The sequence below is a fragment of the Alteribacter populi genome (assembly GCF_002352765.1).
In the GTDB taxonomy this organism is placed as follows: Bacteria; Bacillota; Bacilli; order Bacillales; family Salisediminibacteriaceae; genus Alteribacter; species Alteribacter populi.
Window position 1 is genome coordinate 4,044,972 of record NZ_KZ293963.1, and the last position, 57,671, is coordinate 4,102,642.

Sequence of the window (57,671 nt, forward strand, 5' to 3'; positions counted from 1 at the left end):
TGGGCAACTTGATTATGTTTTTCTGATTCAGTAAATTTCATATGTAAATTCCTCCTTAAAAGCTACATCACGTCCTTCATTGTAGCATGAATAATCAACACTACCACATCTCCCCGATTGCGATGGTAAAACTGGAAAACTTTCATCCCAGGTTCGAAGTCTACTACCTTGAATGGAACGGCACCTTTCGTTAAACTAGTAAAGTTGTAACGAGAGGAGGGATCTTAATGAACGTGATTGAGGTTAACGGATTAAGAAAAGAATTTAAATCTTATTCGAGCCGAAAAGGTCTGGGAGGCGCTTTTCGCGATTTACTTACGAGAAACTATACTGTTTTACGAGCAGTGGATGATATATCTCTTAATGTTAAACAAGGAGAAATGGTCGCTTACATCGGTGAGAATGGTGCTGGTAAATCTACGACGATTAAAATGCTTACTGGTATTTTGACACCGTCTGCAGGTGAAGTTCGTGTAAACGGCATGAATCCTCATAAAGAAAGAGAACAGTTTGTGCGGACGATTGGCGTCGTTTTTGGTCAACGCTCACAGCTATGGTGGGACATCGCTGTACAAGAATCGTTTCGTCTTTTGAAAAAAGTGTATCGCCTATCTGATGAGCATTACGATACTCATATGAAGGAAGTTATTGAAACGCTTGAAATTCAACCATTATTGGATAAACCCGTTCGAAAGCTATCATTAGGACAACGGATGCGTTGTGAACTCGCAGCAGCGCTCATTCATAACCCACCACTGCTTTTTTTAGATGAGCCTACAATTGGGCTGGATGTTCTTGTGAAGATGAAGATCCGCGAGTTCTTAAAAGAAATCAACCGTAAGTACAAAACGACGATCTTGCTTACAACTCACGATTTATCTGACATTGAAGCGTTGTGTGATCGTGTCGTTCTTTTAGATGAAGGAAAAATCATTTACGATGGCGCGCTTGATCAACTACAAAAGAATTGGGTCGAAGGAAAGCAAGTCCAATTTGAATTCCAAAAATCGATTCAAAAAGAATCATTGGAGGCCGTTACGGCTGATTTCCCGGTAAAATGGCGGGCTGGAGATAAAATGAAAGCTTGGAAAGCAACAGTTGAGGGAGACGATGAACTCGTTTCCAAAATGATGAGTGTCGTCATGAGTCATTACCCGATTTCTGATGTGAAACTGAATCAAGTGTCGACGGAAGAAATTATTCGGAACATTTACGAGGAAGGGATCCGCCATGGCTAGTAAACTTTCGATGTATGTAGAAATGGTACGGATCCGCTTTCTCATGATGCTCGCTTACCGCACCAACTACTATAGCGGCATCCTTATTTACAGTATTAATATCGGTGCTTATTATTTTCTTTGGCAGGCGATTTACGGCGGACAAGAGTCAATACAAGATTTAAGCATCGTACAAATGACGACTTACATTGCGATTGCATGGATGGCGAGGGCGTTTTATTTTAACAACATTGACCGCGAAATCTCTCAAGAAATTCAAGACGGGAAAGTCGCTGTGGAAATGATTAGACCTTACAATTACTTAGGCATGAAAACAATGCAAGGGTTAGGAGAGGGACTTTTTCGGTTGTTGTTTTTCTCAGTCCCTGGTATGGCGATCGTCTGGCTCGTATTTCCGATCAGTTTCTCTAATGATTTATCGATTTGGGGATTATTCTTCGTGTCACTTTTATTCAGCTTTATCGTTAACACCCAAATCAACTTAATTACAGGAATTCTTACGTTCTTTTTACTTTATAACACAGGCTTAATTCGAGCCAAGAGAGTGGTTATCGATTTGTTTTCAGGACTGTTGCTTCCCATTTCCTTTTACCCGTTATGGGCTCAGGATATCATGAGCTTCCTGCCGTTCCAGGCAATCAGCTACATTCCGTCGATGATCTTTACTGAAGGCTTTACTGGTGGTGAAGTGTACTCAGCAATTTTGCTTCAACTTATGTGGTCTGTCATTCTTTTTATTCCTATTCAATTACTTTGGATAGCTGCGAAACGGCAGCTCATCGTACAAGGAGGGTAACAAGCTGTGTTTTATGTATCGATATTCTTTCAGTACGCTTCTCAATATTTGAAAACACGGATGTCGTACCGGGCAGATCTTGTCGTTGAGTTGTTTTCAGATCTATTGTTTCAAGCGGTAAACTTAATTTTTATCCTTGTTGTATTCGGTCATACGACATTTTTAAGTGGCTGGAGTCGTGAAGAAATCATCTTTATTTACGGCTTTTTCCTTGTACCCTACGCAGTTTTCAGCTCGTTTTTTAACATATGGGATTTTAACGAGCGCTACATCGTAAAAGGGGAAATGGACCGCGTCTTGACCCGGCCTATCCACAGCTTGTTTCAAATCATTATCGAGCGGATGGAGCTCGAATCGATGTTTGGCGTGATTACCGGTGTAGCGATTATGTTTTATGCAGGATCTGAACTCGGGCTGACACTCAGCTGGTACGATCCGTTTATGTTTATCATGATGGTCATTGGCGGTTCCCTTATTTATGCCGGTATTTTTATTATCCTAGCAAGTATCAGCTTTTGGTCCGATTCGCGAACGGACATTATGCCGATGATGTACAACATCGGAAACTATGGACGTTATCCTGTAGATATTTACAACCAAGTGATCCGGTATATGCTCACATGGATTTTGCCGTTTGCATTTGTAGGTGTTTATCCGGCAGCGTTCTTTTTAGGTCGTGAAGAATGGTACGGCTATGCGTTTTTCACCCCAGTGATGGGGCTGATTTTTATTACAATGTCGGTGTTTTTCTGGAATGCAGGAGTGAAGCGTTACCGCGGCGCTGGTAACTGATAGTTAAAAACGGGTTCCTTGTCCTAAATTCGTCTCTTTTTTCATAAAGTGAAGAGAGGTGAATAAGGATGGGAACCCTTTTATTAATTTTTGTGACGATCATGTCAATAGTTGGGATTGTGATGAGCTTTCTATTGTTAGTGAAAAACCAACCCCACTATAGAAGAAGACTTTCACTTCGAAACTTTCTCGTATTACTACTCGTATATGCCACCGTCATTATCGGGTTTGGCTGTATTTACTTGAGTCTTCACTTTTTAGGGGTATCTGTTTTGTTAGAAGGTACAGGCCGAATGGATGGTCCTTTGGCTCATTTAATAGAAGATGTTATGTATTTTAGTGCAGTTACATTGCTCACGGTAGGCTACGGTGATATCATTCCCGAAGGTATCGGACGCTGGATTGCGATGGTACAGGCATTGATCGGCTATTTGCTGCCAGCTGCATTTGTCGTCACGAGCATCGTTTATAACGAAAGAAGTGCGGATCGTTTGTAGGTGAAGCTAATCTTGGTTATCCTTAAAGAAGATAGAAGAACAAAGGAGTGTTATGAATGACTGTAGAAGTTGGACAAAAAGCACCTGAATTTACTCTCAAAGCAAACGATGGAAAAGAAGTCAGCTTATCCGATTACAAAGGGAAAAATGTCGTTCTTTATTTTTACCCAAAGGATATGACGCCAGGCTGTACAACAGAAGCATGTGACTTTCGTGATCACCACGAAAACTTTGAAGAATTAGACGCGGTTATTTTAGGCGTCAGCCCTGATCCGGTGGAACGTCATGAAAAATTCATCGATAAGCATGGCTTGCCGTTTTTATTGCTTGCTGACGAAGACCATAAAGTAGCCGAGGATTACGGCGTGTGGCAGCTGAAGAAAAACTTCGGCAAAGAATACATGGGTATCGAACGCTCAACCTTTGTCATCGATAAAGAAGGCAATTTGGTGAAAGAATGGCGCAAAGTCCGTGTTAAAGGACATGTTGAAGAAGCGTTGGCGTTTTTGAAAGAGCAGCAGTAGTGGTTTTAGAAGAGGCGTCCGAATGGGCGTCTTTTTTTAGTAAGGTGTTGTTGGTGTCGTTATTTGTCGAATCGCTGATAAATGACTCATTTCCGCCGATATACCCGAACAAAACCGGATAATCCCCTCAATAACGCAAAAAACTTTGCCCGATCAAGAGCAAAGTCTAAGTTCTAAGTATACAAATTTTCTAATCCTCCATTTCATCTATATGTTCCTGTTGTTCAAGCCACTCTTCATTGATTTCGAACTCTTTTTCTTCTTCTATATACGTAATTACGTCATTAAGGTCTCCTGTTTCAAACACTTTTCCTTCCTCATCAAGTACATAATAGGTAGGGTATGAGTCGATAAAATGGTCGTAGATCCCGACTTCATCATTAAAGAAAACTTGATTGTTAATCCACTGATCTTCTTTTTGATATGGTTGAAAATGCTGCTGATTCGTCATTAATGAATCTTGAGAAAAGGAATCATCTAAAAACGTAAGAACTGATGCTTGTTTATAATCATTTTCTGTGCTCGTATGAGTACGGTATCTTTCGATTAGTAGCTCTTTATCGGGACTTTCGATGAATATTTCATCAGCAGTATAAATGGGGATAAAGCTTGCATCCATACTTACAGGAGTTGAACGGTCAGTTAGGATTTCTCTTTCGAACTCCTCTTTGACGTTAACCTCTACTTGGTCGCTCCAACTTTGAAAAAATCCATGTAAATGATAAGGAAATCCATCCATATTAACAGTAAGCTCTTCTCCGGTTTCATTAAAAATAAATTTGGTTTCCTTGTCAAGAAGAAGGCGGTAGATCTCTGCTTCATAGTTTTCCATATCGGATGAGGTCGGTTCTGTTTCCGGGTACTCAAAGTTATTTCCACTTATACTGTCTTCTACAAAAACGGTTAGCAGGCTTATCATTCCCCCATGAGCTATTAATGTTCCTTCAATGTGAGGTTCATCTTCATTGTTTGTATTACAACTCGTTAATAAAAAGATTGATAGAATGATCATCATTTTCTTCATTTTGGAAACTCCTTTTCTCACGGTCGGTAATCCCTATTAAAGCCAATATTAACACTATTTAAGTAATTTTTCTGGAATATGATACATTCTTTGGTAAACTTAAATGAGAAAGCCGTTAGATAGAGGTGAAGTCATTGAAGCAATTTTTACCGATCATTCTTATTGTCGTGATTATCGGAGGAGCGATGTTTGTATTCCAAGACCCATCTGATGAGGAATTCGATCCATTTTGGTCCCGAGAAGAAGCCATGCAGGGGAGCGCATGGGAGTTGACAGTCTTTGTAGAGGAAGGAAATGAATCGCCTGAAATCGGATTGAAATTAGATTACCAAGGTGATAACGAGGATCTAGAGGCAGTAGAATTTTTTTATTCGCACTATTCACCAATGGGAAGCCTGTTTTATCAAGACGTAACTTTGGAAGATTTTAATGGGGAAATAATTTATCAAGAAGAGTGCAATTTTTGTGAAACAGAGCATGAAGAAGGTGAGGACGAAGAATATTTCCCTAGGCCGAGCGGAGGAGACTTTCAAATTTCGTGGAAAGAAAATGGGCAAGTTCACCAAGACTACCACCATCTTGTTGTGCCAGAGTATGTTTTTGAGGATTTAAAAGAAGGTGAGCATTAGGAGCCTACTTATCTTACTCAATTTACCAAATCCACTCTAAACTTTTGAATCTATTTTGATTGGTGTTCGTAAAGTTAAGGGACTTTGTAAAATCTAGCACAGGAGGATGGACAAATTGAAAAAATACTTGAAGTGGTGTGCTACATTTCTGACCCTTCTTTTAATTGCAGGATGCAATAATGAAGAGCAGCCCGATGCCGGTGACAACGAAACTACGGTAAATGAATCTACTGAATGGTTAGAAGGTGGATGGAGTGGGGCGATTGAGGTACCGGGACAGCCGTTACACATTGAAGTAGCATTTGCAAGTGATGAGTCATTAACAGGGACGATCAGCATTCCTGTGCAAGGCTTGGAAAGTTACCCATTGTCTGACATACAGTTGGAGGGAGATGAGATTTCTTTCATCATGGCTCTTCCTAACGAGGACGTTATGTTTGACGGTGAGGTGATAGAGGACTCCATCAGCGGAACATTCACGCAGTCTGGCCAGAGCTTTCCCTTTGAATTAGGTCGAGGGGAGGAGAGTGATCAAAGTTCAAAAGAAGAAGAAGAGTTTTTAACGATTGAAATCGGTGAAGACACTTTGTACGGCTCTCTTGTTCTACCAGAAGAAGGTGATGGGTATCCCGTGGCGTTAATTATTCCCGGTTCAGGTCCTACAGATCGAAATGGAAATTCACCTAATCTCCCAGGTGAGAATAATAGTTTAAAGCTAATGGCAGAAGCACTGGCGGAAAACGGCATCGCGAGTCTGCGGTATGACAAGCGCGGTGCAGGGAAAAATGCTCAAGCAGTTACGAGTGAAGAAGATATGGATTTTGATCAGTTTGTTAAAGATGCCGAGCAATGGATTACAATACTTGAAGAAGATGATCGATTTACAAATATTGTCGTCGTGGGACATAGTCAAGGTTCACTTGAAGGAATGATTGCTAGCGCTGATACATCGGTAGACGCTTTTATTTCAGTAGCTGGAGCAGGCCGTCCTATTGACGAAGTCCTTTTAGAACAGTTAGAAAGTTTATCTAACGAATTGTATAGAGAAAGCCAAGCAATATTGGAAAGCTTGAAGCAGGGAGATACAGTGGAAGAGGTAAACGAACAACTGTTGAGTGTTTTCAGGCCTAGCGTTCAACCGTTTATGATTTCTTGGATGAACTATGATCCAGTGGAGCAGATTCAAAAATTGGATACTCCGGCCTTAATCATCAATGGAACACACGACATTCAAGTGCCCGAAGAAGATGCCGAAAAGCTTGCTGAAGCTAAAAGTGGATCAGAACTTCTTCTTATAGAAGGTATGAATCATGTCCTCAAAGATGCTCCTGCTGATGAGGAAGAGAATATGAAGACATATTCAGATCCTACACTTCCATTGGCAGATGGCCTGATGCCAGAAATTTTAACATTTTTAAAGGATAATCATTTGCTTGATGAATAGTAAAAATCACAGAAGCCCTGTAACATGATCTCCGATGTGAGACTTAGCGATAGCGTGGAAAATAAATGGACAGATTAAAAGAGATTATGTCGATGTCAGCTTCTATTTTTGAAGAAAAAGACTAAAGGTACATTTGAAAAGGAGTTGAACTTAACAGATGAAGGACCCCCGATTACCAAAGCTAGCCAGTGTTTTACTTGATCATTCGTTAAAACTCAAAAAAGGCGAACGAGTCCTCATTAAAGGGCATCACACAACTAAACCACTCATTGCCGAGCTTATTGATCAAACATATGAAAAGGGCGCTTATCCATACATCGAGCTATTAGATGATGAAATTGGCCGCCACTTAAGCATGGGATATCAAAAAGACCAGCTTGAAACACAAGCTGCTTGGGCTCTAAAAAAATACGAGGATGTCGATGCGGTCATCGCGATCATCGCTGAAGAAAACGATGCGGAAATGGCTGAAGTTCCTAGCGAAAAATTTCAGCTCCGCGGTGAAGTGTTCAAACCTGTTCAAGAGTTTTACATCAATAACCGACGTTGGGTACTTTTAAACTACCCAACCCCAGCCCTGGCGCAAAAAGCAGGAATGAGCACAAAGTCTTTTACTGACTTTTTACTTAAAGTTTGCACGGCTGACTATGAAAAGATGGAACGTGCATTCGAACCTCTCAAAAAGCTCATGGAAAATACTGATCGTGTGCGTATCATTGCACCCGGCACTGATCTGAGCTTTTCGATTAAAGACATTCCTGTTGTTCCGTGTGCTGGAGAAGCGAATATTCCGGATGGCGAGATCTACACCGCTCCAGTAAAAGACAGCGTCAACGGCACGATTTCGTTCAACACTCCGTGTCCATACCGAGGTGTCATGTACAAAAATGTCTCGCTTACATTTAAGGACGGGAAAATCATTGAAGCGGAAGCGGATCAAAAAGAAAAAATTGAGCGGATTTTTGATACTGATGAAGGAGCGCGTTATACGGGCGAATTTGCTCTCGGAGTAAACCCTTATATCCTTGATCCGATGGGGGACATTCTTTTTGATGAAAAAATCGGTGGAAGCCTTCACTTTACCCCAGGAGAAGCTTATGAAGACGCTGATAATGGAAATCGTTCTTCCGTTCACTGGGATATGGTGCTAATTCAACGAGCGGAATACGGTGGCGGCGAGATTTACTTTGATGATGTACTCATTAGAAAAGACGGCATCTTCGTACTTGAAGAACTAAACGGGCTTAATCCAGAAAAATTAAAATAAGCCCTTTAGGGCACCTGACCAGTCCAAAGCTCAGGCTGTGGCATAGTAATACAGTATAGGTGATCCCAATCCCTCTTCAATGTAAATATATTTTTAGCGAGGCTTAGTCCTCGCTCTTTTTTTTGTGCGGGAACGATAGCAGTCAAATCTCTTCGTTGGCTTGGCCATCTTGGCTCTCGTTGTCCTCCTTCTGAACACACATTTTGCCGATTAAAGTTTTACATAATTAATTTTACTTTTTTCAAACAGTTGCCCCTTCTCATCCGTTATCTAAGTGAGAAGGTAATAAAATAAAAAAGTGAGTGTAGCGAATGGAAATGAGTGAGGTATATGAAAAGTTAAAGCCAGACTTAATCAGGTTCGCCAAGTCCATAGCAAGACACGGCCAAGAAGCCGATGACCTGGTGCAAGAAGCCGTTTTGAAATCACTCAATGACGAGAACTTGTTAACATTACCCGAGTATAAACAACGAGCCTGGTTTTTTAGGGTCATGAAAAACCAAATGATCGATGAACGACGAAAAGAGAAAAAGCTAAGCCCGTGGGAGGATGATCTGGATTTTCATGTACCGGGTATGGTTTCCAACCATATTGAAATGGTCGAATTGTTATCTTCTCTCACGCCAGAATTAAGTGATATTGTCTTTAAACGCTACTGGCTTGGTTTAACAAGCCAGGAAATCGGTAAACAGCTATCGATTCCATCGGCGACCGTTCGTTATAAACTATGTACAGCTGTAAAACGTTTACGCGCAAAACTAGAAATGGAGGAGTAAAAAAATGAAAAAGCAACAAATTGGGAATGTTGGTCTGCTAGATTTGTCAAAGGCATCAGAAAAAAGCATTGCACATATTGAAAAAATTGAAAATGTAGGTTGCGTTTTGTATAAAAGGGAAAATGCCCATCTTCTTTCATTATTAAATATCGGAAACATTGGTAAAAGCATTGAATTAACAAAGGACTATATCTTTATTAACGATACGATCAAAATGGATAAACCTTATTTCGACTCCATCGAGACTCCTCTTTCTCTGCTAGTAAATGGAGCCGTTATTGTTGGTCAACAGGTGCAGGCTCAAGATATAAAAGGGAAACTGGCGGGTCTGATCGTTAATGGAAAAATTTACTCCCCTCCACATTTAATTGGTCTATTGAACGAAGCGTTGAAGGAAGGGTCGGGTTCAGTGGAAGCCTATACGGAGCAACCGCCAAGAATAACGAACGGGAAGTTAGTATTAACTAATTCCTTTCTTCAATCGATTACGAATGCTGAAAAAATAATTGTAAATGGTCTTCTCACGTTTGATAAATCTCTTTCAATGGAAGCTTTTGAAGAGAAAGTAGAGGGTTTGGAAGTTAAAGGTCTCGTTCGACTTTATGAACACCAAGAAGCTTATGTTTATAAAAAAATGGCTGTAACAAATACCACGATCGAAGTGATCCCGAACGATTTCGAGTTCGTCTCCAAGCCACTTACGTTATCGTCACGCTCGATTCGTCGCTTTAAAATGGGAAAGCTTTACACAAAAAAACCAATTTTTATTGATAGAAAGGTCACAAGGGATGCACTATCCAATGCCATTAAAGAAGTTCGATCTTCTTCTATTATCGTATGTCATGAAGAAGTGGAAGACATCGTTTATGAAACGTGTGATTCTCTTGAAACCGAAGTTCTTCCTTACGAACACGACTATGTGTTTATTGAAAACGATGAATCCTGGTCAAATGAGCAGTTTCAAGCTTATGATCATCCTATTTCAATCATCGTAAGTGGTCAATTGACCATCGAAGATAATGTAGATCCTGAAGTTTTAAAAAATAAAATTGAAGCATTGGACGTCTTTGGTAAAGTCCTTGTACCTACACCGAAAATCAAGGGATTCATTCAACCGCTGCTCAGAGTAAAAGAAGGTCAGATTGAGGAGGTTAGCAATCAAGAACAGGCACCTGCGATCGCTAACTTCGGTGAGCTGTCACTATAAGATGATAAACACGCATAATAAGGAGGGAGAAAACCTTATGTTTTATCATGATAAAGACCTTGTTCACAGCCGCATGAAGGAATTTGAAAAAGATGCTAAGAAGCACAAATATGCGAAGCAATTTAAAAAAGTACTAGAGAAAAAAAGGTTTAAATAAAATCAAAGGGGCTTTTCGTTCATTGCGAATAGCCCCTTTAATCATGAAATTTTGTTGCCTATAATCGGATTATGATAAGATGAAAAAAATTCAGCGTTAAGATTATGAAAGGAGCCAACACGATGCACGTTGTTACCTCTGCTAAAATCCGTCGTGATTTGCGCGCACAATTAACGAAACGATACCCAAACGTACATTTTTCTTTTTTTGAAAATATAAAAGGCACAGAACAAGAGCTTCCTTCTGCAGACATTTTGATTACATATGGAGAAGACCTAACGGACAACCACATAGGCCAAGCGAAAAACTTAAAGTGGATTATGGTCATTTCAGCGGGAATGGACCGCATGCCGTTTAAGGCCATAGCAAAAACAGACATTCTTGTAACGAATGCACGCGGGATTCACCAAACCCCTATGGCAGAATATACAATCGCGATGATGCTGCAGGTCGGCAGAAAAACCAAAACGTTAATCAAACAGGAACAAGAGTCTGTATGGAATCGTAAACTAACCATGACAGAACTAAAAGGAAAAACACTAGGTGTCCTTGGAGCTGGGGCAATTGGAACAGAGATCGCTCGTCTGTCAAAAGCCTTTGGTATGAAAACGATTGGCATGAATCGTAGCGGAAGAAAGGTAGAATTCTTTGATCACATTGATACTTTTGACAATATGGATTCCATACTAACAGAAGCTGATTTCCTTGTTTCCGTTCTTCCTCAAACCGCGGAAACGACAGAGCTTCTTAATTATCAATCGTTTGTAAAAATGAAAAGTGATGCCGTCTTTATCAATATCGGAAGAGGAACAGTCATTAACGAAAACGACCTTATCCAAGCTTTAAAATCAAGTGAAATTGCCCATGCTGTTCTTGATGTGTTTGAAGAAGAACCACTGCCATCTTCCCACCCACTTTGGGAAATGGATCAAGTTACAGTCACTCCACACATCTCTGGTATTTCACCTGGATATCAGCCAAGAGCACTAGAGATTTTTGAGGAGAACTTAAAGGTATTTTTAGAAGACGGCACGAATTATTATAATAAAATCGATCCGAAACGTGGGTATTAATCCAAACTCCAGAAAAGGAGAGACGACACATGAAATTAGTGGTATGCATCGTCCATAACCGCTACGCAGACCTACTCGAAAAAGGGTTGAAAGAATTAGACTACCGGATGACAGAGCTTGCAAGTAGCGGAGGATTTTTAAGAAAAGGGAATACTACGTTCCTTTTCGGCGTAAAAAATAATGAAGTGGATACTTTAAGAAATGACATGCAACGCATCTGTGTTGAAGCAGAAAAAAAGAAAGGTAAAGCCAAAGATGTAGATAGCCGCTATACTTCATTTGTCATTGATGCTAAGGAGAGTTTTCCGATTCTAGCTTCATTGGAAAACGGTAAAAAATAAGCGAGACAAAAAGTCCTGGGTCTATAGCATAACGCGCAAAGTGAATTCATTGACAACCTTTGTAAACATTAGCTATACTATTTGTAAATATTATAAAGTAAGAATGCTTTTCGGAAGAGGTGTTAAACATGGAAAACCATCGACTGCAAGAAGCCTTGCAATCTTTAAAAAGTACGAAAGTGCGTATGACACCTCAACGCCATGCTATTTTAGAGTTTCTTTTTGATGCAAAAACCCATCCAACAGCGGATGATATTTACAAAGCATTGGAAGGAAAATTTCCAAACATGAGCGTCGCAACTGTCTACAATAACCTTCGTGTTTTTAAAGAGGTCGGATTGGTAAGAGAATTGACTTATGGTGACTCTTCCAGCAGATTTGACAGTAATACAACTGACCATTACCACGTCATCTGCGAGGATTGCGGTAAGATTGTTGATTTCCACTATCCTGGATTAGATGAAGTAGAAACTTTAGCTGAACATGTAACAAACTTTAAAGTTAAAAACCACCGCATGGAAATTTACGGTACTTGCCCGGATTGCCAGAAGCATAAACATTAAAAGGTTGGTGGATTTCTTATTCGCCAACTTTTTATTTTTCTTTAGGAAATTATATATTGCTAATTTTGTGGGTACCTTTTTAAAATTGGAGTGACATCTAGCTCCAAGAACCATCGGCTCACGTCAAATAACCTAAAGGCACTTTTCGCATAGATTGTCGTTATTGATTTATAAAACGAAAGGGCGCGACTCCAGCGGGAAAAGCAAATAGCTGAAGACCCCGCAGGGTGGTTTCCCCGAAGGAGGCTGAAGCGTAGCCTGCGGCAAAGAAGACACCGTGAATCCAAACGAAGTGAAGGAAGAATGGATGTCGCACTTATGCCCTGGGGTGAAAGCGTCCGCCTGTAGCGCAATTCGAGCGAGGGTCTTATCTTATAAAAGCAATAATCTTTTAGGAAACTGCTTTAACAAAAGACCGCTGTGCGTTTTTTCTTATTTTTATAAGAAAATCCGTCTCTAAAGTAGAGACGGATTATTTTTTACTGCTTTTTTGATTGTAGCTTTCGTCAAACTCTTTGCCTTCAAGATCTTTGTCTAATGTTAAAGGTTCATCACAGTACATACACGCATCAACTCTGCCCAATACCTTTGTTTGCTTTTCGCAGTTTGGACAGACAACTTGGACTGTTTTGGTCGAAATCATCCCAATCCAAAAGTAGGTTACGGTACTTGCGATAATACAAAGAAAACCAAGCAACATAAAAAGGGTCATAAATAAGGGGCTTGTCTGGAAGAACAACCCTAAATACATCACAATAATCCCTGCAAACACAAGAACTAAAGCAAAAGTACGTATCTTATTTATTTTATTTGTAAATTTAGCTCCCATACTGATACCTCCTAAAGAATGAGTATAGCATACCATAATTCTATACGACTATAGGAAAGAAACATCGGAGGGGGAAACAAGGATCAAGATGTTCTATAAAGATAGAAGGTATTTCTACTTACTCGTCGAACTTCTTTTTAAAAGTAATTCTTCTTTTGTGAAAGTTTATATGGAAATTTAAAAGTTTTAATGCAAATATGGCTGCCGTCGTAAAAGTTTGGCGGTAAGTTTATGTGGGAGGCATATATATGGATGATTTTTTACGACAGCTGTACCAGGATCGTACAAGTGATTTACATACATTAGGTGTCATGATGATCGAATCAAAGGATAGTAAAGACGCGATAACAGATTATTTTGATGTTGTACTTCTAGTCATCGTTTCTGAAAATAAACCATTATGGGAGACGAAGCATTATACTTATGATGGATATAAAGTAGCAATGCACCTTGTTCACACTGAGCAATTAAACATTTGGCTTATTAATAGCAGCAACCGCCGTGTATTTGATTGGGTAATGAATGGGAAGGTTCTGTTTGATCGCAATGAATTTGTAAAAGAATTTCGTGAGCAAATGTTCGATTTCCCTATGGAGGAAAGGAAGCTAAGAATCGGTGTCGAATTTGCGAAACTGATTCGCCGATTTACGGATGGCAAGGCACTGTTTCACGAAGGACACTACCTTGATTCCTACAATCAAATTCTACATGCCCTTCATAACTTAGCTCGCCTGTCCGTCATTGAGCATGGTTTTTACCCCGAAGTGACAGTCTGGCAACAAGTGAAACAAATCGAACCTGAAATTCATAAACTTTATTCTGAGTTAGTGACAGGGGAAGAAAGCATTGAGAAGAAACTCGACCTTCTTCTAATTGCGAATGAATTTGAATTGACATCAAAAACTCGGCTAGGGAGTGCTCATCTTTTAGATCTGATGGCAAGTAAAGATGAACCGTGGTCAATAGAAGAGTTAAAAACGAGTATGGAAGTGAGTGAGTATTCTCTTGATCTGACCATTCTTTTGGAGTTTCTCGTTCAGAAAGGGTACGTTGACATTATTAGAATGAAAACAAGAGGTAATTCGATTTACCATCGTTATTATCAAGTGGGGGATTCACTTTCCTAGAAAAAAATCATAAAAGTTATTGACTTCATTTTTCACACGTGGTACATTTTATATCGTCGCATTGAGAGCGCGACTTCGAAATGTGCCACTGAAAAACTTTTTGAAAAAGTCATTGACTTTAAAAGCGCAAGGTGGTATATTATAAAAGTCGCTGCAAAACAGAGCGGCAAAAAATAACGAGTTTCATTGAAGAGTTAATATAATGTAGAAATTCGTTTTTGACCTTTGAAAACTAAACAAAAAGCCAAGCGAAACGTGGGATATCGAGAGATATTCCGTCAATGAATTATTTATGATGTCAGAGACATCGAACTTTCTACGGAGAGTTTGATCCTGGCTCAGGACGAACGCTGGCGGCGTGCCTAATACATGCAAGTCGAGCGCGGGAAGCAAGTGGATCCCTTCGGGGTGAAACTTGTGGAACGAGCGGCGGACGGGTGAGTAACACGTGGGCAACCTGCCTCACAGACTGGGATAACTCCGGGAAACCGGGGCTAATACCGGATGATCAAAGGGATCGCATGATTCTTTTGTAAAAGTTGGGTTTTACCTAACACTGTGAGATGGGCCCGCGGCGCATTAGCTAGTTGGTGAGGTAGTGGCTCACCAAGGCGACGATGCGTAGCCGACCTGAGAGGGTGATCGGCCACACTGGGACTGAGACACGGCCCAGACTCCTACGGGAGGCAGCAGTAGGGAATCATCCGCAATGGGCGAAAGCCTGACGGTGCAACGCCGCGTGAGTGATGACGGTCTTCGGATTGTAAAGCTCTGTTGTTAGGGAAGAACAAGTGCCGTGCGAATAGAACGGCACCTTGACGGTACCTAACCAGAAAGCCCCGGCTAACTACGTGCCAGCAGCCGCGGTAATACGTAGGGGGCAAGCGTTGTCCGGAATTATTGGGCGTAAAGCGCGCGCAGGCGGTTCTTTAAGTCTGATGTGAAAGCCCACGGCTCAACCGTGGAGGGTCATTGGAAACTGGGGAACTTGAGTGTAGGAGAGGAAAGTGGAATTCCAAGTGTAGCGGTGAAATGCGTAGATATTTGGAGGAACACCAGTGGCGAAGGCGACTTTCTGGCCTACAACTGACGCTGAGGCGCGAAAGCGTGGGGAGCAAACAGGATTAGATACCCTGGTAGTCCACGCCGTAAACGATGAGTGCTAGGTGTTAGGGGTTTCGATACCCTTAGTGCCGAAGTTAACACATTAAGCACTCCGCCTGGGGAGTACGGCCGCAAGGCTGAAACTCAAAGGAATTGACGGGGGCCCGCACAAGCAGTGGAGCATGTGGTTTAATTCGAAGCAACGCGAAGAACCTTACCAGGTCTTGACATCCTCTGACACCCTTAGAGATAAGGCTTTCCCCTTCGGGGGACAGAGTGACAGGTGGTGCATGGTTGTCGTCAGCTCGTGTCGTGAGATGTTGGGTTAAGTCCCGCAACGAGCGCAACCCTTGATCTTAGTTGCCAGCATTAAGTTGGGCACTCTAAGGTGACTGCCGGTGACAAACCGGAGGAAGGTGGGGATGACGTCAAATCATCATGCCCCTTATGACCTGGGCTACACACGTGCTACAATGGATGGTACAAAGGGCAGCAAAGCCGCGAGGCCGAGCGAATCCCATAAAGCCATTCTCAGTTCGGATTGCAGGCTGCAACTCGCCTGCATGAAGCCGGAATTGCTAGTAATCGCGGATCAGCATGCCGCGGTGAATACGTTCCCGGGCCTTGTACACACCGCCCGTCACACCACGAGAGCTTGTAACACCCGAAGTCGGTGCGGTAACCTTTTGGAGCCAGCCGCCGAAGGTGGGACAGGTGATTGGGGTGAAGTCGTAACAAGGTATCCCTACCGGAAGGTGGGGATGGATCACCTCCTTTCTAAGGAGCTATTAAAGCTCAACGAGTTTTACAAAGGTTTTGCTTTGGTCTTTTTGTTTAGTTTTGAAAGGTTAATCCTTTCAAAACCTGTTCTTTGAAAACTAGATAACAGTAACGACATCAAATTTCTAATTTGAAATGAGATGTTCAAAAACGAGGACGATCAGGGCCGAGAAGATCGAGGAACGGCAGTGTCGAAGCCCGGAGCGTAGTACGCTACGTGAGGACTGGAGACACAAACGTGACGAAGAGATTCGACGGCAATGATACCCGGAGTTTTTGAACATCATATCGTAAACTCTTTGTGAGTTTCACCGGTTGTTTGATTATTTGAGAGAACAACCGAGTGTCTTAGAAAAAGACCAACGACATCGACGGTTAAGCTAATAAGAGCGCACGGTGGATGCCTTGGCACTAGGAGCCGAAGAAGGACGGGACGAACACCGATATGCTTCGGGGAGCTGTAAGTAAGCTTCGATCCGGAGATTTCCGAATGGGGGAACCCAGCACGCGTAATGGCGTGTTATTTATACCTGAATACATAGGGTATAAAAGGCAGACCCGGGGAACTGAAACATCTTAGTACCCGGAGGAAGAGAAAGCAAAAGCGATTTCCTGAGTAGCGGCGAGCGAAACGGAAACAGCCCAAACCAAGAGGCTTGCCTCTTGGGGTTGTAGGACACTCCATTGGAGTTACAAAGGAACGGAGTAGATGAAGCGACCTGGAAAGGTCCGCGAGACAAGGTAACAGCCCTGTAGTCGAAACTTCGTTCCCTCCGGAGTGGATCCTGAGTACGGCGGGACACGTGAAACCCCGTCGGAATCCGGGAGGACCATCTCCCAAGGCTAAATACTTCCTAGTGACCGATAGTGAACCAGTACCGTGAGGGAAAGGTGAAAAGCACCCCGGGAGGGGAGTGAAAGAGATCCTGAAACCGTGTGCTTACAAGTAGTTGGAGCCCGTTAAAGGGTGACAGCGTGCCTTTTGTAGAATGAACCGGCGAGTTACGATTACGTGCAAGGTTAAGTTGAAGAGACGGAGCCGCAGCGAAAGCGAGTCTGAACAGGGCGTATCAAGTACGTGGTCGTAGACCCGAAACCAGGTGATCTACCCATGTCCAGGGTGAAGTCCAGGTAACACTGGATGGAGGCCCGAACCCACGCAAGTTGAAAATTGCGGGGATGAGGTGTGGGTAGGGGTGAAATGCCAATCGAACTTGGAGATAGCTGGTTCTCCCCGAAATAGCTTTAGGGCTAGCCTCGAGGTGAGAGTGTTGGAGGTAGAGCACTGATTGGACTAGGGGTCCCTACAGGATTACCGAATTCAGTCAAACTCCGAATGCCAATTACTTTTTACTCGGGAGTCAGACTGCGAGTGCTAAGATCCGTAGTCGAGAGGGAAACAGCCCAGACCATCAGCTAAGGTCCCAAAGTATACGTTAAGTGGAAAAGGATGTGGAGTTGCTTAGACAACCAGGATGTTGGCTTAGAAGCAGCCATCATTGAAAGAGTGCGTAATAGCTCACTGGTCGAGTGACTCTGCGCCGAAAATGTACCGGGGCTAAACGTATCACCGAAGCTATGGATTGTCCTTCGGACAGTGGTAGGGGAGCGTTCCAAGTGCCGTGAAGTCAGACCGAGAGGACTGGTGGAGCGCTTGGAAGTGAGAATGCCGGTATGAGTAGCGAAAAGAGGGGTGAGAATCCCCTCCGTCGAAAGCCTAAGGTTTCCTGAGGAAGGCTCGTCCGCTCAGGGTAAGTCGGGACCTAAGCCGAGGCCGAAAGGCGTAGGCGATGGCAAACAGGTTGAAATTCCTGTACCACCTCCTCACCGTTTGAGCAACGGGGGGACGCAGGAAGGTAGGGTAAGCGCGCCACTGGATGTGCGCGTCCAAGCAGTAAGGCTGGCAAGTAGGCAAATCCGCTTGTCGTAAGGCTGAGCTGTGATGGCGAGGGAAATTATAGTACCGAAGTTCCTGATCCTACACTGCCTAGAAAAGCCTCTAGTGAGGTGAGAGGTGCCCGTACCGCAAACCGACACAGGTAGGCGGGAAGAGAATTCTAAGACGCGCGGGAGAACTCTCGTTAAGGAACTCGGCAAAATGACCCCGTAACTTCGGGAGAAGGGGTGCTCTTTCGGGTTTATAGCCCAGGAGAGCCGCAGTGAAAAGGCCCAAGCGACTGTTTATCAAAAACACAGGTCTCTGCCAAGCCGCAAGGCGATGTATAGGGGCTGACACCTGCCCGGTGCTGGAAGGTTAAGAGGAGGGGTTATCCCTTAGGGGAGAAGCTCTGAATTGAAGCCCCAGTAAACGGCGGCCGTAACTATAACGGTCCTAAGGTAGCGAAATTCCTTGTCGGGTAAGTTCCGACCCGCACGAAAGGTGCAACGACTTGGGCACTGTCTCAACGAGAGACCCGGTGAAATTATATTACCTGTGAAGATGCAGGTTACCCGCGACAGGACGGAAAGACCCCATGGAGCTTTACTGTAGCTTGATATTGGATTTTGGTACAGCTTGTACAGGATAGGTAGGAGCCTTGGAAACCGGAGCGCCAGCTTCGGTGGAGGCATCGGTGGGATACTACCCTGGCTGTACTGACATTCTAACCCAGGACCGTGATCCGGTTCGGGGACAGTGTCAGGTGGGCAGTTTGACTGGGGCGGTCGCCTCCTAAAAAGTAACGGAGGCGCCCAAAGGTTCCCTCAGAATGGTTGGAAATCATTCGCAGAGTGCAAAGGCATAAGGGAGCTTGACTGCGAGACATACAGGTCGAGCAGGGACGAAAGTCGGGCTTAGTGATCCGGCGGCACCGCATGGAAGGGCCGTCGCTCAACGGATAAAAGCTACCCTGGGGATAACAGGCTTATCTCCCCCAAGAGTCCACATCGACGGGGAGGTTTGGCACCTCGATGTCGGCTCATCGCATCCTGGGGCTGAAGTAGGTCCCAAGGGTTGGGCTGTTCGCCCATTAAAGCGGTACGCGAGCTGGGTTCAGAACGTCGTGAGACAGTTCGGTCCCTATCCGTCGTGGGCGTAGGAAATTTGAGAGGAGCTGTCCTTAGTACGAGAGGACCGGGATGGACACACCGCTGGTGTACCAGTTGTTCCGCCAGGAGCATGGCTGGGTAGCTACGTGTGGAAGGGATAAGTGCTGAAAGCATCTAAGCATGAAGCCCCCCTCAAGATGAGATTTCCCATTACGTTAAGTAAGTAAGATCCCTCAGAGACGATGAGGTTGATAGGTCTCGTGTGGAAGCGTGGTGACACGTGGAGCTGAGAGATACTAATCGATCGAGGGCTTATCCAAAAAACGATGTTGTTTGTCTTTAAGAAACTCACAAAGGTTTCAAGTTGAAGCTGTTATCTAGTTTTGAGAGAACAAGGTTTTCTCAAACTCAATACGTTGTCTAGTGACGATAGCGGAGAGGTCACACCCGTTCCCATGCCGAACACGGAAGTTAAGCTCTCCAGCGCCGATGGTAGTTGGGGGCTCTCCCCCTGTGAGAGTAGGACGTCGCTGGGCATCCCCTTTATAAGGGATATATGTTCAAATTGGTCAAGCATAGCGAAAAGATTCGTAGCAATCTGAAACCTTTAATTGTCAAGAAGCAAGAAGGTCGAGGAAGCAAGTGAGAGAAAGATGGAACGTACCCAAGTACGTGACTGATTGATCGAATGCAGTTGACGAAGAGATTCGTAGCTTATTGGCAATTAGAATTATTCCACAGTAGCTCAGTGGTAGAGCAATCGGCTGTTAACCGATCGGTCGTAGGTTCGAGTCCTACCTGTGGAGCCATATGGAGAGCTGTCCGAGAGGTCGAAGGAGCACGATTGGAAATCGTGTAGGCGGTGTAGAACCGTCTCGAGGGTTCGAATCCCTCGCTCTCCGCCAGAGCATGGCCCGTTGGTCAAGTGGTTAAGACACCGCCCTTTCACGGCGGTAACACGGGTTCGAATCCCGTACGGGTCACCATTACATACCATAGCAATTCTTTAAGATATACATACTCGATCGTTTGATCTTAGCAAGAAGAATGATCGAGGGAAGAGAAAGAAGACCGGAGCGTACCCAAGTACGTGAGGATCTGAAAGAACGCATCTGACGAAGAGATTCGCAGGTTAAAGCTCACTCGATTGTTTGAAAGAAGCAAGAAGGTCGAGGAAGAAAGTGAGAGAAGACCGGAGCGTACCCAAGTACGTGAGGATCTGAAAGAACGCATCTGACGAAGAGATTCGCAGCTTATTACAAACAATCTCTGGAGGATTAGCTCAGTTGGGAGAGCACCTGCCTTACAAGCAGGGGGTCGGCGGTTCGAGCCCGTCATCCTCCACCATTATTTCACTTTATATTATTAGCATCACATGCATGCTATGTAACGTCGCGGGATGGAGCAACGAGTAAACCATCGTTGTAAAAGCTGCGAGTTGCCTCGACGGATAACCATCGTTAGCAAAAGCTGGCAGAGGAAGAGGTAACAACATTGAATAGCATCGTCCATATGCTATATAACGTCGCGGGATGGAGCAGTCTGGTAGCTCGTCGGGCTCATAACCCGAAGGTCGGAGGTTCAAATCCTCCTCCCGCAACCAAATGGTCCCGTGGTGTAGCGGTTAACATGCCTGCCTGTCACGCAGGAGATCGCCGGTTCGATCCCGGTCGGGACCGCCATTATTATTAAATAGATTGGCTCGATAGCTCAGTCGGTAGAGCAGAGGACTGAAAATCCTCGTGTCGGCGGTTCGATTCCGTCTCGAGCCACCACTTTAATACGCTGGCCTAGCTCAATTGGTAGAGCAACTGACTTGTAATCAGTAGGTTGGGGGTTCAAGTCCTCTGGCCAGCACCATCGATAATCCTTGACGGATTATTCAATTTTTTGTAATATAATAACTGGTTCTTCTTTCTTTTGTGGAGGGGTAGCGAAGTGGCTAAACGCGGCGGACTGTAAATCCGCTCCCTCCGGGTTCGGCGGTTCGAATCCGTCCCCCTCCACCATTTTGTATTATTAATTAACAATGTCTCGTGTAGGGGCATAGTTTAATGGTAGAACAGAGGTCTCCAAAACCTCCGGTGTGGGTTCAACTCCTACTGCCCCTGCCATTAATTATTTTACAATGGCGGCTGTGGCGAAGCTGGTTAACGCACCGGATTGTGGTTCCGGCATGCATGGGTTCGAATCCCATCAGTCGCCCCATAAATGTTAAATGAACAAATTGGTTTTAGGGCTATAGCCAAGCGGTAAGGCATCGGATTTTGATTCCGTGATTCGCAGGTTCGAATCCTGCTAGCCCTGCCATTTCTGCGGGAGTAGTTCAGCGGTAGAACACCACCTTGCCAAGGTGGGGGTCGCGAGTTCGAATCTCGTCTTCCGCTCCATATTAAGGCGGCATAGCCAAGTGGTAAGGCATGGGTCTGCAAAACCCTGATTCCCCGGTTCGAATCCGGGTGCCGCCTCCATTAATATAATAAAATGTCTTCTGGATGTCATGCCGGGGTGGTGGAATTGGCAGACACACAGGACTTAAAATCCTGCGGTAAGTGATTACCGTGCCGGTTCAAGTCCGGCCCTCGGCACCAGACAAATTTCAATGCCTTTTTTATTTTATGCCGGTGTGGCGGAATAGGCAGACGCGCACGACTCAAAATCGTGTTCCTCACGGAGTGTCGGTTCGACCCCGACCACCGGTACCATACATAAAACTTAGTAATATCAAGGGATTCAGCGGGCAATGCTGAATCCTTTTTTGTTTGCATACGAGTTAAAAACTGTTTTTGATAACAAGTCTATTTTTACTTTATTGATTGATTAAGTGTATTATCAAAAATGCTATTAAAGATCTCATTGGATGCATTCCTTTTAGCGTCATCTAGAATGTGTCCGTAGATGTCTGCTGTGATACTAATCGTTGAGTGACCTAGCAATTCAGAAACCATTTTAAGCGAGACGCCATTAGACAATCCGAGAGTAGCATAAGTGTGCCTCAAGTCATGGAAGCGATATGTTTCAGCTCATTCAGCTCTAGGAACTTAGCAAATGTCTTGCTGAAATAATTCGGGCACTTTAATTCCCCATATTCATCACAGATGACTAGATTATGCTCTTTGTACTTGTCTCTATTTCTCATTATATCTTTCTTTTGGCTCTTCTTTATTTGCATGAGTATTTCAATCAAAGTGTCTGGAAGAGGTAGTGTACGGATACTATCCTCTGTCTTTGGAGACGTTAAGCCATACTTCTTCTTGATAAGTTGTTTATCAATAGTCACTGACTTGTTCTTGAAATCGACTTGATCCCAGGTCATTCCAAAGATTTCCCTACGCCTTAGTCCTAAAGAGAGACTTAATATGACTGGCAGCTCGAACTCAGTCCCTTTCACTGCATTGATTAGATCCACTAACTCTTCTTTGTCATACACCTCTGCTTGATACCTCCTAGGCTTTGGTAGTGTGACATCACTAGCGATATTCCTAGGGATTAATTGTTGTTTTACAGCATCTTTGAGAGCTCTGGATAACACACGATGAATATAGCGAATGCTTTTTTCGGAGAGACCGCCCTTACCATCAAGGCGGCCATCTTCCATTTTGCTTTTATAGAACTGTTGTATATGCACGGCTTTTAACTGCTGCAGTTGTAGGTTTCCTAGTTCAGCTTTGATGTGCTTGATATTTCTGTAGTAGCCTTCACTGGTTGTTTGCTTAAGACGATTTTCCACATGAAGCTTGTACCATTCGTCTAGGTAATTAGAGAGTGTCATCTTGACTTCTAATATATAAGTTCCCTTCCGATCGTGGTACTCAACTTCATTTAAGAAATCTTTTGCAGCCTTCTTAGTTGCATTCATGTAGAAACATCTGAATGGAAAGAAGATCAACTTGAGAGGTTGCGCGATAACAAAAGGAAGCTGTTGACTGAAGAGATTGAGAGAGGGAAGCCTGTCTTAAAGAAGTTTCTTGAGTATCATACATGAAACCATTATTGCTTATGTTCCATGACTTATCAGAATTACATCTAGGAAGCAAAAAAGCAGTTGACCGATACGGCAAACCTATTTTCTTCTGTAGCTTAGGTTATCTCGAGAAGTTCTTTTCAGTTTCAAAGTCGAAACTGTCAGAGCGAATTGCAATGTTGGCATTTTTAGGGCTGATTCGTAAAGTGCCAGATAATGAGATCCCTGGCTATTTATATGAAAAGGCCAATGAAATAGCTATAAAGAACAGAAAGTGCGATACGGTACAATTTTATTCTATTCCATCGTATTCAACCCTTAGAATCGGTTTAACGAGCTTTGAAGCAAAACGGTGGAAAAAACAAGGGCTTAAGTCAAAGGGAGTCTTTAGAAAACGATTAGAAATAAAATTTGGTAATTATGTTGCTGACAGAGCCTATCCGAAGCGGTCAAATGAAGCACTTAAAAATAGAAAAAAAAGGTTGCAGGCAATAGCCAACAACCATCAATAAAGCACTTAATTAGATTATAGAGAATAAAGAGCGCTCAGTCAAAGGGGCGCTCTAAAAAGTTATTTATACCTTTTCCTCTTATCAGCTTTTTTTATTTCATTGCTAGTCATTATAGGGCTTATTCTTTCACTAATTCTATCATGAATAAACTCTTCTTCAAATCCAAACTCTTTAAGTAAGTAATACTCTAGTATGTTTCGTAGGATATGGAAGGCGGTTATTAGCTCTTCACCTTTAAGAGCTTTATGTTCTTTGTTTGGATCATAGTGAGTGTAGTAATTTCTTGTATCAGCAACTATTTGAGGAAATTCCTTTAATTTGAAGTCGCCTGTATTAAAGAAGAACCTAAAGTCTGCTAGTAATAGGTCAGTCAGACGACATCTTAATGTAACAAATCTTCTACAACCCTCTAGTAAAAGCTTCTGATCTTTTTCGCGAAAGGCTTCTGGCCTTATTTCGAGTAATTGCTTTACTCTTTTCTTGTAGTCGCGAAGAGAGTAGGTAATTCTACGAGAGTGATAGGTTTCTAATGCTTGTACCATGTTCAAAAAATGCCGACTTACTGACAATTTATGATTGTATAAGCTGTCTATATATAATTCTATGATGGGTTCCATAATAGTTGATATTTCTTGCCACTTGGCAAAATCAGCTTGTCTAAGCTCGCTCAAGTTAAATAAAAAATCATGCTTTAACGTTTTTTTGTTGATCTTTTCTTTATCCATATTTTGTTTATGCGCATGAACAACTTCTAACGGTCGAACATGTTTCTTTTCACTTTCAAATTCATAATAAATCTCAGGCGACTCTACAATCATAGAATCAAAACCTAATGGATTACCCATAGTTATTTCGATTAACCTTTTCATTTGATGGGCTATTTCCATAAACCATTCTAATGTTTGAGCTGATTGAGCATGAATAACAAGGTATGGTGTTTGTTTTAAAATGATCTCCTCTTGCATGAATTCAAATGGAGAGCTGAAGGTTAAGTCATAAGCCAGAGTGTATTCATCACATGAGTAAATTTCGATAGGCTCGATAATCTTTAAACTTATAAGAGTTTCTCTGTCTTCTAATTCTGGTCTTACATAGTTTGAAGTATCACCCCATTGAATTATCCCCGGTATACCAATTGTCATTTTTGTAAACCTAATATCTTCTTCTTTTTCAAATTTAGTAGCATCAAACATAAATTTCGCTTGATATCCAAAAATTTCCTCAGAGCCAATCCTACTTTGGGTACTTATTCTTACACAATCGACAAGAGTAAGTTTGGCACCATTTGCTGTAGAGCCGGTAATGAAAGGGATGGTAAGAGGTAGTTCCAAATAACTCATTATAGGGCCACTATTTGGTATTCGAATATAAAGAACAATCGCCCCTTCATCCTTGTTTAAGTACAGGTCTCCGTAGTATTGTTGACCAGAATTATCTACTTCCCAAGTTCCAGTTGCGGATAAGTTTACATTCAAAAGGATCACCTCCTGTTTATGTACGAAATTATTATAGCAATGTTTTCTTTATTGTACCGGATATCGAGATAGAAAGAGTAATAGCAAGGACAAAATAGAAAGATCTTAATAGAATTGTCTAAGGCTTATCACCAAATATATTCTGAAAATTCTTGTCCAGAAATTCAGTCATTTTCGTAGCCTGGAAAGCCCAAGTCTTACCTTTAGAGTCAGGATAATAAACAAATCCTCCGTTTTTAACATCAAGTATTTTCCTAAATCTTTGAGGGTAGAGAATTTTTTCTTTTAGCCACTCATGTTTCTTATTTCTACGTTCTTCAAGATTTTTCATATTTCAATACACGCCTGACAATTCATTTTGTTTCATTTCTTCATATTCGACTTTTGATATGAGCACCATATCTTCTGGAATTGTGATTACTACTTCAGCTTTTAGTTTTTACTTAATTTATTTACTCCTCTACCTTTTCCTTGTTGACAGTATCCAAAAGATACTGTAAAGATGCTATCCCTCTTACTTGCTCTGTTAGTGCATAATCAATGTATTCCAATGATTTTAAAGCCATTTTCTTAGCCTTAGCAACGTTGTTTTTTTCAAGGTCTGACAATATTTCACGAACAATATCCAATGAGTAAACAACTCTTTGAACAGTCCGGATAATCAGCACCCTTCGAATATCAGATGGACTATATATACGAAATCTACTCTCTTTGTGCCGTTCAGGATTAATTAATCCTTCCTTTTCCCAATGTCGAATTGCTGATGCGGATACATTCGCTTCTCTTGCCACTTCTCCAATTGTAAAATAATTTTTGGTAAGGTAAGTGGGGATTTGCATTAACTCTTTTAAATCAAGTATTTCTACTGTTCTTTGTACAGTTTCCTTTTCCTTATAAAGGTCAACTTGGGCTTTATTAATTAGCCATAACGCCTTTACAATTTTCCCATTTTTGATAAGTGGCATTACTTTTTTTACCAAGTCCATACCAAAGCCAGGTAATAAAGAACGAATACATTTAAAATACGCCTCATGCTCGTTCGTATAAATACGGTATCCATTTTCTTCTCTCTCAACTGTAGGAACCAGTCCCCATGATTCATAATGCCTTAATGCGCTGGTGCTTATATTTAATTTTTTAGCAATCTCAATACCTTTCATAAAAATCCCCTTTACAAAACTTATAATTTAAACTTAAACCTGATGACGGGTTTTTATTATATAATAAACTATTTTCAATGAAAAAAAATAATAAACATTAGCATTTGCATTAATATTGTACTATAGAAATGTAAGGTTAAAATTAATTTAAAAGGAGCGAATATCTATGAAAAATCAACAAGTGAACCAAACAATCGTACCTTATTTTATGGTACTAAATGCCACACAATTTATTGAATTTACCGGGGAGGTTTTCCAATCGGAAGTAATAAGTATTAACAGGTTAGGAGATACAGAGGGTGTAGTTCATGCGGAAATGAAAATCGGTGAAAGTTCTATTTATTTTGCAGATACATCTTATGATGGGAATTGTGGTCCAGGAGTATGTGGAGATTTAAAGAATGATGGTTTAGTTCCTATACAAATGTACATTAATGTTGAAAGTGTTGTGGACACCTATGAGAAAGCAATTAAAGCAGGAGCAACATCACTTATGGAAGTCACGGAAGATGAAGAAGGTGGCTACATGGCAGGTTTTGTAGACCCATTTAGTAATTTATGGTGGATTCAATTAAAAAAAGTAAATTAGGAGAAGGTCTTAATAAGATATGGAATGGAGCTGGAGTAAGCCAGTTCCATTTTTTTAAATGAACGGTTAGTTGAAAAAACTTTAAAATAAATACTTGACTCTCCCCTATAAGGGAGGCATTAAAATCAATTTGTAAGCTAATAAAATAAAAGGAGGAAATCAAAATGAACTTAGATATTAGAGATGTTAGAAAAGAGGATATAGAACCTATTAAAGCAATTATTGCAGATACTTGGAGCGCAAAGGATTTTATAGAGGATGAGAGCATAATAAATGCAGCTGTTACAATGATGTTCATAAGTCCAGTATTAAACAAAAGCACTTTTGGAAGAGTAGCTACATTAGACGGAGAAGTCATTGGTGTAATTTTTGGTTCAAGAGTTGGTGAAACAGCATCTTATAGATTGCTACAAGAAGATTATACAAGTGAATTGCTACAACTCTTAAATCTAAATGACAAAGGACGAAAAGTATTTGTTGAACTCACATCCGCGACTAATGAGGCATACAGCCAGTTAATTAGAGGAAAAGAAAATGAGTTTCAGGGTTGCTTAGAATTCTTTGCTGTTTCTGAAGAAGCTAGAGGAAAAAAGATAGGGAAAAAATTATTTAATGAACTCATCTCTTACTTAAGAGAAACAAAAGCAAATAAAATTTATGTGTATACTGACACAATGAGTAACTATGGGTTCTATGACCATAATAGGTTTGTCCGTCTTGATGAAGAAGTAACTGTATTTAATCTACCTAACGGCAAACTCGAAAATACAAATTTTATTTATGAATATAAACTTTAAGTTAAAGGACATTCCACCTCATTTATGGGGTGGATTTTAGACTTACTTGAAATTGGGAGAAATGATTATATTGATTAAAAACATCCGTAACTAAATAAAACATATAAACTTTATTACACATCAAACTGTTTTTTTTCAAATATTCTATTACTAATTGAAATGTTTCAACTTCAGTATCTTTCGTACAATTAACAGTTAAATATTCTCCCTTTGGTAATTCAGATACATTAGAGGTATCTTTAAGAAATTTATAATCATCTGATGTTATTAGACGAAATACATCACTGATCTCCCAGTTATCATAATGACATGAATAAATTAATCCATACTGAAACGTATTGATTGTAAATTCGCCTAATTTTTCATCTAATTTATCAAATGATTTTATTTCATTAAGTTCTCCACCTTGTGTAGGTGAACTTAAAAAATACCTTTCTTCAAATGTCTGAATATTAAAGCCTTTATTCATAAGTTCATCTTCTGATGAATGAATAGTTGTCTTTAATATTTCTATTTGTTTATTAAACTGCTCTAATTTTTTTATTTCGTTATGAATTTCTTCATTTTTCTGTTCTAAGTAAAGTTTAAGATAATTGGTATCAGCTTTAGCAAATAATGCTTTAATTTCATTAATACTAACATTCCTGTGCCTACAAATTTTTATAATATCCAGATAAATGAATTGATTAATTGTATAATACCGATAACCGTTATCGGGGTTAATGTAGGCAGGTATTAGCAAGCCAATATTATGGTAATAGCGTAAGGCTTTTATCGTAATATTCTTTAATTTAGAAACTTCCCCAATTGAAAAGTATTTCTTATTAACCATAAATTCCTCCTATAAGTTTTGGGCGTGAAAGTCATTCTATTTCAATTATACCTTCCTAATTAATCATAAGTTATGCTTTTATTCAAATAACGGGTTTAATAATTGTATTTCACCCAGTTTTTATAAAAAAAGGAGTGTTTAATGTGAAAGAAAAAGTAATTATCATTGGGGCTGGTGTTGGTGGTCTTGCTACGGCTTTATTTTTAAAAAAGGCTGGAATAGAAAGTATCGTATTTGAAGGTGCTTCAGTTGAAAGAGAGAGCGGGGCAGGATTTGTACTCACACCAAATGGCCTGAATGTTCTTGAGACACTAGGTATAACTCAAATTGCAGATCATAGTTTTCCTTTGGAGTCTGAGACAACATATACTAGTAACTATAAAGAACTGTCCAGTACTACTTTTGCGGGAAATGATTTCTTTAGTAAAACCTTTATAACGATTAGTAGACATAACTTAATAAAATTTCTTTTAGAAAAAGCTGAGGAATATAATATACTAGTACACTATAATAAAAGACTTGTTAATTTGGAACAAAACTCTGATAGTATTACAGCTATTTTCTCTGATGATTCTAGAGTAAAGGGAGAAATCTTAGTCGGGGCAGATGGCATTCATTCAAGAACAAGAGAGATAGTATTTCCTCAAATTAAACCTATTTATACTGGTTACTATGGGATTCATGGGCTGGTATCTTCTTCTAATGTGAAGCAAACGATTAATACTAATGCCAGTGTTTATATAGATTTTGATAATTATATAGGTACTTTTGTAAGTAAATGTTCACCAACTTCAAAAACAGATATATTATGGCAATTTGGTGGTAAAGAAGAAAGAAAGATTCCTGCAACAGAATTAGAGTTGGCTGACAATCAATTTATCAAGGATTGGTTATCAGAAAAAATTAGTGGGTGGGATAATCCATTTATTGAACTTCTAAACAATACAGAAAATATTACGTCTAGAAATATCTTTGAATTGGAAGAACTACCGCATTGGTATCATGGGCGAGTCACTTTTGTTGGTGATGCCCTTCATGCCACCAACCCGATGCTAGGAATTGGTGCATCATGGGCTTTAGAAGATGGGATGTATTTAGCAAAAATGTTAAAGGAGCATGGATATAGAGACGCCTTTTATTATTTTGAGAGTGACCGTAAGCCACTAATTGAACCTGCAAGAAAGGCAGCCACTAAAGCACTTGATAAAATATTTGAACTAAGAAAAATGACGACAACAATTTATGATAATCGTATTGATTGGTAAAAGATAAAAGTAATAAGTAGACGAAGAGTATGTACATTCCTATACATACTCTTTTTGTTGTTATCAGTTGACTAAGCGAGATTAATTTTGGAGGTTTAAAACCGGTAATATATATTTTGTTATTGATTTAGATTCTTTTGTCCTTTTCACATTGAGAAAGCAGATTATGGGTGAGCGGGAAGGGAGTGATTTTCGGCCTGACAACCGTATTGGATAGTGTCATCCCGCGTCCCTCCACTTCCGAACATCTTCTGCTCCTCTTCAGTGAAAGTGGTGTTTAAGCTTGGAAAACTTAGATTAATAGAAACGGGAAGGGGAACAAATGGAGGGAGTTTAAAGGGACTATTGACCTTCTTTAGGGGATTTTTTATTAAACGAACGGCTGATGTTGAATAAGAAAGGTGAAAAACAACAAAGTCATTTGCTGCGAAGTATAAGGATACTATTCAATAGAAAATGATATTCCACAATTAGCGCGATTGCGGAAGACCAAAGCCTAATTCCTCGAGAGAATTAAGCTTTTTCATTTAAAAATCTTTGCTGTTTTTCTATTGGTAAACGCGTTGCAGTAAAATTCGTGGCAACTGCTGGTAAAAAACTTGGCAGAGATGGTACATACTTGTGGCTGTAATCAGGTCACGTAAAAGTACACAGTTTTTTAATATTATTTAGTAGTGAAGTGTGTACTAATTTTTAAATTAAACAAAAAAGTGGATATTATGTATAATTACACTAAACAAAAAACAAAGCATATCGTATGATTCGATATCAAGGTGGTTCTCAGCGATGAGAGCCGCTTTTTTGATTTTTTTTAGACGATGAAAGATAACCAAAATCCATCTCTCTCTCGGAAACGTCGCTTCATAATATAGATCTTCTTACCTACAAAAATAGGGAATCGTTTTTTAATCCAAAAGAATCCGACTCATTTCGTCATCAAACTGAACTTCCTTAACACTACAATTGGAAACCTCAATATCCAAAACCCCAACTCAATGAATAGCTTTTAATACTTTTTATCTATTTCCTACTTCATTTTTCATAGAAAACCCTCATCATTTCTTCGTAGTCTAGTCCTATAGACTAAGTGAATAACCCAATTGTATCAATGTCTATACCAGATTATAATTCAACTAATTACAACTAGAACTTACATGTCTGATGGTATGAAATCGATAAAACTACCTTTCTACTGAAAGTTTCAAGGGGGTGACTTTGCAAGTGTTGTTAGGCGGGCTATTACTATAACGAGAGAGAAGAGGGGAATGCAACTTGAATAAATGGTATCTAAAAAGTTTATTGTTATCCGTGATTGCAGTTTTATTGTTAATTGATCCTTTTCTGCAGGCAAGTGCGGTCCAAGCTGAAGGAGAAAATCATGAGTTTAATGCTGGGGAAAGACAGGTCATAGAAGGGGAAGTTGGGGAAGACACCCAAGTTATAACACTGATAACAGGTGACGTTGTAACGATTAACAATATGAGGGATGGAAAAAGTACAGTAGATTTAGAGTCGGCAGAAGAAAATGGGGATGGTTTTCGAATCATTACACTTGATGATGATACGTTTGTATTTCCAAATGAAGCAATGCCATATTTAACAGCTGGGAAGCTTGATATGGAGTTGTTCAACCTCTCAAAATTAGTTGAATATGAGTTCGATGATCACAATGTTGAATCTGTTCCTATTATCTTAGAGTATGAAGAAATAAAAGCAAATACCTTCACTACACCATCTCTACCAAAAGGCGCAGAGAAGAAGCGTGATTTGAAAAGTATTAATGGAGCTGCTGTTGAAGCAGAGAAGAAACAAGTAAAATCATTCTGGGAGGATGTTACCCAGGAAGAAATGAATAATAGATCAGTTGATTCTGTTTCATTTAATAAAGGGATTGAAAAAATCTGGCTGGATTCTCGCGTAGAAGTACAGATCGATGAAAGTGTTTCACAAGTAAATGCGCCTAATGCCTGGGATGCGGGTTACACAGGCGAGGGGGTTACAGTTGCGGTATTAGATACGGGAATTGATCCCGATCACCCGGATATTAAGAACCAGTTGGATGAGGCAGTGAGCTTCGTACCGGAAGAAGTAGTAGATGATAAGAATGGTCATGGAACTCACGTAGCATCAACAGTATTAGGCTCGGGTGATGCTTCTGAAGGACAATATAAAGGGGTTGCTCCGGATGCGCGCTTAATAGTTGGCAAGGTGTTAGGCGATGGGGGGACCGGATTAACTTCCTGGATTATTGAAGGTATGGAATGGGCTGCGGAAAACGCTGAGGTTGTGAATATGAGTCTTGGAGGAGATCCTACTGACGGAACAGACCCTATGTCTGTCGCAGTAAACAGCCTTACTGAGGAAACAGGAACCCTTTTTGTTATCGCTGCTGGAAATAGTGGAGGTCTGGAAACAGTAGGATCACCTGGTGCAGCCGATGAAGCACTAACCGTGGCAGCTATTGATCGAAATGACAGAATTGCCGGATTCTCTTCAAGAGGACTTCGATATGGAGATAAAGCAATCAAACCGGACATTGCTGCTCCTGGGGTAGGCATTGTAGCAGCTCGGTCTGATTTTGCATCAGGGTCGGGTTTCTATACGGGAAAAAGCGGAACATCGATGGCAACTCCTCATGTAGCAGGTGCAGCAGCCATTCTTGCCCAAAAGCATCCGGAATGGAGTGGTACAGAAATTAAACACGCACTCATGAGTTCAGCAAAGGGCATCGAAGACCACAAGCCATTTGAAGTGGGGGCAGGGGCACTTGATCTTGAAGCCGCTTTAAATGATGTTCGAGCAACGGGTTCTTTGTCCTTTGGATTTTTCCAATGGCCACATGATGAGGCTGAAAGTGTAGAGAGAGTGGTTATGTATTACAACGATAGTGATGAAGACATCACACTTCACTTAGAAGCAACATTTACCAAAGAAGATGGCACGAGTGCAGCAGAAGGTACATTAACCGTTTCTGAAAGTGATGTTACAATACCGGCAAATAGTAAAGAAGAAGTCAGTGTTACTGTGGATCCGAAACTAGCCGATTTAGGAGCTACGTATCAAGGAAGTTTAGTGGCCTCTCACGATGGGCATGTTGTTGCACGTTCGGTATTAGCGATGACAAAAGAAGAAGAGAAATATCCACTTACGATTAAAGCAATCGACAGAGATGGTTCCCAAGCTTTAGCCTATGTTGGTATCGTAAATGAGGGTCGTCAAACAAGCATGACCGCAGTTGATGGAGAGGTCGAACTTCGGCTGACACCAGGAACGTATTCTGTTATGTCACTAATGGATGTTGATGTAGGTACACCTGATGAAGGAGTAGCATTAGTAGGAGATCCGGAAGTGCTACTAGATGGTCCAAAAACAGTCGAGCTTGATGCAAGAGAGGTAAATGAAATTTCAGCAAATGTTCCAAAGAAAACAGAAGCTAATTACAGGAGAGTAGAATATTACCGATCCCTTGGAGATCAAGAGATAAATGACATTTGGATGTTACCTGTATGGACTGAAAGAATGTATGCCGCGCCAACAAAAGCAGTCGAGCATGGAGAGTTTGAAATGCTAACGCGCTGGCGGTTGATAAAGCCGTACCTCACAATTAAAGCAAGAGGGACTGATCTAAACCTCCTTCCAATGGGTGGAAGTACGCTAATAGAAGGAAAATATAATTTATCTGCTGTCTATGCAGGGAAAGGCAAAGAGGAGGACTATAAAGCTTTAAATGTCGAAGAAAATGCGGTTATTGTTGATCGAAACGAGGAAATAAGTGGAAGAGAACAAGCCCAGGTAGCTTTGGATGCTGGAGCTAATTTGTTAATCATTGTTAACGATAAAGATCAAAAGTTCAACGAATATGTTGGTAATGATACAGATATTCCGTTAGCTGTAGCTGGGATTTCAAAAAGTCAAGGTGAAGAACTGATTAGTGCTACCGATAAAGGTAGATTGATGCTTAATATAGAGATGTCACCTGACACGCCCTATGTGTATGACTTGGTAGACGTCCACACCAATCATATACCCGATAATTTAGCTTATGCACCAAAACCGAAGGAATTGGTGAAAATTGATAGCCGATATAAATCTGATCGCGAAGCACCAGGTGCGGAGTTTAGGTATGACATGAGACCTCATACATTTCGTGCTATGGGCTTCCCACAACGACTTTCCCTACCTGCTGAAAGGGAGGAGTGGGTATCAGCACCTCAAGATACAACGTGGTATCAAAAAGCAGAAGTTCTTGATAATAGATGGGAAATAAGACCACCAGCCGTGTCGTATGAGCCTGGTCAACGATTGCAGCAAGACTGGTTTAGTCCTATTGTCCGTCCGCGTTTCGGAGAGGGCTTTTGGACACCTCATCGACAAAATAATTCCGCTTCGATCAATGTCCCTTCTTGGGCTGACTCAGGTGTTGGTCACACCGGTAGTAATCTAGGTGATAACAGTAGCCAACAACAAAAACTTCAGCTATGGCAGGGAGACACGTTGTTAAGCGAATCCAATACCCAGGCGATCTATGCATCCGACATTCTTGCAGAGGAGCGTACCGAATATCGCATTGTCAATGAAGCAACTCGTGATGAAGAGCGATGGAATACATCGGTCCGAACGCATACAGAGTGGACGTTCGAAACCGAAAAACCAGAAGATTGGCAAGCCTATTTCCCATTATTGTCACTCGATTATAATGTGGATACAAATATGAATGGTGAAGCAGTAGCAGGGCGCTCTACAAATCTAGAATTATCCGTAGCGACGATTGATGGTGTGGACGGATATGGAGAAATTGAGGGAGCAACATTGAAAGCTTCGTTTGATGAAGGAAAAACATGGAAAGAGGTAAAGCTTGAGCGTGAAGGTGATTCGTTCATCACAACCATTACTTCTCCTAGAGATGCGTCATCTGTTTCAATAAAAGCAACAGGTTGGGATACTAAAGGAAACCATATTTCACAAGAAATCATTAAAGCTTACCTTTTAAGGTAAGCGGTCCGTATAAAAGACCATGTCAGGGTAAATCGAGGAACTAGTGTAGTAGCACTAGTTCCTTTCTTAAGAGTTAAGAAGTTAAAATAGGACCTTAACGCCGCTCGTCTCAAGGGAAAAAAGTATCCTTGAAACTTTAGAACATGCGGCGGAAACTTACGGTGTTTTTACGACCGTTAGGCGGTTTTTCTTATACTTATGGTTAAACAAAATTATTAATTGTACGGTACTTATCTACAAGTGCCTGAGCTAGTTCGTTTGCTTTGTCTCGTTCTTTATTTTCCATATAGTAATCAAAAAGTACAATTTGATAATGTTCTGAGGGAAGGGAATTTCCATTTTCCTTAAAATAAGGGTATGCTTTCGTTTCAATGTATTGGTAGTACAAATCCTTCTTTTCTTGGATTTTATACATATGTAAGGTAAAAAGATGGATAAACGTTTCAGATGATATTTTATTCGCTAAAGAAAGACCCTCCTCTGCTAGGCTTAAAAGTCTAGCTTTTGATGTTTTCCCATCACTGGTTAATGCATTCACAAATCCTTCTAAGGAGCCTAAATAAAAAGGACTTTCAGGGTCTTTCTTTTTCATGGACTTATAGTAGAGGTCACTTGCTTTCTTAAAGTTTCCTAGACGAACTTGTTGATAGGCATAGTTGTGCAGGGTTAGTGCCTGCTGATGGATCAATCCTAAACTATCGGTCATTTCTATTAACCTTTCGTATTCGGTATGGACCGGGTTACCTTCTTGTTCAATTTGAATCAGCATGAGCATCTCAGTCTCAATCATACGAACGAAACAACGATGCTTAGTAAAGAACTGGAGAGCAAGATTAGCATAATAATACGCTAAAACCCGTGAGTTAATAGAATGATAGGCAAGAGCGAAATCATAGTAATACTCATGGTTATTATACTCATCGATAGATACGTTACGTAAGTAGGAAATGGCTTCATCATAATCAAATTTGTATTTCATACTATAAATACTTTTTATATGCCAAAGCATGTTCTGCTCTTTAGGAGAATGGTTCGTACTTGAATCCATTTCATCAATAAGTGGTTTCACAAGATGATGTTTATTATTTAGTAAATAGTACCTCGCAAGTAGCAGCGTATATGAATGGTAAAAGTCAGGAGTGTGAAGGATTTTAATATCTTCTATTTGTACTCTAACCTCTTTAGCCTTATCCTTATAGTGCATAATGATGGCATCTTCCCACTTTTTTAGTAAACTTGTTAAGCTTAGATAATTTTTTATTTCTTTTTGCATATCAATCCCCAACCGTTTGGCAAGTAAGTCAATGATGTCACCGGATACTTCTGTTAATCCTCGTTCAATCTTACTGACATGAGTGTTTGAACAAATGCCTAGACCAATGTCACTCTGTTTTAATTGCTGCTGTTCCCTGTAAAATTTTATGATTTTTCCTTCTAACATGATGTATCCAACCTTTCAAAAAGTTAATGAATAGAGCACGATGCAACGATGAAAAATCAATAAAAGCTATTCTATTATTATATGTGTTCCTTCTTTCGTTTAATAGATTTAAAATGCAACGGAAACTTAGGGAATGGGACGGAGTACTGCACGAAAGGCGAGAGCAACCGTTATCAGGTAGAGGTTCCAACCATTTTATGAATCTCGGCGTCAATAGCCAAAACTTTCATCACTATGGTATAATGGGAACGTACATTCTCTATATGCGCGTTTTTTTACTGCATTCTCATTTAACAATGGAGGTATTTATGCCGGTCATTTTAGCAGAGAAGCCAAGTCAAGCAAAAGCCTATGCTGAAGCTTTTTCAAAGGTGAAACGAGAAGATGGGTATTTTTATATTCCGGCATGTTCGACCTTTCCAATGGGTGCTCATTTAACATGGGGGATTGGTCATTTAGTCGAGTTGAAAAATCCGAATGAATACAAGGTAGAATGGAAGAGGTGGTCTCTTTCAAAGTTACCGATTATCCCGGAAACTTTTGAGTTTAAGCCGTCTGCAAAAACGAGAAAGCAATTTAACATAGTGAAGAGGCTTCTAAAAGAAACGGACGAAATTATCGTAGCGACTGATTGTGATCGTGAAGGGGAAAATATCGCGAGAAGTATTATTCGATTATCGGGAGCTTCCCGTAAGCCAACGAAACGGTTATGGATCAATAGTCTTGAAGTTAATGAAGTAAGAAAAGGGTTTCAAAATTTAAAGGACGGGACTCATTATTTACCGCTTTATCAGGAAGCGCAAGCGAGGCAGGTTAGTGATTGGCTTGTTGGGATCAACACGAGTCGGCTTTATACGCTCCTTCTTCAAAAAAAAGGCATACAAGATGTGTTTAGTGTGGGGCGGGTTCAAACTCCGACACTGAAATTAATTTATGACCGTGAGAAAGAAATTGAAGATTTTAAGCCTGAGCCTTTCTTTGAAATTGAAGGACATTTTCATACGGAGAAGGGTTCTTATAAAGGAAAGGTGAAGAAACGTTATAAAACGAAAGAAGAGGTCGACAAGATTTTACAAGAACACCACATTTCTTCTGAAGTAAAAGGGGTCATTGAGGAAGTTAAAAAAGAAATGAAACGGCAAAAGCCGCCAAAGCTACATTCTCTTTCAAGTTTACAATCTCTTCTCAACAAAAAGTATAAGTACAGCCCTTCCAAGGTTTTAAAAACCGTTCAATCCCTTTACGATCAACCTCTAAAGCTTGTTAGCTACCCGCGTACAGATACGCAGCATATTACTGAAAACGAATTTAACTACCTTAAGTCTAACTTGTCTGCTTATCAGAATATAGCTGGGACTTCATTTGCTCCCTCTTCAACAAAACCAAACAAACGCTATGTAGATGGAAGTAAAGTGCAGGAACACTATGCGATCATTCCGACGAAAAAGCTGCCGGATCAAAAAACGCTTGCAAGCTTGAATCGAGATCAGCGGAACGTTTATTTTGAAATATTAAACAGTATGCTTGCGATGTTTCATCATGATTACGTATATGAGGAAACGACGATCATAACCGATGTGAAGTCTCTTGAATTTTTTAGTAAGGGTAAAGTCGAGAAGGATCAGGGGTGGAAAGCTCTATTTCAAAAATCATCAGCTGATCAGAAGAAAGATAAGGAACCACTGCTTCCTCCTGTGGCGAAAGGAATGGCAGCCAGGGCTGAAATTGCGACCAAGGAAGGAGCGACTAAACCTCTTAAACCTTATACAGAAGGTCAGCTCATTAATATGATGAAAACGTGTGGACAGGCGATTGAAGATGATGAGGAAGCCAAATCCACATTAAAGGATGTCGAAGGATTAGGAACGGAAGCGACAAGGAGCAGTATTATCGAGACGCTTATTAAACAAGAGTATATTTACGTGAAGAAGAATGTTGTGACTGTCTCTGAAAAAGGAAAGCTCTTGTGTCAGGCAGTAGATGGGACTTTACTGTCCAAGCCTACGATGACGGCAAAGTGGGAGATGTATTTAAAGAAAATCGGTGAAGGGAAGGCACAGTCAAAAGCCTTTATTGATAATACCATCGCTTTTACTCATAAAATCGTTCAAGAGGCTGGAGGAAGCGTTGAGAAAATAAACGTGAGTACCACCGTTACGGAGAGGAATAAGAGTAATCAAATTGCTTTATGCCCCGCTTGCAAGACAGGATTCATTGCAGACCGGAAGACCTTTTACGGATGCTCCGAGTACAGGAAAGGGTGTAAGCAGACATTTAGTAAGAAAATTCTCGGAAAGGCCCTTACAAAAAGCCAAATTAAGCAGCTATGCGAAAAAGGAAAGACGAATAAGATTAAAGGTTTTAAAGGAAAGAAAACGTTTGATGCGGCGTTGGCACTCAAAGAGGGGAAGGTCCATTTTTTATTTAATCAGGTTAAGAACTAAAGATGTTCTTTTGCAGCAGCTTGGAGGATATAGCTTTAGTTGGTTGGGGTGACAGGGGCTTATCCAGTTTCCATAATAGAAAAAATATCATAATTCTGATAGTAAGACGGGCCTAACAATATTTCAAGATAGATTGATAGGTTTCTAAGGCTAAAAAATACTTCCAAATCCGAAATAAATTTCGTATAGTAGTTCTAGAGGAATAATAGAAATGGGGGCAGGAGGATGCTGCAGTCTCGTGAGGAAGTGCTAGCTTTTACGAAACAGCTTGTTAGTATTGAAAGTATTGTGAATACGGATGGAGAAAAAGTGATGGCTCATTCGCTTCATACACTGATCTCATCTTTTTCTTATTTTACGGATCACCCAACGAATGTGACGATTGAACAAACTGTCGACGATGAGCAGGAAAGGTATAATGTCCTTGCTTTTGTAAAAGGGACGAAAAGTAGTAGTGATCGTACAATCATTTTGATGGGACATATGGATACGGTAGGAATTGATGATTTTGCGCAAATAAAAGATCATGCCTGTTCACCGGAGACATTGATGGAGGCCTTAAAGGACGGGGACCTGCCGGTTTCTGTCAGAGAGCAGCTTGAGTCAGGGGACTGGTTATTTGGCCGGGGTGTACTTGATATGAAAAGTGGCTTGGCGTGTCACTTATATTTACTAAAGTATTATTCCGAGCATCCTGAAGAGCTTGAAGGGAACATTGTCTTTTTAGCAGAATGTGATGAAGAGGACGGTTCTCACGGCATTCTTTCGGCTTTAAAAACGTTGAAGAAATGGAAAAATGAGTACGACTTTGATTATGTTGCGGCGATTAATGGTGATTTTGTTTCACCACGGTTTGAAGGCGATGAGAACCGTTATATTTACAAGGGAACGGTTGGAAAACTTCTTCCTTCCTTCTTTGTTACTGGCGCGGAGACTCATGTAGGTTCTTGTTTTGAGGGGTTGGATCCTAACTTTATTGTAGCTGAGTTAACAAGACAAATTAGCTATAATCCAGAGCTTTGTAATGAAGCGTATGGGGAGACGACTGTGCCACCGGTAGCTTTGAAACAAACTGACTTAAAACCGTCCTATACGGTACAAACTGCTTTGTCTGCTTATGCGTACTACAATTTTTTTGTGCATTCATGGACGCCAGGTGAGGTATTGGAAAAGCTTAAAGAACAAGCTTTCATTGCTTTTCAAAATGCATTAAGGTCTTATAAAGAGAGGTATGCGCAGTTTTGTAAAGTAAGCGGTGAGCCTTTTCAGGATGTTATATGGAGGCCAAGGGTATTTACTTATGAAGAAATAGACCAGTTGCTTGTTGAGAAAAATGGTGCTCCTTATGTTCGCTATATGAATAATTTTAAACAAAGCTTGCTGGAAGATGAAGCGTTGGATACGCGGATGTTTGCAGCAAGGGTGGTCGAAGAAGCATGGAAATGGATGGAGGATAAAGATCCTGCGATAGTGCTGTTTTATTCGTCTTTATATTCTCCGCGTATTGATATAACAGGTAAAACAAAGAAAGAGCAGGATTTAATTGAGGCGCTTGATCAAGCGGTAGAAACGATTCAGCCACAGTATTCCTATCCTATTGTTACGAAGAACTTCTTCCCTTATATTTCAGATATGAGTTTTGTTGCGCTAAGTGATAATGAAAAAGGGATTGAAGCAGTCAGTAAAAATAATCCGGGATGGGGAACAAAGCATTACGTGGATTATCAAGCAATTCGAGACATCAATGTGCCGGTCATTAATATTGGCCCCTATGGCATTGATGCCCACAAAAAGCTTGAAAGAACAGAAATGATGTATTCATATGAAGTAGTACCAAATCTAACAAACTTGGTAATAAAAAGTTTGTTGTAAAGGAAAGTGCCTGACCCCCGGTACTGCACCGCGGTGCAGTACCGGGGGTCAGGCACTTATTTTTTCTTATTCTTTTTTATTACGAGTGTTCCGTTTGTGATACAAAAGTGCTGCGGCAGCCAAAATCAACAGAGGCACGAGGACAGGTGATAGTCCGATGATGAAAATGAAAATGCTTGAAACGATGGTAATTAGAAAGTTAATTGTATCCATAAAGAGGCTATGAGCACGTTCTGTGGTATTTAGTGATCCCTGATCTTGGATGGAGGCCACGTTGACTCTTTTTTCGTGTAATTGAATTGTAATGGTTGAATAGGCGACGTGGTCTTCTAAATAATTCATTCTGCCTTTAATTTGTTCGATTTCCTCCTGAACTTCAGAAAGATCTTGGGAAATATCTAGTAAATCTTCGGTGTTTTCTGCACCATCTAAGAAGGACAGTAAGCGCTCCTCGACGGTTTCTTTGGATCTCAGACGCGATTCGAGATCAACATACTCTTCTGTTACGTCATTTCCGTGAGTTGATTTTTCAAGAACGTTTGCACTAGTTGCTTCCAGTTCGTTGAGAAAAGGATGGAAGTAGTCTTGAGGCATTCTTACTACTAGGGTCCCAACTCGTTGTTCTTGCTCCCCGCTTTGATAGACGGAAGACTCTACGATGTAGCCATTGACATTTTCTACTTCTTCGTGAATCCGGTTATGTGCTTGGTCATAGTCGTTCACTTCGATCGAAATGTTTCCATTGTAAATCACCATTTGCTCTGATAAGGTGTCTGAATGCAAATGTTCCTCTTCTTCAACAGACCGGTCATCCTGAACAACTTCAGGTTCACTTTGATCTGCGGATGATTCTACAAATCCAGCATCGTAACTGTTTGTTGAGTCCGACATTTCTTCTCTACTAACATCCTCACCATACTCCGCAGCTTCGTCTTGGTTGGTGTTACTACAACCAAAGAAGATAAGGACTATTACAAGGGTGGAAAGAATAATCGATAATCCCCGTTTTCCATTCATCATTTTAATGCCCCCAGTCTTTACGTACATAGACGTAAGAGTGAGGAAAAAAGTTACAGTGATTTTTTGAGATAGTGCCTGTCCCCCGGTGCATTAATGCACCGGGGGACAGGCACTGTTTTTCATATTTAAAGGTTATAGATGAGGAACATCCGGTGCTTAATTTCTCTTAATCCTACTTTAGACTCTAATTCGTCTTGATCTTTTAGAGTTTCTTTTAGTTTTTCAATTTCTAACTCAATTTCTTCATAATCATCTATTGCGCCTAAGAGTTGCATTTTCCATTTCCGGTGTTCATAACTGTTTTGAAATTCATTAATGTTAGATAAGGCCTTTTCCCATTGTTCCTGGTCAATTTGTACGTGTAGTTCATCAATTTTTTCAAATAGTAATTCATCTTTTTCAGTGATGGATACATTGCTACAGCCTGTTAAGAAAATAATAATTATGATTAAAGTTACGCTTCTACTTGTACTAACCACGTAAACACTCCTTAAAACATTTTTAATGAATTTACAGTATGGTTAGATTTAGTTTGCCCAAAAATAGTGTGTGAAATTAGTGGTGCCGTTTATTTATTTCTCATTTGCCAGGTAGTATAAATGAGAGTAGTGCATAAATCAAAGCTATAAATAATGATCCATAAATAACTAATGATGTTGAAGAAATTGCTTTTAAAAAATAGTGGAAGAGTAAAAAATGGCTCATTGAAAACCAACAGCTTAATGTTATATAAATCTTTATTTATATTAAGATCTATTAAAAACCATACGAGATGAATGGTGAGAAAAGTAGTCGTATGTATTAAAAAAAGTTTCCTTCGGTATTTCGTATACACATAGATATTCTCACTAAACGTGGTTCGTGTTTTTTTGAATTTTTTTTGTAGAAACTGATCGAGACGTTGAATATCAGAACTTCCTATAGTAGTAGCATAAACGATAAAAATGATGATAATTAATTGAAATAAAGAAATTTTGTTTGTAAAGGAATAATCTATAAAGACCAATATAGCCTGAAAAAAGGTGCACAGGATAATCATAGTTAAGAACAATTGACTAAGTCGAACAAAACTAAACTTATAACGACTGAGAAAAAACAAAACTAAACATATCCAAGTAAGTCCTTCAGACACTATTAATAATAGCCATTCATGTTCATATAGGAATGACAGGGGTTTTCACCTCTTCTTCTTTTAAAATTAGTTTATGTCCTAATTTTTACTATATGTTCAAATAATAGGTGTCTTACAGGGGAAGGTAACTTCCAGTGGGTATGCAAACTTCAAATCATAATATATTAACAACGTTACTTAAAAAAGATATATGGCGAATGGTCAGGGGGAAAAATAAAATTCATCGTGGTTTAAGGAGGTTAAAAAAGTGACAGTAGGTATACAAGTCAAGCAAGCACTGGTTAACGCAAAAAGTGTTCAAGCAAACTTTGAGACTTTTGCATCGCAAACTCAAGATGAGGTAGCTAAACAAATGTATTCTAAAGCTGCAACACAGATTCAGGATGTAATCGAAGGGTTAGAAACGAGAGTGGAACAAATTGAGCAAGAGGATCCTGGATACCGAGGGTAAATCAAGGTTTGTACTTTCTAAGAAATGTAGGCTAACTCAAGACTTTTGAGTCAGCCTTTTTTAGGTTTTTTTTAAAATTCGGCTTTAATTCTATTTTAGTATATCAATTTCATTCAAGTTAGAGAGAGTTGTTTTTATTCCTCCTCTTTGCTGAATAGGTTTGCACAAATTACTCATACTACATCTGAAATCAAAGTTAAAATCATATGTTTTGATTTAGTTTGCCCGATAATGTACAAGTAGTACATTTTTGAGGACACATAAGAGGTGAACTAGGTGACTGAATTAGGAACGGTATTGATTCGTGGCATAGTCGGATTTATTTTATTATTCATATTGGCACGGATTATGGGAAAAAAACATATGACAGACATGACCTTTTATGAATATATCGTAGGGATTGCGATCGGAAGTATCGCTGCGGAATTAACGTTTGGCACGGAAGTAAGGATGTCAAACTTTATTCTGGGTATGATCCTTTGGGCCATATTCCCGCTTATTGTCTCTAAGATAGAACTAAAATCATTTAGGTTTCGAGTACTTACTGAAGGACATCCCACTGTTTTAATTGAAAATGGAAAAATCCTCGAGAAAAATTTTAAAAAAGAAGATTTAACAATTGATGAACTGATGATTCATCTTCGTCAAAAGGATGCTTTTAAAATATCTGAAGTTGAATCAGCTGTCATGGAAAAAAATGGACAGATAAGCATTATGAAAAAAAGCGATTCACAGCCCTTAACCACAAAAGATATGGGAATGACTGTAGAACTTGAGCACCAGCCTCGTCTTGTTATTGTAGATGGAAATGTTATGGAAAAAAGTTTAAATGAATATGGTTATACGAAAGAATGGTTGAAAGGGGAAATCATGAAGCAGGGAGCGAAAGATTTTTCTGAAGTATTTTTGGCTCAAATTGATTCCATGGGAAATGTTTATCTTGATTTGTATAACGATAATTTGAAAATGCCGCAAATTAAGCAAAAACTGTTAGTAGCAGCAAATATTAAGCAACTTCAGGCAAATTTAATGAATTTTTCTTTGCAAACCGAAAACGAAGATGCAAAGGAGATGTATCAAACTCATGCGAAAAAAATGGATACGTTGATAGACGAAATGACTGTCTACTTAAAAGAGTAGTGTACCTAGTCTGTAAAAGGAAAGGTGCCTGACCCCCGGCGCGTTAATGCATTAACGCGCCGGGGGTCAGGCACCATTTTTTTTAACTAATTGCTTTACGGCACTTCATACCCCATCGAACTATGCAAAATTTCAAACCATTGATCGCGTGTTAGACGGTGGTCGAGTGCACGAACCGCTGAGTCAATGCGCTTCGTTTTTCCGGAACCAACAATTGGAAGAATCCCGGCTGGGTGAGTTAACAGCCATGCATACATTACTTCAGAAATATCTTCTGTACCTAGTTCTTCACCTACTTTTGTGAGCGTATCATTTAATCGTGTGGATTTGTCGTCAGCTCTAGAGAAGATAGCTCCTCCTGCAAGTGGGGACCAAGCCATAGGTGGCATACGTTTTTCCATACATAGATCAAGAGTGCCATCGTTGATGTTTTCCAGTTGATAAGCGGAAACTTCTACTTGGTTCGTAACAAGTTTGTCTTCTAAGTAAGACTGCAGCATATTTAGCTGATGACGTTTAAAGTTACTTACACCGAAGGAACGGACTTTCCCTTGCTGTTTCAATTGTGTGAAGGCCTCAGCAACCTCTTCAGGGTTCATCATCGGATCGGGGCGATGAATAAGCAGCGTTTCTAGGTAGTCAGTTTTTAGACTCATTAATGAGTTTTCCACTGATTGTATGATGTGTTTTTTTTGATGTGTTGTAGTGATGCGAGCGATGTTCAGGCCGGTTCGGCGATTCAAGAACAATTCCGCATTTGGTTACGAGTTCAATCTTATCTCGAAGCGATGGTTTCAGTGCGAGAGCATCGCCAAAAAGACTTTCGCACGTATAGCTTCCGTAAATATCTGCATGGTCAAATGTCGTGATTCCTTGATCAATGCAGTGCTCAATTAGCGCTAACGTCTCGTCGGCTGTATAGTTCCATTCATTTAACCGCCAAGCGCCATGGACAATCTTGGAATAGGAAAGGTCTTTTGTTAGTTGGATTCTGTTCATGTTCAACTCTCCCTTAAGTATGTAACGGTTCCCCTCATTAAATCATTAATCGATCGAAAATACCAACCAGGGTGCCTGACCCTCGGTGCTGTGACGCAGTAACGCACCGGGGGTCAGGCACCCGAAAAGACACTCGAAAATTCACCCGAAAAAAAATGGAATTATTTTCACAAAAAAGGAAACCGGGTTGCTCTTAATACGTACGTTAAGAAGGGTGTTGTTAAAAAACTTTTGGAAGAGGGAATGAGATGTCTTTATTAAGTAAGTTAGTGCAAAGGAAAATTGTCATTGGGTTAATGGTTGTGTTTGTTTTTATCGTTGGATTGTATTCCATGAACAAATTGGATAAGGAGCTTATGCCATCGATTGATTTTAATATGGCGATGGTTACAGCTAATGCGGGGGATATGCCAGTATTGGACGTGGAAGAGAGGGTTACCAAGCCGATTGAGCAATTGTTAGAAAGTACAGACGGTGTTGAATCATTTCAATCGTCATCTGCGGTTGGGAGCAGTTCGGTTTTTGTAGAAATTGAAGAAGGACGAACGGATGAAGTAACCCGGGAAATTGAAGCAGGGATGGGAAGCATAGAATCGGAGACTGCTGGGGTCAACTTCATTCAAGTCTTTCCTATGTCAACTGACCAAGATTATGAGTTTTATATGGAAGTCTCTGGTGGTACGTTAGAGGAAATGACTGAATTTGCTCGAAATGTAGTCGAACCGAGACTGGAAGCTCATCCGGAAGTTCGCGATGTAAACTTAAGCGGTCTTCAGGAAACGGAATACGTCATTGAGTTTGATCGCGAGGACCTCATGGAGAATGGTTTGGATATGAATCAAGTCATCTCCGTTCTTCAGCAAACTAACATAGAAACTTCATTAGGAGAGCTAGCAGAAGATGAAAATGAGCCGGCTGTGCGTTGGAACACAGCGTTTTCCTCATTAGATGAAATAAAGGATACGAACATTCCAACAGCGAATGGACCGGTGAAATTAGAAGAAGTAGCTGAAGTAACGGTTCAGCACCAGCAGTATTCATCACTCGCATGGAAGGATGGCAACAGAGATTTTATTTTCGTTGAAATTGGCCGCGCGAATGGCTATACCCAGCTTGATATGGCTGAAGCAGTTCGTTCAGAGGTAGAAGAAATAAAAGAAGCCGGATTAGGTTCTGAATTTTCTTTTACGGAAATCGTCACCCAAGCTGACTATGTAACGGAATCACTTGATGGCGTGACACAAAACGTGATTATTGGCGGGGTTCTTGCCTTATTTGTTCTCATGTTGTTTTTGAGAAATTTCCGTGCAACAGTCATTGTCGGTTTAGCGATTCCTGTATCGATTTTACTTACATTTTCTTCGATGTGGTTCTTTGGCTACAGTTTAAATGTCATTACGCTTATTGCGTTAGGACTTGGAATTGGGATGATGGTGGACGCTTCGATTGTTATTTTAGAGTCGATCTACCGTAAGAAAGAACAAGGCTTTGAGAAAATTGAAGCGGTCACAAAGGGGGTCAAAGAAGTCGCTACTGCAGTTATTGCTTCGATGCTAACTACAGTTGTTGTCTTCGTACCTGTGGGTCTTTTTGGCGGTGAGTTCGGATCGTTTATCTTAATACTTTCTGTCGTCATTGTCATTACACTCGTAAGCTCAGTAGTCGTTTCTTTTACATTGATTCCCTCCCTTGCAGAAAACTTTTTAAAGCTTCGGAATCGTGATAAGAAGAAAAGGCAAAAGCCGAGTCGAGTCATTGATGGATATGGTAATCTTGTCAGCTGGCTGACAGTGAAAAAGCGTCGCAGATACGGTATGATTTTCCTGTTTTTCATTGTATTTGTAGCCTCTTTAGCAATGACGACACGTGTGCCAATGACTGTTATGCCGGACGTGTTTAATCGCTACGCAGAAGTTGGAATCGAATTAGAAAGTGGGCTAACGCCGACAGAACGAAATGAAATTGTCGAAGCCGCACATGAAAAGTTGGTTGACGTACAGGATGTTGAATCCAACGTATTTATCGACGATCCCCAATATTTATTTGCGATTATTAACATGACGACCGGAAATGATATTACACAGTCACAGGATGAAGTCAATCTTGCCATCACCGAAGCATTGCGGGAGTTAGAAGATGAGTTTCCTGTCGCAAGTGTCGGCATGATGATGATGGGGCCTGGTGCTGGCGACCCTGTTCAACTCATGGTAACAGGCCAGGATTTAGGTGAAGTTCAAACACTAAGCGATGAATTAGTGACTGAATTAAGAACAGTGGATGGCTTAGTCAACATTTCTACATCGATGGACAAAACGATGGAGGAACGTCAATTTGTTTTCGATGAAGAGACGCTAGAAGGTGATGGTGTTACTTCAACGGATATTTATCATCAGCTTCAAGGCTCTTTCTCTGAAATTCTTGTAGGTGAAATAATGGAAAGCGGTGTTGAAATTCCGCTTTTTGCCAAGTTAAATGCCCCGATCGAAAGTGAGCGTGCATTAGAGGATTTTGAAGTTTTCACAGCTGCAGGTTCAGAGTCACTATCAAAATATATGAATCTTGAAACGATTAGTTCGCCAACAAAAATTGACCGAGACAATGGCGATCGTTACGTGACCGTTTCTGCAGGTATCGAAGGTCGCGATTTAGGGTCAGTTACACGTGAAGTTCAAGAAATAGTCGGAGAGTTTGATACGCCAATGGGGTATTCAGTAGCCTCTGCTGGTGATATTGCTGCACAGCAGGAGATGATTGAAGATTTACTTATCGTACTTGGAATTTCGATCTTTCTCGTTTATGTAGTGATGGCGATTCAATTTAACAGTCTCGTACATCCGCTAATCGTAATGTCGATTATCCCAATGACGACAATTGGAGCGATCATTGCTCTTCTCGTTACTCAGCGTGAACTTAGTATATTGTCTGCGATGGGTCTTCTTATGCTCATTGGAATCGTATTAAATAACGCGATTTTACTCATTGACCGAACAAAACAACTGCGCAAAGAAGGACTCAGCGTAAATGAAGCCGTTATTGAGGCAGGGAAAAACCGCATTCGACCGATTTTTATGACAACACTTACGACGGTAGGCGGTATGCTCCCACTTGCCATTGCAACCGGATCAGCGAGCAACTACCAGGCACCTCTTGCAACTGTGATCATAGGTGGCCTTCTATTTGCTACACTTATTACACTCGTGTTAATCCCATCAGTTTATTTACTGTTTGAAGATATGGGAAGAGGGTTCAAGCGTCTTTTCAACCGAAAGAAGAAAAAGCGTGCAGTATCAGACATAGCCTAGATTTACGACATATGTGAAAAAGCAGCTCTCCAGGAAGTGATGACGGAGAGCTGCTTTTTGTAGTGGCTTATTGTGGTGCCTGACCCCCACCACGTTAATGCGTCACCGTGGTGGGGGTCAGGCACCAGTTATCCTACAATGTCGCCTCCGTTGACATGTAGTACTTGGCCGGATACGTAAGAAGAATCTCCTGAAGCTAAGTAAACGTAGCTTGGCGCGAGTTCTGCCGGCTGACCTGGGCGGCCCATTGGAGTCGATGTTCCAAATGTTGCAACGTCATTTTCCGGAAACGAAGCAGGAATAAGCGGTGTCCATATTGGACCTGGTGCTACGCCATTGACGCGAATGCCCTTGGAGACAAGACTTTCAGAGAGGGAACGAGTAAGTGCTACGAGAGCTCCTTTCGTTGCAGCGTAGTCCATCAAAACGGGCATGCCTTTGTAAGCGACAATCGAAACGGAGTTGATGATCGTACTGCCTTCTTGTAAATGGTTCAGTGCCGCTTTTGTGAAGTGAAAACATGAAAAGATATTCGTTTCGAATGTACGATACAATTGCGCTGTAGATATGTCACGAATGTCTTTTGCATAATGCTGTTCCGCAGCGTTATTCACGAGAGTATCGAGCTTACCGAATTGAGCGACTGTTTTTTCGACAGCATCTATACAGAACTGTTCGTCACCAATGTCCCCTGAAAAAAGAATGCAAGCTTGTCCTTTACCTTCGATGAGTTTCTTCGTCGTTTCCGCATCTCCATGTTCGTCTTTATAGACAATTGCTACATTTGCCCCTTCCTTGGCAAATGCGATAGCAACCGCACGTCCGATCCCACTGTCACCACCAGTTATGAGAGCGACTTTACTTGTTAATTTTCCGCTTCCGGTGTATTCAATGTCGTCAAAGATGGGCATCGGGTTCATTTCCGATTCGATTCCCGGCTGACGTGGTTGTTTTTGCGCAGGTTGTCCTGCTGTTTGTAGATATTTTGCTTCTTCATACTTCATATGTTGCCACTCCTTATTTGCATATTCCTAAAAAGGTGATAATTGACAATCGGACAGCAATTTTTTGTTGATTTTATATTTGAATAAATTTCATAATTCTGAGCCCAGGCGGCTCAAGTGTTCTAAGACATGAAAAAGCGAGACTCCTGCGGAAAAACGGACCAGCCGAGACCCCGCAGGGCACTTTTCCTGAGGGGACTTGACGGTTCGTCCGCGGAAAGCGAGCAGACGCAGGCCAACGGAGCTGCAAGAAGATACGCTTTTTACAATAAGTAATAATCAAAAAATGGGAAGAGATATTATTTTGAAGTTGTGTGCTTTTTTAAACAAATGAATTTGTAATAATGATTAAAAAGTTATGGATAAACAGGATTCTTATTTAGCTGTGAGGACAATTGATTTCTTTTCGCAACAAACAGCTCGCTAATTTTCCGGTAACCTTCATCATTTGGATGAATTTCATCCGCCAGTAAATGAGTCCGGTCTAAAAAATAGTGAAAAGGGTCAATGAAGTCAACGCTGTATTTGTTAGATAAACAAGCATACATATGGTTCACTCGTTGGATGAGTGTGTTGAGTCGATGATAATGTGGATGGGTAGGTATACCGGGATTATATAATCCCATGATCAATATATGAACACGGGGATTGTGAGTTTTGATGTTACTAATAATTCGATGCAAATTCCACTTTAATTTTTGAGTGGTTACAAGAAAATGCCATGCGCTTCCATTCGCTCTATATGTTCGAATAAGATCATTGCCACCGATAGTGATCGTTATGTCAGTAGCCCGCCGCCAAATTTTTTTTATGTTTTTCTTTTCCAAATACTGCTGTAATTCAGTACTATTCATTCCAGAGCAACCCAAATTAGTATATTTACAAGAGTGTGTAGTTTTTAATGACTGGAAGTATTGAAAAGGAAATGAATGTTCCTCTGCAGAAGCGCCGACTCCACACGTTAGGGAATCACCAACAGCTACATAAATCGTTTCATTCTGCATGATACCTCTCCTCGTTTCAAAAACAGCATTATTAAGAGGTATTTTTTCTTTTTAATGAACTTTTTATGATGGGATGTCTTACCACTAAAAAATATATGGAGTATAGGCAAGGCACTCAATTCAACATGAATAAACCTCATCGTTTTCTTCACACTATTTATAAGTTATGGTTTCTGAAGTTTTAAACATTACTTGTTCGGAGGATGATGATGAAACAAGCACCTAAACCGGTTATCTTATTAATTATTGATACATTAATGAGTACCCCATTAGAGGAAGCTGTTCAAACTGGCTATGCGCCAGCTTTACAATATTTAATGGAAAAAGGGAAATATTTTCCTCATGTCGTAAGCTCTTTTCCGACGATGTCAGTAACGATCGAGAGTACTTTACTAACAGGCGAGTATGCTGATAAGCACCGTTTGCCAGCGTTAATTTGGTATGACGAGGACGAGAAAAGAGTAATTAACTATGGAACTGGGATTAAAGAGGTAGTTAAAACAGGGTTCTCTCCATTTATTAAAGATATGTATTATAACTTAAATAACGTCCACTTAAGTCAGCAAGTGAAAACCATTCATGAGGAACTAGCAGAAAAAGGGCTTGACAGTGCTTCGATTAATGCGTTTGTATATCGAGGTAATAGTCAGAAGCAAATTCAGCTGCCAAGGATGCTGCAGATGTTAACTGACTACGATGATCCATGGGAAATAAGAACTTCAACACTTTGGTCTCTCGGTTCGTTTTCAAAATTTAGTTCAAAAACAAAAACGCCTCAATTATTTTCAGGAAACTACAAAGCGGGATTTCATGAGTTGCGCTATTTAATTAAAAAACGCTGTCTTCCATCCTTTACATTCTGTGTGATCCAAGATCTTGATTTAAGAGTACATGAAAAAGGGCCAATGGATTTAAATGGAATTAAAAAGGTTGACCGCAAGTTGCAAAAAGTTCTTGGGTTATTTTCCAGTTGGGATCACGCCTTAGAAAAGTGTACGTGGATAGTGATGTCGGACAATGGGCATGCATCTATGGGCAAAAAGCGCAGGCAATACGTTATTGATTTACGCAAATTATTAAAAGGCTTTAAGATTAAGAAAGATAAGGTTGGAGTACAGCCAAAAGATGAGATCGTGCTTTGCGTAAATCAACGAACGGCATTTGTTTATTGCGTTGGAGATCAAATTATTAAAAACAATGTGGTTCAACGACTAAAGCAAGATAAAAGAATAGACCTCATTGCTTGGCAAGAAGGCGAGCAAACACATGTTGTTTCAGGTGAAAAAGAGGGAGAGCTTTTATTTAGCTGTGGGGGAGAATATTTGGATTTGTATCAGCAAAGCTGGACAATCTCAGGAAATGAACATTTATTAGACATCACAATTAGCGATAAACAGCTTCATTATGGTGATTTTCCTGATGCTCTTGCTCGCCTTTCCAGTAGCCTAAAATCACATAAAGGGAATTATCTTGTCATTACAGCAAAACCCGGATATGAATTCAGGTCAGAAGCTTCGCCAATACATAATGGAGGAGCTGCACATGGGTCGTTGCACAAGCAGGAATCATTCGTTCCTATGATTGTTACTGGAACGAACAATTATCCAGAGCATGAGCGGATCGTAGATTTTAAACCGTGGATTTTAAGTCTTTTGCAGGCTGGTCATACGTGAAATATAAGCCTATTTAAAGTGTTCTGTTGGCATTTGGAACGTTAGGCAAGTAGATCCTTGCCTAACGCACCAGTCATTACGCTGCTTTTTCAATACATCTCATCATTCGCTGCTCCACATCATTTGCCACGTGGCGAACTTGTGAATCATCGACGAAATCCATTAATGATGTGGGCTTTGGCATTCCAATGTATGTCTGGCCTTGATCAACGTAAACAACAACTTTACACGGTAAAAAATAACCGGCCATTTTGTTGGTTTCTAGCACTTGTTTCGCATCTTTTGGATTGCAAACTTCTAAAATGTAGAAGTTATCGTCAAATCCAAGACCCTTTTCATCAAGTTTTTCTTTTACATTAAATGACCATAGGACACCAAATTCTTCTTCCTTTAGTGTACTTTCTAAGTCAGAAAGTACTTGTTCGGGGTGTTTATCGGTTTTCACAGTGAAATCAAAATTCATTTCTCAATACCTCCCTTTAATCTATCTCTTCCCATTCTTCGTTATTACCTAGCTGGATTCCTTTAAAACATCCGGAAGTTTGACTTCCCTTTGTGCGAGTAGTACAATGCATACAGGTAGTCGCGCGGGTGTAGTTTAGTGGTAAAACCTCAGCCTTCCAAGCTGATGATGTGGGTTCGATTCCCATCACCCGCTCCATAATGTTTGTAGATGAATGAAAATTATAGACAAAGTAGTGTTTCGTGGGGTGTTAATGAAACGCTACTTTTTTCGTATGTAAATAGAGGTTTAAATGTTTTTGGGAATTGCAAAAAAGGAGGTGAATTCCGTGACAGGTGCCCAGCTAAAAGAAGAAATCATTGCATATAGTAAAACCATAGGCATTGACAAAATCGGCTTTGCATCAGCAAACCCCTTTGTGACGTTAAAAGATCGTTTACTTGCGCAACAAGAACTGGGTTATCAATCTGGCTTTGAAGAGGCTGATGTTGATAAACGCACGGAACCCAGCCTCTTGTTACCAGAGGCGAGAACGATTGTTGCAATCGCTCTTGCATACCCTTCGAAAATGAAGGGTGCCCCGGTCTCCAAAAAGGGGGAGCGCCGGGGGATTTTTTGTAGAGCTTCATGGGGAGAAGATTACCACCATATATTGAGGCGAAAGCTAAAACAGCTTGAGTCCTTTATTTTAAGTAAAGTTCCGTCAGCAAAGAATGCCTCGATGGTAGATACAGGGGAGCTTTCTGACCGGGCCGTAGCAGAACGGGCTGGGATTGGCTGGAGCGGAAAAAACTGTGCAATCATATCTCCAGAGTTAGGCTCGTATATGTATTTAGGAGAGATGATTACAACGGTTTCGCTTCCTCCAGATCAACCGATTGAAGATCAGTGTGGCACATGTAATAAGTGTGTCGATGCTTGCCCTACCGGTGCGCTTGTTCAGGGAGGACAATTAGATTCAGGTAAGTGTATTGCCTTTTTAACTCAAACGAAAGGTTTTTTACCTGAGCGATATCGAAAAAAAATAGGAAATCGTCTCTACGGTTGCGATACATGTCAGGTCGTTTGTCCGAAAAATAAAGGGAAAGATTTTCACCATCATGTAGAAATGGAGCCCGATCCCGAAGTAGTCAAACCAAAGCTGGAACCTTTGCTTACAATTAGCAACCGGGCATTTAAAGAAACCTATGGGTATATGTCAGGTTCATGGCGCGGGAAAAAGCCGATTCAGCGTAATGCGATTATCGCACTTGCTCATTTTAAAGAGGAACAATCATTGCCGGTGTTATATGATCTGCTTGAAAAAGATCCTCGTCCTGTTATTCGTGGAACAGCTGCTTGGGCTATTGGAACGATCGGTGGTGAAGAAAAGTCTGAAAAAGCTCTTGTGCAGGCGAAAGAAAGAGAAAACGACTCAGAAGTCTTAGCTGAAGTCGAAAGAGGACTTGAGATCCTGTTAAATAAGCAAATATAACCTTGGAAAGACGTGCAGTTGTTCAGTAGGATAAGGATAGTCCCTTTTTTAATGTTCTAAAGGATGTTTTAATAAGTTCTTTTTGAACCACCTATTAGGGAAAGAAAAAAATGAGATTTGGACTGAAATGAGGGGTTATTTATGACGAAACGGTCTTTCATTTACTACACAGAAATGAATAGTCCGATCGGAGCCTTAACGGTGGCAAGCACAGATATTGGTGTTTGTTTGATCCAATTCGGTCCGGTGAAAGAAACGTGCTCAGTTATTCAAACATGGACAAAAAAACATTTCATGAATGCAGAGCTAAAGGCAGATGAAGAAAGGCTTCAACCTGTAGTCGAGCAGCTAGAAGAATACTTTTTAGGCCACAGATCAACCTTTGACCTTGATTTAGACCTCGTAGGTACGAAATTTCAATGTCTCGTTTGGAAAAGGATTAAAGAAATTCCTTATGGGGAAACAAGATCGTATAAGCAGATTGCCACAGAAATTGGTGCACCTAAAGCTGTTCGTGCGATCGGAGGAGCTAACAATCAAAACCCAGTTCCAATTATCGTCCCGTGCCACCGCGTGATCGGCAGTAACGGCTCCATGGTCGGCTATGGCGGCGGACTAGACAAAAAAGAATACCTTCTGAAAATGGAAGGCGCAATAGAGAAGATTTCATAACTACTTAAAATAGAGGGAGGCCAAATCCACGGCCCCCTCTATTATTTTTGGGGAGGAATTTCGAGATGCTAAATAATGTTCAAGGGACTGTCCCCCGACAATTTGTTCGGGGGACGGTCCCTTGAACATTTGGTATGAGAAGGGTGGGGGGATGCATAGGATGATAAGTAGGAGAAGGGCTCTGCGGAAGGGGGGATTAATATGAACAGTAGTGGGTTAAAGCGTTTAAAGGAATATATAGAACATTGTCATGAATGTTTTGTTTCGAATTACGGTGATGTTCCCTTTTTACGAATTCATGAGGTGAATGCGTTTGAGCGGAAGGTTGCTCAGCTTGAGGGAAGGGATGCAGAGATTGTAAAAAATATTGTGGACGGTCACATTATCAGTCATCAAAACTATGTAGACAAAGAAATTTTTGATTATGTGCTATATTTTCAGCATTTTATCCGTCAGCGTGAACATTTTTATATGGAAGAACAAGTGCAGTACCGGCGGGCTGTGGTTGATGATGGAGATTTAGTCGACGATTATTTAATGACTGATGAGGGGGATGAAGTCACGACACAGGGAGGGTCTCGCCAACTCCCGAAAGTTCAAGAAGAACCTGGTGAAACTAGAAAATATAAATACGATCGTCTTGCGGTAGTACAATACGCAGAGCGGTGGTGGAATGATTCTAATCCTGCCTATAAGAAATTTGAAAATAATTGTACGAACTATATTTCACAATGCGTTCATGCAGGAGGCGTTCCAATGACCGGATTTGGTAATCGGACGACTGGATGGTGGTTCAAAAACAACAACTGGAGCTACAGTTGGAGTGTTGCCCATGCTTTTAGGTGGTACTTAAGTGGGGCAAAAACGGGAATTAGCGCCAGGGAAGTCTCGTCTCCTCAAGAACTGTTGCGTGGCGATGTCATTTGTTATGACTTTGACGGTGATGGAAGATGGCAGCACACAACTGTGGTCGTTGGTAAAGATGATAACAACATGCCCCTCGTGAATGCCCAAACAACAAATAGCCGGATGCGCTACTGGGCTTATGAAGATTCCACCGCTTGGACGCCAAACATTCAATATAAATTTTTTCACCTCACAAACGGTTCATAACAATCAACCAAAGTCAATAGGGTCTAAAGAAAGTTCAGGGGACAGACCCCTGAACTTTTTCGTGGTATACTATCTGTTGTGTGTGTAACAATGATCAGAGGTGAAATTATGGGTATACATGTTGTGTTATATCAACCGGAAATTCCTGCGAATACGGGAAATATCGCTCGTACGTGTGTAGGTACAAATACATCGCTTCATTTGATTCGTCCACTCGGGTTTTCTACGGAGGACCGGATGTTGAAGAGAGCTGGATGTGACTACTGGCCGAATGTGAAAATTCATTATTATGATTCAATCCAGGAGCTTTTTGACACCCATGAAAATGGTGAGTTTTTCTTTATTGAAACTATTGGAAAGAAGTATTATCATGAGTTTGATTATAGTAATGAAGACAAAGACTACTTTTTCGTATTCGGACGAGAGACGACTGGGCTTCCAGAAGAAGTGACTGAGAAATATCAGGATCGCTGTTTCCGTATCCCACAGACGGATAAGGTTCGTTCATTGAACTTGTCTAATACAGCTGCGATTCTTGTTTATGAAGCCCTCCGTCAGCAACAGTTTTTAAAGTTAACGTGAGGCTCTTATAAGGGACGAAGTAGTGGTTTTTGCGGTAGATGACTACTTCCGAGGTGGGTCAGATCTTTCAGTGGCGCGGGGTTTTGTATTTCACCGAGCAGATCTAGTCAAACTGGAGGCGTTTCTGGTCTTCCGAAGTGGATGTTTGCCCTGTTACGCATAGTGTGACATTTGCAAAACTAAAATGACTGTGGGGAACAAATTCATTTTTCCGTAACATTTGCAAAAACAGCCTAAAGTTAAAAGGCATAGAGAGGTATAAGGGTATCCATCCATTAGTATGAGTTATCGTCCCGGTTCTCTTGATTTTAGAAAGCAGCTAGCTTTATACTAAACAGCTGAGCTAATTAACGGAACGTTTTTCAAATTTGGCAAAAAAGGCTCATTGTGAGGAATAAGGGTTGCAAGATGGTCTTATATCCACTAAAATACGATATATACAATAAAATAATAACAATAACACAATATATAGTGTTTCACTGAAATAAAGGTGTCATGTAGACTTAATAGGGAATTCGGTTTGAAACCGAAACTGTCCCCGCAACTGTGAATGCTGACGAACTGAGAGACCACTGTACAACCATTGCTTCAAGTATGGGAAGGCTCAGAATCGGACGATGCATGAGTCAGGAGACCTGCCTGTATTTCAAAAGTTTCGTGTCTTCGGGGATTGAGTTCATGGAGCGGCAGGCAGATCGGTAGAGGATCGTTTTACTACATCAGCTAGTCGGAAATATTAATTTGCTGAAGTAAAATGTTTTCATATCGAGCCCCGTCGTTTCAAGAAATCCAACTCTTTCCTTTGAGGAGAGAGTTTTTTTATTTGAGAGCCGAAAAATCAACGTCTCGGTGTCTAAGCGCCATCGACTTAAAACATGCGAGCTGACGGTGTTTTTAATAAAAGACTACTATGCGGTTTTTCTTATCTCTATCAAGACGAAAGGGGCCAACAAACAATGATGAATGTTAAAGAACAAAATTCCTTGTCTCTCACCGAAAAATTAACTGCGAGGTTTCAGCACTTAGACTGGTCGAACTGGCCAACTGAAGAAAGAGGTACACCGTTACGTGAGTTGCAACAACTTGCACTAGATCATCTTCATATAGAAGAATCAGATTGGACGTATGTCGCAGCACAGT

Annotated in this window: 44 protein-coding genes, 17 tRNA genes, 3 rRNA genes, 2 pseudogenes and 1 riboswitch (2 of these 67 cut by a window edge); of the genes and pseudogenes, 50 read left to right on the plus strand and 16 right to left on the minus strand. The window is 40.6% G+C overall.

Annotation, left to right across the window (positions count from 1 at the left end; all coding sequences use genetic code 11):
• Positions 1-41, minus strand: the beginning of a protein-coding gene (locus CDZ94_RS18610; protein ID WP_096439713.1) for a glutamate-1-semialdehyde 2,1-aminomutase. 1,246 nt of this gene lie to the left of the window's left edge; 41 of the gene's 1,287 nt are visible here — the first part of the coding sequence; its start codon is at positions 39-41; its stop codon lies beyond the left edge, outside the window.
• Positions 42-227: 186 nt separating this feature from the next.
• Between CDZ94_RS18610 and CDZ94_RS18615 the strand changes: the two genes are divergently transcribed.
• From CDZ94_RS18615 to bcp, 5 genes are all read left to right on the plus strand, one after another.
• The gene (locus CDZ94_RS18615; RefSeq protein WP_096439715.1) at positions 228-1,238 is read left to right on the plus strand and encodes an ABC transporter ATP-binding protein; all 1,011 of its coding nucleotides are present in this window, start codon (positions 228-230) and stop codon (positions 1,236-1,238) included.
• Positions 1,231-2,034, plus strand: coding sequence for an ABC transporter permease (locus CDZ94_RS18620; RefSeq protein ID WP_096439717.1), 804 nt, complete (start codon positions 1,231-1,233; stop codon positions 2,032-2,034). Before CDZ94_RS18615 ends, CDZ94_RS18620 begins: the two co-directional genes overlap by 8 nt.
• 6 nt (positions 2,035-2,040) lie before the next feature.
• Positions 2,041-2,826 carry an ABC transporter permease gene (locus tag CDZ94_RS18625; protein WP_096439719.1) on the plus strand — a complete coding sequence of 262 codons (786 nt, stop codon included), beginning with the start codon at positions 2,041-2,043 and terminating at the stop codon, positions 2,824-2,826.
• A 68-nt stretch (positions 2,827-2,894) separates the two neighbouring features.
• Entirely contained in the window at positions 2,895-3,323 is a 429-nt protein-coding gene (locus CDZ94_RS18630) for a potassium channel family protein (RefSeq protein WP_232735806.1), read from the plus strand.
• A 56-nt stretch (positions 3,324-3,379) separates the two neighbouring features.
• Entirely contained in the window at positions 3,380-3,847 is a 468-nt protein-coding gene (gene bcp, locus CDZ94_RS18635; protein WP_096439723.1) for a thioredoxin-dependent thiol peroxidase, read from the plus strand.
• Between the two features lie 190 nt (positions 3,848-4,037).
• Here the strand turns inward: bcp and CDZ94_RS18640 are convergent, their stop codons facing one another.
• Positions 4,038-4,871, minus strand: coding sequence for a hypothetical protein (locus tag CDZ94_RS18640; protein WP_096439725.1), 834 nt, complete (start codon positions 4,869-4,871; stop codon positions 4,038-4,040).
• A gap of 134 nt (positions 4,872-5,005) precedes the next feature.
• Between CDZ94_RS18640 and CDZ94_RS18645 the strand changes: the two genes are divergently transcribed.
• The 8 genes from CDZ94_RS18645 (at position 5,006) to perR (ending at position 12,328) form a co-directional block, all read left to right on the plus strand.
• A complete protein-coding gene (locus tag CDZ94_RS18645) occupies positions 5,006-5,500 on the plus strand; it encodes a hypothetical protein (protein WP_096439727.1) in 495 nt (164 codons plus the stop codon).
• Positions 5,501-5,615: 115 nt separating this feature from the next.
• Complete coding sequence (locus CDZ94_RS18650; protein ID WP_245415758.1) at positions 5,616-6,944, plus strand: alpha/beta hydrolase family protein; 1,329 nt, start codon at positions 5,616-5,618, stop codon at positions 6,942-6,944.
• Positions 6,945-7,101: 157 nt separating this feature from the next.
• Positions 7,102-8,211 (plus strand): aminopeptidase, encoded by a 1,110-nt coding sequence (locus tag CDZ94_RS18655; protein ID WP_096439731.1) that lies wholly within the window; start codon positions 7,102-7,104, stop codon positions 8,209-8,211.
• Between the two features lie 311 nt (positions 8,212-8,522).
• Complete coding sequence (locus CDZ94_RS18660) at positions 8,523-8,987, plus strand: RNA polymerase sigma factor (protein WP_096439733.1); 465 nt, start codon at positions 8,523-8,525, stop codon at positions 8,985-8,987.
• Positions 8,988-8,991: 4 nt separating this feature from the next.
• Entirely contained in the window at positions 8,992-10,194 is a 1,203-nt protein-coding gene (locus CDZ94_RS18665) for a hypothetical protein (protein WP_096439735.1), read from the plus strand.
• 279 nt (positions 10,195-10,473) lie between these two features.
• Positions 10,474-11,424 (plus strand): D-2-hydroxyacid dehydrogenase, encoded by a 951-nt coding sequence (locus CDZ94_RS18670; protein WP_096439737.1) that lies wholly within the window; start codon positions 10,474-10,476, stop codon positions 11,422-11,424.
• A 29-nt stretch (positions 11,425-11,453) separates the two neighbouring features.
• A complete protein-coding gene (locus tag CDZ94_RS18675; RefSeq protein WP_096439739.1) occupies positions 11,454-11,765 on the plus strand; it encodes a cyclic-di-AMP receptor in 312 nt (103 codons plus the stop codon).
• 128 nt (positions 11,766-11,893) lie between these two features.
• Complete coding sequence (gene perR / locus CDZ94_RS18680; protein ID WP_096439741.1) at positions 11,894-12,328, plus strand: peroxide-responsive transcriptional repressor PerR; 435 nt, start codon at positions 11,894-11,896, stop codon at positions 12,326-12,328.
• A gap of 472 nt (positions 12,329-12,800) precedes the next feature.
• Here the strand turns inward: perR and CDZ94_RS18685 are convergent, their stop codons facing one another.
• The gene (locus CDZ94_RS18685) at positions 12,801-13,157 is read right to left on the minus strand and encodes a YgzB family protein (RefSeq protein ID WP_096439743.1); all 357 of its coding nucleotides are present in this window, start codon (positions 13,155-13,157) and stop codon (positions 12,801-12,803) included.
• A 248-nt stretch (positions 13,158-13,405) separates the two neighbouring features.
• Between CDZ94_RS18685 and CDZ94_RS18690 the strand changes: the two genes are divergently transcribed.
• The 20 genes from CDZ94_RS18690 to CDZ94_RS18785 all read left to right on the plus strand — a co-directional run bounded on the left by CDZ94_RS18690 (position 13,406) and on the right by CDZ94_RS18785 (position 21,861).
• On the plus strand, positions 13,406-14,284 hold the full coding sequence (locus CDZ94_RS18690; protein ID WP_096439744.1) for a nucleotidyltransferase-like protein: 879 nt from the start codon (positions 13,406-13,408) through the stop codon (positions 14,282-14,284).
• Between the two features lie 315 nt (positions 14,285-14,599).
• Positions 14,600-16,165 (plus strand): 16S ribosomal RNA (locus CDZ94_RS18695).
• A gap of 376 nt (positions 16,166-16,541) precedes the next feature.
• Positions 16,542-19,476, plus strand: a 23S ribosomal RNA gene (locus CDZ94_RS18700).
• Positions 19,477-19,575: 99 nt separating this feature from the next.
• Positions 19,576-19,692: ribosomal RNA gene (gene rrf / locus CDZ94_RS18705) — 5S ribosomal RNA — on the plus strand.
• The 16S, 23S and 5S rRNA genes sit together here with 16 tRNA genes alongside, the layout of an rRNA operon.
• Before the next feature lie 198 nt (positions 19,693-19,890).
• A tRNA-Asn gene (locus tag CDZ94_RS18710) sits at positions 19,891-19,965 on the plus strand.
• A 3-nt stretch (positions 19,966-19,968) separates the two neighbouring features.
• Positions 19,969-20,061, plus strand: a tRNA-Ser gene (locus CDZ94_RS18715).
• Between the two features lie 6 nt (positions 20,062-20,067).
• Positions 20,068-20,142, plus strand: a tRNA-Glu gene (locus tag CDZ94_RS18720).
• A 285-nt stretch (positions 20,143-20,427) separates the two neighbouring features.
• Positions 20,428-20,503, plus strand: a tRNA-Val gene (locus CDZ94_RS18725).
• 179 nt (positions 20,504-20,682) lie between these two features.
• Positions 20,683-20,759, plus strand: a tRNA-Met gene (locus tag CDZ94_RS18730).
• Between the two features lie 3 nt (positions 20,760-20,762).
• Positions 20,763-20,838 (plus strand) — tRNA-Asp (locus CDZ94_RS18735).
• 17 nt (positions 20,839-20,855) lie between these two features.
• Positions 20,856-20,931 (plus strand) — tRNA-Phe (locus CDZ94_RS18740).
• A gap of 9 nt (positions 20,932-20,940) precedes the next feature.
• Positions 20,941-21,016 (plus strand) — tRNA-Thr (locus tag CDZ94_RS18745).
• Positions 21,017-21,080: 64 nt separating this feature from the next.
• Positions 21,081-21,165 (plus strand) — tRNA-Tyr (locus tag CDZ94_RS18750).
• Positions 21,166-21,196: 31 nt separating this feature from the next.
• Positions 21,197-21,270: transfer RNA gene (locus CDZ94_RS18755), tRNA-Trp, on the plus strand.
• A gap of 17 nt (positions 21,271-21,287) precedes the next feature.
• A tRNA-His gene (locus CDZ94_RS18760) sits at positions 21,288-21,364 on the plus strand.
• A 27-nt stretch (positions 21,365-21,391) separates the two neighbouring features.
• Positions 21,392-21,466: transfer RNA gene (locus tag CDZ94_RS18765), tRNA-Gln, on the plus strand.
• 5 nt (positions 21,467-21,471) lie between these two features.
• A tRNA-Gly gene (locus CDZ94_RS18770) sits at positions 21,472-21,546 on the plus strand.
• A 6-nt stretch (positions 21,547-21,552) separates the two neighbouring features.
• Positions 21,553-21,627 (plus strand) — tRNA-Cys (locus CDZ94_RS18775).
• A gap of 31 nt (positions 21,628-21,658) precedes the next feature.
• Positions 21,659-21,747, plus strand: a tRNA-Leu gene (locus CDZ94_RS18780).
• A gap of 29 nt (positions 21,748-21,776) precedes the next feature.
• A tRNA-Leu gene (locus tag CDZ94_RS18785) sits at positions 21,777-21,861 on the plus strand.
• Positions 21,862-21,960: 99 nt separating this feature from the next.
• Here CDZ94_RS18785 and CDZ94_RS22010 read toward each other — a convergent pair.
• The gene (locus CDZ94_RS22010; RefSeq protein ID WP_096439746.1) at positions 21,961-22,155 is read right to left on the minus strand and encodes a tyrosine-type recombinase/integrase; all 195 of its coding nucleotides are present in this window, start codon (positions 22,153-22,155) and stop codon (positions 21,961-21,963) included.
• The gene (locus CDZ94_RS18795) at positions 22,152-23,015 is read right to left on the minus strand and encodes a site-specific integrase (protein ID WP_096439748.1); all 864 of its coding nucleotides are present in this window, start codon (positions 23,013-23,015) and stop codon (positions 22,152-22,154) included. Before CDZ94_RS18795 ends, CDZ94_RS22010 begins: the two co-directional genes overlap by 4 nt.
• Before the next feature lie 122 nt (positions 23,016-23,137).
• On the opposite strand from CDZ94_RS18795, the gene CDZ94_RS18800 reads away from it, so the two are divergent.
• Positions 23,138-23,632, plus strand: coding sequence for a hypothetical protein (locus CDZ94_RS18800; protein ID WP_096439750.1), 495 nt, complete (start codon positions 23,138-23,140; stop codon positions 23,630-23,632).
• Positions 23,633-23,691: 59 nt separating this feature from the next.
• Here the strand turns inward: CDZ94_RS18800 and CDZ94_RS18805 are convergent, their stop codons facing one another.
• The 3 genes and pseudogenes from CDZ94_RS18805 to CDZ94_RS18815 all read right to left on the minus strand — a co-directional run bounded on the left by CDZ94_RS18805 (position 23,692) and on the right by CDZ94_RS18815 (position 26,267).
• Positions 23,692-25,107 (minus strand): ApeA N-terminal domain 1-containing protein, encoded by a 1,416-nt coding sequence (locus CDZ94_RS18805; protein WP_096439752.1) that lies wholly within the window; start codon positions 25,105-25,107, stop codon positions 23,692-23,694.
• Between the two features lie 118 nt (positions 25,108-25,225).
• Positions 25,226-25,507: pseudogene (locus CDZ94_RS18810) on the minus strand (DUF771 domain-containing protein).
• Between the two features lie 52 nt (positions 25,508-25,559).
• A complete protein-coding gene (locus tag CDZ94_RS18815; RefSeq protein WP_096439754.1) occupies positions 25,560-26,267 on the minus strand; it encodes a MerR family transcriptional regulator in 708 nt (235 codons plus the stop codon).
• Positions 26,268-26,433: 166 nt separating this feature from the next.
• On the opposite strand from CDZ94_RS18815, the gene CDZ94_RS18820 reads away from it, so the two are divergent.
• Both CDZ94_RS18820 and CDZ94_RS18825 read left to right on the plus strand, forming a co-directional pair.
• Positions 26,434-26,856 carry a VOC family protein gene (locus tag CDZ94_RS18820; RefSeq protein WP_096439756.1) on the plus strand — a complete coding sequence of 141 codons (423 nt, stop codon included), beginning with the start codon at positions 26,434-26,436 and terminating at the stop codon, positions 26,854-26,856.
• A gap of 164 nt (positions 26,857-27,020) precedes the next feature.
• Positions 27,021-27,653 carry a GNAT family N-acetyltransferase gene (locus CDZ94_RS18825; protein WP_096439758.1) on the plus strand — a complete coding sequence of 211 codons (633 nt, stop codon included), beginning with the start codon at positions 27,021-27,023 and terminating at the stop codon, positions 27,651-27,653.
• A 22-nt stretch (positions 27,654-27,675) separates the two neighbouring features.
• On the opposite strand, the gene CDZ94_RS18830 is transcribed toward CDZ94_RS18825, so the two are convergent.
• Positions 27,676-28,485, minus strand: coding sequence for a MerR family transcriptional regulator (locus CDZ94_RS18830; RefSeq protein ID WP_096439760.1), 810 nt, complete (start codon positions 28,483-28,485; stop codon positions 27,676-27,678).
• 143 nt (positions 28,486-28,628) lie between these two features.
• Here CDZ94_RS18830 and CDZ94_RS18835 point away from each other — a divergent pair, with 143 nt between their 5' ends.
• Both CDZ94_RS18835 and CDZ94_RS18840 read left to right on the plus strand, forming a co-directional pair.
• Positions 28,629-29,750 (plus strand): FAD-dependent oxidoreductase, encoded by a 1,122-nt coding sequence (locus tag CDZ94_RS18835; protein ID WP_157911783.1) that lies wholly within the window; start codon positions 28,629-28,631, stop codon positions 29,748-29,750.
• Between the two features lie 1,272 nt (positions 29,751-31,022).
• The gene (locus tag CDZ94_RS18840; protein WP_096439764.1) at positions 31,023-34,745 is read left to right on the plus strand and encodes a S8 family peptidase; all 3,723 of its coding nucleotides are present in this window, start codon (positions 31,023-31,025) and stop codon (positions 34,743-34,745) included.
• A 202-nt stretch (positions 34,746-34,947) separates the two neighbouring features.
• Here the strand turns inward: CDZ94_RS18840 and CDZ94_RS18845 are convergent, their stop codons facing one another.
• Positions 34,948-36,186, minus strand: coding sequence for a helix-turn-helix domain-containing protein (locus tag CDZ94_RS18845; protein WP_096439766.1), 1,239 nt, complete (start codon positions 36,184-36,186; stop codon positions 34,948-34,950).
• A gap of 308 nt (positions 36,187-36,494) precedes the next feature.
• Here CDZ94_RS18845 and CDZ94_RS18850 point away from each other — a divergent pair, with 308 nt between their 5' ends.
• On the plus strand, positions 36,495-38,630 hold the full coding sequence (locus CDZ94_RS18850; protein ID WP_096439768.1) for a type IA DNA topoisomerase: 2,136 nt from the start codon (positions 36,495-36,497) through the stop codon (positions 38,628-38,630).
• A gap of 225 nt (positions 38,631-38,855) precedes the next feature.
• A complete protein-coding gene (locus CDZ94_RS18855) occupies positions 38,856-40,502 on the plus strand; it encodes a M20/M25/M40 family metallo-hydrolase (RefSeq protein WP_096439770.1) in 1,647 nt (548 codons plus the stop codon).
• 66 nt (positions 40,503-40,568) lie between these two features.
• Here the strand turns inward: CDZ94_RS18855 and CDZ94_RS18860 are convergent, their stop codons facing one another.
• Together CDZ94_RS18860 and CDZ94_RS18865 are read right to left on the minus strand one after the other, a co-directional pair.
• Complete coding sequence (locus CDZ94_RS18860; protein WP_157911784.1) at positions 40,569-41,522, minus strand: DUF4349 domain-containing protein; 954 nt, start codon at positions 41,520-41,522, stop codon at positions 40,569-40,571.
• Between the two features lie 125 nt (positions 41,523-41,647).
• The gene (locus CDZ94_RS18865) at positions 41,648-42,001 is read right to left on the minus strand and encodes a DUF4363 family protein (protein WP_157812034.1); all 354 of its coding nucleotides are present in this window, start codon (positions 41,999-42,001) and stop codon (positions 41,648-41,650) included.
• Positions 42,002-42,901: 900 nt separating this feature from the next.
• On the opposite strand from CDZ94_RS18865, the gene CDZ94_RS18875 reads away from it, so the two are divergent.
• Positions 42,902-43,105 carry a DUF1657 domain-containing protein gene (locus CDZ94_RS18875; protein WP_096439778.1) on the plus strand — a complete coding sequence of 68 codons (204 nt, stop codon included), beginning with the start codon at positions 42,902-42,904 and terminating at the stop codon, positions 43,103-43,105.
• Positions 43,106-43,381: 276 nt separating this feature from the next.
• Positions 43,382-44,245 carry a DUF421 domain-containing protein gene (locus tag CDZ94_RS18880; protein WP_096439780.1) on the plus strand — a complete coding sequence of 288 codons (864 nt, stop codon included), beginning with the start codon at positions 43,382-43,384 and terminating at the stop codon, positions 44,243-44,245.
• Positions 44,246-44,340: 95 nt separating this feature from the next.
• Here CDZ94_RS18880 and CDZ94_RS18885 read toward each other — a convergent pair.
• Positions 44,341-45,244, minus strand: a pseudogene (locus CDZ94_RS18885) (aldo/keto reductase).
• A 248-nt stretch (positions 45,245-45,492) separates the two neighbouring features.
• On the opposite strand from CDZ94_RS18885, the gene CDZ94_RS18890 reads away from it, so the two are divergent.
• A complete protein-coding gene (locus tag CDZ94_RS18890; protein ID WP_096439782.1) occupies positions 45,493-48,546 on the plus strand; it encodes an efflux RND transporter permease subunit in 3,054 nt (1,017 codons plus the stop codon).
• A 128-nt stretch (positions 48,547-48,674) separates the two neighbouring features.
• Here the strand turns inward: CDZ94_RS18890 and CDZ94_RS18895 are convergent, their stop codons facing one another.
• On the minus strand, positions 48,675-49,550 hold the full coding sequence (locus CDZ94_RS18895; protein WP_096439784.1) for an SDR family oxidoreductase: 876 nt from the start codon (positions 49,548-49,550) through the stop codon (positions 48,675-48,677).
• A gap of 356 nt (positions 49,551-49,906) precedes the next feature.
• A complete protein-coding gene (locus tag CDZ94_RS18900; RefSeq protein WP_096439786.1) occupies positions 49,907-50,554 on the minus strand; it encodes an SGNH/GDSL hydrolase family protein in 648 nt (215 codons plus the stop codon).
• A gap of 209 nt (positions 50,555-50,763) precedes the next feature.
• Between CDZ94_RS18900 and CDZ94_RS18905 the strand changes: the two genes are divergently transcribed.
• Positions 50,764-52,227: an alkaline phosphatase family protein gene (locus CDZ94_RS18905; RefSeq protein WP_245415759.1), complete on the plus strand. Its 1,464-nt coding sequence runs from the start codon at positions 50,764-50,766 to the stop codon at positions 52,225-52,227.
• 76 nt (positions 52,228-52,303) lie between these two features.
• On the opposite strand, the gene CDZ94_RS18910 is transcribed toward CDZ94_RS18905, so the two are convergent.
• Positions 52,304-52,690 (minus strand): DUF302 domain-containing protein, encoded by a 387-nt coding sequence (locus CDZ94_RS18910; RefSeq protein ID WP_096439790.1) that lies wholly within the window; start codon positions 52,688-52,690, stop codon positions 52,304-52,306.
• Positions 52,691-52,814: 124 nt separating this feature from the next.
• On the opposite strand from CDZ94_RS18910, the gene CDZ94_RS18915 reads away from it, so the two are divergent.
• The 6 genes from CDZ94_RS18915 to CDZ94_RS18940 form a co-directional block, all read left to right on the plus strand.
• Positions 52,815-52,888: transfer RNA gene (locus tag CDZ94_RS18915), tRNA-Gly, on the plus strand.
• Between the two features lie 130 nt (positions 52,889-53,018).
• Entirely contained in the window at positions 53,019-54,164 is a 1,146-nt protein-coding gene (queG, locus tag CDZ94_RS18920) for a tRNA epoxyqueuosine(34) reductase QueG (protein ID WP_096439792.1), read from the plus strand.
• 141 nt (positions 54,165-54,305) lie between these two features.
• Entirely contained in the window at positions 54,306-54,836 is a 531-nt protein-coding gene (locus CDZ94_RS18925; RefSeq protein ID WP_096439794.1) for a methylated-DNA--[protein]-cysteine S-methyltransferase, read from the plus strand.
• Positions 54,837-55,037: 201 nt separating this feature from the next.
• A complete protein-coding gene (locus CDZ94_RS18930) occupies positions 55,038-55,949 on the plus strand; it encodes an amidase domain-containing protein (protein WP_096439796.1) in 912 nt (303 codons plus the stop codon).
• Between the two features lie 108 nt (positions 55,950-56,057).
• Complete coding sequence (trmL, locus tag CDZ94_RS18935; RefSeq protein ID WP_096439798.1) at positions 56,058-56,531, plus strand: tRNA (uridine(34)/cytosine(34)/5-carboxymethylaminomethyluridine(34)-2'-O)-methyltransferase TrmL; 474 nt, start codon at positions 56,058-56,060, stop codon at positions 56,529-56,531.
• Between the two features lie 471 nt (positions 56,532-57,002).
• Positions 57,003-57,188, plus strand: a riboswitch (cobalamin riboswitch).
• 299 nt (positions 57,189-57,487) lie between these two features.
• Positions 57,488-57,671, plus strand: partial view of a ribonucleoside-diphosphate reductase subunit alpha gene (locus CDZ94_RS18940; RefSeq protein ID WP_425352547.1) — the beginning only. Its footprint extends 2,012 nt past the window's final position; only the first 184 of its 2,196 coding nucleotides appear in the window; its start codon is at positions 57,488-57,490; its stop codon lies off the right edge, out of view.

What these genes read in the sequence shown, in the direction of transcription:
- CDZ94_RS18615 (WP_096439715.1), top strand. Translation starts at nt 228, where the DNA reads ATGAACGTGATTGAGGTTAACGGATTAAGAAAAGAATTTAAATCTTAT.
- CDZ94_RS18620 (WP_096439717.1), top strand. Translation starts at nt 1,231, where the DNA reads ATGGCTAGTAAACTTTCGATGTATGTAGAAATGGTACGGATCCGCTTT.
- CDZ94_RS18630 (WP_232735806.1), top strand. Translation starts at nt 2,895, where the DNA reads ATGGGAACCCTTTTATTAATTTTTGTGACGATCATGTCAATAGTTGGG.
- bcp (WP_096439723.1), top strand. Translation starts at nt 3,380, where the DNA reads ATGACTGTAGAAGTTGGACAAAAAGCACCTGAATTTACTCTCAAAGCA.
- CDZ94_RS18640 (WP_096439725.1), bottom strand. Translation starts at nt 4,871, where the DNA reads ATGAAGAAAATGATGATCATTCTATCAATCTTTTTATTAACGAGTTGT.
- CDZ94_RS18655 (WP_096439731.1), top strand. Translation starts at nt 7,102, where the DNA reads ATGAAGGACCCCCGATTACCAAAGCTAGCCAGTGTTTTACTTGATCAT.
- CDZ94_RS18660 (WP_096439733.1), top strand. Translation starts at nt 8,523, where the DNA reads ATGGAAATGAGTGAGGTATATGAAAAGTTAAAGCCAGACTTAATCAGG.
- CDZ94_RS18665 (WP_096439735.1), top strand. Translation starts at nt 8,992, where the DNA reads ATGAAAAAGCAACAAATTGGGAATGTTGGTCTGCTAGATTTGTCAAAG.
- CDZ94_RS18670 (WP_096439737.1), top strand. Translation starts at nt 10,474, where the DNA reads ATGCACGTTGTTACCTCTGCTAAAATCCGTCGTGATTTGCGCGCACAA.
- CDZ94_RS18675 (WP_096439739.1), top strand. Translation starts at nt 11,454, where the DNA reads ATGAAATTAGTGGTATGCATCGTCCATAACCGCTACGCAGACCTACTC.
- perR (WP_096439741.1), top strand. Translation starts at nt 11,894, where the DNA reads ATGGAAAACCATCGACTGCAAGAAGCCTTGCAATCTTTAAAAAGTACG.
- CDZ94_RS18685 (WP_096439743.1), bottom strand. Translation starts at nt 13,157, where the DNA reads ATGGGAGCTAAATTTACAAATAAAATAAATAAGATACGTACTTTTGCT.
- CDZ94_RS18690 (WP_096439744.1), top strand. Translation starts at nt 13,406, where the DNA reads ATGGATGATTTTTTACGACAGCTGTACCAGGATCGTACAAGTGATTTA.
- CDZ94_RS18795 (WP_096439748.1), bottom strand. Translation starts at nt 23,015, where the DNA reads ATGAATGCAACTAAGAAGGCTGCAAAAGATTTCTTAAATGAAGTTGAG.
- CDZ94_RS18800 (WP_096439750.1), top strand. Translation starts at nt 23,138, where the DNA reads ATGAAACCATTATTGCTTATGTTCCATGACTTATCAGAATTACATCTA.
- CDZ94_RS18815 (WP_096439754.1), bottom strand. Translation starts at nt 26,267, where the DNA reads ATGAAAGGTATTGAGATTGCTAAAAAATTAAATATAAGCACCAGCGCA.
- CDZ94_RS18820 (WP_096439756.1), top strand. Translation starts at nt 26,434, where the DNA reads ATGAAAAATCAACAAGTGAACCAAACAATCGTACCTTATTTTATGGTA.
- CDZ94_RS18825 (WP_096439758.1), top strand. Translation starts at nt 27,021, where the DNA reads ATGAACTTAGATATTAGAGATGTTAGAAAAGAGGATATAGAACCTATT.
- CDZ94_RS18830 (WP_096439760.1), bottom strand. Translation starts at nt 28,485, where the DNA reads ATGGTTAATAAGAAATACTTTTCAATTGGGGAAGTTTCTAAATTAAAG.
- CDZ94_RS18845 (WP_096439766.1), bottom strand. Translation starts at nt 36,186, where the DNA reads ATGTTAGAAGGAAAAATCATAAAATTTTACAGGGAACAGCAGCAATTA.
- CDZ94_RS18850 (WP_096439768.1), top strand. Translation starts at nt 36,495, where the DNA reads ATGCCGGTCATTTTAGCAGAGAAGCCAAGTCAAGCAAAAGCCTATGCT.
- CDZ94_RS18855 (WP_096439770.1), top strand. Translation starts at nt 38,856, where the DNA reads ATGCTGCAGTCTCGTGAGGAAGTGCTAGCTTTTACGAAACAGCTTGTT.
- CDZ94_RS18860 (WP_157911784.1), bottom strand. Translation starts at nt 41,522, where the DNA reads ATGATGAATGGAAAACGGGGATTATCGATTATTCTTTCCACCCTTGTA.
- CDZ94_RS18890 (WP_096439782.1), top strand. Translation starts at nt 45,493, where the DNA reads ATGTCTTTATTAAGTAAGTTAGTGCAAAGGAAAATTGTCATTGGGTTA.
- CDZ94_RS18895 (WP_096439784.1), bottom strand. Translation starts at nt 49,550, where the DNA reads ATGAAGTATGAAGAAGCAAAATATCTACAAACAGCAGGACAACCTGCG.
- CDZ94_RS18900 (WP_096439786.1), bottom strand. Translation starts at nt 50,554, where the DNA reads ATGCAGAATGAAACGATTTATGTAGCTGTTGGTGATTCCCTAACGTGT.
- CDZ94_RS18905 (WP_245415759.1), top strand. Translation starts at nt 50,764, where the DNA reads ATGAAACAAGCACCTAAACCGGTTATCTTATTAATTATTGATACATTA.
- CDZ94_RS18910 (WP_096439790.1), bottom strand. Translation starts at nt 52,690, where the DNA reads ATGAATTTTGATTTCACTGTGAAAACCGATAAACACCCCGAACAAGTA.
- CDZ94_RS18925 (WP_096439794.1), top strand. Translation starts at nt 54,306, where the DNA reads ATGACGAAACGGTCTTTCATTTACTACACAGAAATGAATAGTCCGATC.
- CDZ94_RS18930 (WP_096439796.1), top strand. Translation starts at nt 55,038, where the DNA reads ATGAACAGTAGTGGGTTAAAGCGTTTAAAGGAATATATAGAACATTGT.
- trmL (WP_096439798.1), top strand. Translation starts at nt 56,058, where the DNA reads ATGGGTATACATGTTGTGTTATATCAACCGGAAATTCCTGCGAATACG.